Raw genomic sequence first — 48,816 nt, 5'->3', positions numbered from 1 at the left:
TCAACCGGCCCTCACCGAACAACACCTCAATCTGCGCACGCTCACCAAGCGTAAGACGACGTCCTGGCACAACAAGATCCTTCCAGAAGGACCTCGTTGCAACAGACACTAGAAACCGCCCGCACCCATACCAACAACATGCCGCAAATCAACGCACCCGGTGCACGACCTGTCACCCATGGCCAAGGAAGCGCGGAGATGGCGGCGCGCGTTCTGCCATAGTTTCCGGATGCGCACGGTCCACATCGAGGCCCGGCCTGACCACGTGCTGCGTCTGGGCGGGTTGAAGGATCCGCTCGGTGCGGTGGCGGAGATGATCTGGAACGCCCTCGACGCCGAAGCCTGCGAGATCGTGGTCGAAGTGGAGACGAATGATCTCGGTGGCGTGGAGTACATCAACGTCGCCGATGACGGTCACGGCATGCGCAACGCGTCGTGCGGCGGCTTCTTCGGGCGGCTCGGCGGATCGTGGAAGAGCGCCGCGAAGATCTCCCCCGAACTCAAGCGCGGGCTGCACGGGCGAAGCGGCCAGGGGCGCTTGCAGGCGTTCGCGCTGGGCGAGCAGATCTGCTGGGTGACGACCGCGGTGAACGCCGCCGGACGGCGCGAACGCACCACGATCAGCGGGACGATCGACTCGCCCGCGGACTTCACCATCTCCGAACCCGAGCCGGTCAGCGATGACATCCCTCTCGGCACCAGGATGGAAGCGTCCATGCCCGCCGATTTCGTAGGCCGGCTGACCGAACCGGGCACACGCGATCAACTGACGTCCGTCTTCGCGCCCTTTCTCGCCGCCAACCCGGACGTCACCATCGTCTATGCGGGGCGGGTCCTCGACCCGTCCACCGTCTGGGTGCACACCGCCGAGTACGAGGTGACCGCACCCGGGGACGGGGTTCTGCCGGGCCCCGTCCTTCGCGTCATCGAGTGGCCGCGGGACGTCGGTCGGACGCTGGCTCTCTGCGATTCCCGCGGCGTGGTGCTGGCCGAACTGCCGGCCGGAATCCAGGCACCGGGCTATCACTTCACCGCTTACCTGCTCTGGGACGGGTTCAGCGACCGGCGCGAGACGCTCGAACTGGCGGAGATGGACGCGGACCTGGCCGGGCTTTCCGGTGCGGCGCGCGATGCCCTGCGGCGGCACTTCCGCGAACGCGACAGCGCACGCCGCGCCCGGCTCATCCAAGAATGGAAGAACGAGGACGTCTATCCCTATCGGCAAGAGCCGTCCGAACCGGCTGAGGCGGTGGAGCGCCAACTCTTCGACGAGGTCGCCACGACCGTGGAAAGGCGACTCCCCAAGGCCGCCCAGAACCGCCGCACGACCCTTCGCCTGCTCCGCGAGATCATCGCGCATGATCCCTGCGGCCTGTATCCGGTACTGGACGAACTGTTCCGGCTCCCCCAGGCAGAGCAGGACGAGTTGCGACGGCTGCTCGAACGCGCAAGCTTGTCCGACATCATCAGGGCGACCACCGAGGTCACCGCCCGTCTCGACTTCGTCGCAGCGCTCAAGCGGATGGTCTTCGATCCGCAGACCAGTAGGACGGTCAAGGAACGCAGCGAACTTCACAAGATCTTGGAGCGCGAGACGTGGCTGTTCGGTGACGCCTACGCGCTCATGGTCAGCGACCGAAGCCTCGACACCGTCCTGCTGCGTCATCTCCAGGAATTGGGGCGGAACCCGGTGCCGGAGCAGCGGTCACCGGTTCTACGGGAGGACGGCCGGAAGGGCATCGTCGATCTCATGCTCGGCCGCGCTCTGCGCGGCAGCTCGGGCAGAGAGCATCTGGTCGTGGAGCTGAAGGCACCGACCGTGAGGGTCGGCCAGGCCGAGGTGGGGCAGATCAAGAGCTACGCCGAAGCGGTGGTCAGCGACCCTCAGTTCGCGGACGCCCGAGTGAAATGGGATTTCTGGGTCATCTCCACGACGATGGACAACGTCGTACGCCGCGATGCCACCGCTCCGCACCGCCCGCCCGGCTGCATCGCGGAGTGGGAGGGCGGCGTCCGGATCTGGGCACGCACCTGGTGTGAGGTCGTCGACGATTGCGAGAACCGGCTGCACTTCTACCGTGACCAGCTGAACCACGATCCCGCCACCGACCACGCCATCGAGTACCTACGTCGAGTGCACCACTACGCCCCCAAGGCCCCGTCGCAGCCTGGGCCTAAAGGTTCTTGAGCAGGCTTGCGAAGTTCCGGAAGTCGCTCCGACTGATCGCGAGCTCGGGGCCGTGGGGGTCCTTGCTGTCACGGACTGCCACGACCTCAGCAATGGACGCCACCTCGACACACGCGTCTCCGTCGTCATGACTACGAGATGACTTGCGCCATAGCACATCACTCAGGTCCATCGTTCTTCAATCACCTTTCTGATAAAAGCTCGCGAATCCTCTGTGTTGAGCGCCTGAGCGCTCAATGTGTGCATAACCTTACTCATCTTTGCCAGTTCTGACGGATCCCGCGTGATTTCACCTCCGGTCGCCTTCACAACGTAGGAAATTTCGCTGCGATCCGGCTGCGTGGCGATATGAAATGATGCTCGTACGCCCCGGTAGTAGGCGGTCGGAGCGATCTGCAAGAAGATGCCCTCTCGCAGGGACAGCTCGATCAGGTACTCCAACTGCTCCCGCATGACCTCCTTCGAGCCGACCTGGCGATACAGGACGCTCTCCTCCATCACCAGACTGATCATGGGCCGGGGTTTTCTGGACAAGAGCTCCTGACGCCTCATCCGGGTGGCTACTGCGTCATCATCGACCAGCAGGACACGAGCATACGCCTCCGTCTGAAACAGCCCATAGACAAGATAGTTCTCATAGACCCGTAGCTGGTCGGCCGACGCCTCGGCCTTCGGGAAGGCCACGAAGTGGGTCGGGTACCTGACCTGCTTGATCTGCTCCAGAAGGTCGTCCCATGCCTCGGTGATCTTGCCGTCGGCCTTGAGCGTGCCGTCGACGCGTTCGGCGAAGTCCCGGCGGCACTTCGTCCGGCCGCACTCCACGTGGCTGATGTAGGACCGGGCCACGTTGACGAGTTCCGCCAGTTCTCCCTGCTTGACACCGGCTGATTCTCGGAAACGCTTGACCACGGTTCCGAAGCCCACCAGCTCAGGGTCGATCTTCGGCCGTGCGCTACCAGATCGGGACATGACCGCTCTCCCTCGGGATGCTAGTAGCACGCGAGTAGCTGCTACTCAAATGTGGCCAATTCCAAGCTCTCCTGCAATTTTACGTCGCCGTGTGGCCTCATGGTGTTCGTTCGATAACAGAGGGTGACAACGTCGGGGTTTTCCGGTTTGAGTCGGAGGTCTTTTCGGGGTCGTCCGCCGTCCAGGCTGGGGGAGTTCACCGATGCGGGCAGTACAACTCGCGCCAGAAGCGCCGGACCTGGTGCTGGAGCCGTCCGACAAGGCGCCCGCGCTCGCGCGGCGCTACCTGACGGAGCGGTTCCGGGAACTGGGGCACCCCGACGACTTCGTCGGGCGGCTCGTGGTGACGGAGCTGGTCACCAACGCCTACAAGCACGTCGGTATCGGGCACATCGTCGTCCGGATCTTCCCCGACATGCGCGCCGACCTGACCGTCATCCAGGTCTGGGACGAAGGCACCGCCATGCCCATCGTCCGAGGTGAGAACCACGACGCGACGGACGGGCGTGGCCTGCTGCTCATGTCCGAACTCGTCCACGACTGGGGCGTGCGGCCGCTCATCGAGGGAGGGAAGATCATATGGGCTCGCTGCGCCCGCTGAACGTCCAAGCAGGCCGCCATCTGCTGCGGTGGCGGACCCGGCTGGAGCGCACCACGGCGATCCGCAACCTCGACCTGCTCGCCGTCGCCGTCCAGGCCAAGAACTACCGGCACGTCAAGCTCTACCAAGCCGACGAATTCCCCAACCGGCCGCCGCTGCTGTGGGTCTTCGCGTTCAGCCCCGACGACCACGTCCGCGTCGCGGTGAACGTCCACGCCACACCCGGCGGCGGCTGGGCCTACTACGAGGCCGGACGCGGACGGCGCGGCTACCTCTCACCCTGCGGCGACACCAAGCACGCCGCAGACCAGGTCGACGCACTCCTCAAACATCGCATGTTCCCGTCCACCTGGTAACCCGCGCACGCGCTCCCGGAGGCTTTCTGATGACTTACAGATCTGGCCCTTGGTACGGCCGCCCCGCCCGCAACGATGCTTCGCTCGCATCATCACGGGCGTCGATTGGCCTGGACATGCATCTCGACATCGATCAGGCCCTGGACGACCTACGCCACGCCTTCCCCGGCATCTGTGTCTGGCACGGCGAGTTCAGCGGGTCGCTGTGGGCGCTTCTCCCCGACCGTCTTGTCGAAGCCAGGACGGCCGCTGGCCTTGCCCGCCAACTGCACGCCGCACTCCCCCGCCCAGGCGCGCAGGTCATCCGCCGTCCGCTCCCGCCCACCCGCCGTCCCGACGGCACCTGGACGACCGCGAAGCCCACCGCCGCCGGATCTCCGCACCGTCGCGACCTCGCCGGACGCTGTCGCCACGTCGTCCGCTGGCTTCTGACGAGTTGCTCCCACCTGACCCCGGCCACCTCGCTTTCCTGACGGTCGGCCGTTCGGCCTTGGCCTATTCGGCTGGCACGGCCGGACGATCTCCCATAGCGATGCCCGAAAGAGACGTGTTCGGGGGTATTTCTCCTGGGTCCGAGGGGAGGGTGGGCGGAACGGCGCCGGTTTCCGCAGGCGCGGGCGGGGGCCGCGTCGGCTCAGGTGTCCAAGGAGAGCAGCGCCATGAGAGTCATGCTGAGAGCGATCATGGACACCCAGGTCTCGAACGACGCGATCAAGACCGGCAGGCTGCCCGAGATCATTCAGTCGCTGATCGACCGGTTCGATCCCGAGGCGGCGTACTTCGGCCCCGGCGACGGCGGGCGTTGCTGCGTCCTCGTCTTCGACATGAAGGACACCGCGTCGATTCCCACCATCGCCGAGCCGCTCTTCCAGGAGCTGGGCGCGAAGATCGAGATCACTCCGGTGATGAACCGGGATGACCTGCAGAAGGGCCTCGCCTCCCTGCAGTAAACGCCGGACGGCTAGGCTGGGGCACCCGATAGACCGGTCGAAGGGTGCGGTCAGATGCCAGGTCCGCAGGTCAATTCCGGCCGCGAGGCGGGCTCCGACCTGCTCCTGGAACTCTCCTCCTCGGGTCCTCACCGCGCGGCGGTGGCGGCGGCGCTCCGCGAGGCCGTGCGGAGCGGGCGGCTCGCGCCGGGGACCCGGCTGCCGCCGTACCGCTCGCTCGCCGCCGACCTGGGGGTCGCCCGCAACACGGTCGCGGACGCGTACGCCGAACTGGTCGCCGAAGGCTGGCTGACCGCGCGGCAGGGCTCCGGCACCCGCGTGGCCGAGCGTGTCGCGGCCAGGGCGCAGCGGGCCCCGGCGAAGGCCCCCGGGCGCGGTGCCCTCACCGTCCACGACCTCCGGCAGGGGCAGCCCGACGCGACGTCCTTCCCCCGTGCCGCGTGGACCGCGTCCGTACGCCGCGCGGTGGCCGCCGCGCCGCACGACGCCTTCGCCCCGGGAGGCCCGCAAGGGCGTCCCGAACTGCGCCGCGCGCTCGCCGAGTACCTCGCCCGCGTGCGCGGTGTGTCCGCCGCGCCGGGCCAGATCGTCGTCTGCGCCGGGTTCGCGCACGCGCTGCGGCTCCTCTTCGGCGGCGTGCTGTCCGGGCCGCTCGCCGTCGAACCGTACGGGCTGCCCTTCCACCGCCAGATCCTGGCCGACGCCGGAGTCCGCACGATCCCGCTGGGGCTGGACGCCGACGGTGCGCGCACCGACCGGCTGGCGTCGCACCCCGATGCCTCGGCGCGGCGGGGCGCACGGGCCGTCCTGCTCACCCCCGCGCACCAGTTCCCGACCGGCGGACCCCTCCATTCGACGCGCCGCGCCGCGGCCGTCGACTGGGCGCGCGGCCGGGGCGGCGTGGTCGTGGAGGACGACTACGACGGCGAGTTCCGCTACGACCGCGAGCCGGTCGGCGCCGTCCAGGGACTCGATCCCGACCATGTCGTCTACATCGGCTCCGTCAGCAAGAGCCTGTCCCCGGCGATCCGGCTCGGCTGGCTCGTCCTGCCGCCGCACCTGGTCGACGCGGTCCTCACGGCCAAGGGGCTGCGCGAGGCGTGGACGGGCGTCACCGACCAGCTCGCGCTCGCCGAGTTCATCGAGTCCGGGCAGTACGACAGGCACGTCCGCCGCATGCGGCAGCGCTACCGCGCCCGCCGCAACCAGCTCGTCGCGGCGCTGGCCGAGCGTGCCCCGCACATCCCGGTGACCGGCATCGCGGCCGGGTTGCACGCCGTCCTGCGCCTGCCGCCGGGCACCGAGGCGTCCACCGTCGAAGCGGCCGCACAGGCGGGAGCGGCGCTCGACGGCCTCGCATTCTTCCGCCACCCCGCGAGTCCCCTCCCCCACCGGGACGGCCTGGTCGTGGGATACGCCACGCCTCCCGAACACCGCTACCGGCCGGCGCTCGACGCGCTGTGCCGGGCCCTGCCGCCCGCCGAAGCCTGAAGCCCCCGCCGGACGGCACGGAGCACGAAAGCGCGATGCCGCCCCGCAGAGGGGGCGGCATCGCGCGGCGGGTCCGTGCCGGTCAGACCTGGACGGCCGGGCGGGCGCCGGACGGCGCCTCGGCCTCGGCGGCCTGCCCGGCGCCGTGCCTGCGCAGACCGAGCGCGGCCAGCGCGGTCGCCGCGATGCCCGCCGCCGCGATCAGCATCGCGGTGCGCAGCCCGTCGTTCGTCGCGGCGCGCAGGGCCTCGCCGCCGCGGCCGTCCAGGCCCGCGTTGGCGACCGCCACGAGCAGGGCGAGGCCGACCGCACCGCCGACCTGCTGACCGGTGGACACGACGCCCGAGGCGATGCCCTGGTCCTCGGCGGACACCCCGAGCGAGGCGGCGCCGAACATCAGGGTGTAGCCGGCGCCCTGGCCGACGCCGAGCACGAGGAGCCCGGGGATCAGGGCGGCGTACGAGGCGTCCGTCGCCATGGTCGCGCCGACGATGGCGGCGCCGGCGCCGCCCACCGCCAGCGAGACGGCCAGCACCGGGCGGATCCCGTACCGGGTGGCCAGCCGTCCCGCGGTCTGCGAGCCGGCCGCGATGGCGGCCATCGGCACCAGGAAGGCCAGCCCGGTGGCCAGCGGGTCGTAGCCGTGCACGCCCTGGAAGTAGACGGTCAGGAAGTACAGCAGCGTGCCGAACGTGCCCATGTAGGCGAACGTGACGGCCGTCCCCACGCTCAGGTCGCGGTCGGCGAACAGGCGCAGCGGCAGCAGCGGGTCGGCGCTGCGCCGTTCGACCGCGACGAACACGGCGAGCAGCACGGCCCCCGCGAGGGCGGCGGCCAGCACGACCGGCGAGAGCCAGCCGGACTCCGGCCCCTGGACCAGGGCGAACACCACGGCCGTGACACCCGCCGTCGAGGTCAGCGCGCCCGCGACGTCCATCGAGCGTCCGCCGCCGCGGGGCGCGTCCGGCGCGATCAGCGGGACGGCGAGCAGGGCGGCGACGGCGGCGAGGGGCACGTTGACGAAGAACACCGACTCCCAGCCGAACGCGTCCGTCAGCACGCCCCCGAGCAGGGAACCGAGGATCATGCCGCTGCCGCCCGCCGTCCCCCACACCGCGAACGCCCGGTTGCGCTCGCGTCCTTCCGCGAAGCCAGTGGAGACGAGGGTCAGCGTCGCGGGGAACAGGAACGCGCCGCCGACCCCCTGCAGGGCGCGGGCCGCGACCAGCACTGCGGCCGACTCGGCCAGGCCGCCGAGCAGCGAGGAGACCGCGTACAGGACGAGCCCGACGGTGAACATCCGGCGCGGTCCGAACAGATCGCACGCCCGCCCGCCGAGCAGCAGGAAGCCGCCGAACGCGACGGCGTACGCGCTGATCACCCACTGCAGGCTCTGCGCGGAGAAGTCGAGGCCCGAGCCGATCTCGGGCAGGGCCACGTACACGATGTTGTAGTCGATGGAGATGATCAGCTGGGCGAACGCCAGCAGGGCGAGGACAGCCCCCGGACGGCGTCGCCGGGGCGCTGCAGGCTCGATGAAGGGCATGAGGGTGCTGCTTTCGAGAGGAGGGGCGGGGAAGAGAGGCCGCGAGGGTCAGCGCTCGGTGAGCGCCTTCGTCCAGACGGGGCTGTCGAAGTAGTGGTTGTCGTACTGCTCGGAGCTGTCGCGGATGTCCTGCACCGTGGCCTCGCCGCGGTGGACGCGCTCCAGCAGCCGGTAGTAGTCGAAGCGCTGCAGGCCGGGGCTGAAGACGACCAGCATCTCGGCCTCGCAGCCGGGGGCGGGCGCGAACGCGTGCGGCACGGTCGGCGGGACGGTCAAAAAGTCGCCCTTGTCCAGGTGCAGGACCTCGTCGTCCACGAGGATGCTCATGGCGCCGTCCAGGACGAGGAACATCTCGGTCGCCCGGGTGTGGAAGTGCGCGGGAGCGCCCGGCGAGCCCGCGCGGAACGTGGCCTTGTTGGCGGTGAGCGCGCCGCCGGTCGCGCCCGCGTCGGCGAGCAGCGTGATCAGGCTCGTCGCGCCGTCCTGCACGGTCTCGGCGTTCCCGGCCCGGACGAGGACGGGTGCGGGCGCGGGTGCGGTGGACTGGTTCGCGGCGGCGTGCATCGATTCTCCCGAGTGTCCGGCCTGGCTTCTCACCAGGCCCTTCTTGCTGACACCGACGAATCTAGAGCGCATAAAGACCCACCGAATGGTTCATTTCGGGTCAAGATTCGTGGGTCAATTGCCGCGACCGCGCCTCGCCGGACGGCAGCGGCACAGCGGGGCTCTTGACCTCGACCAATCTTCAGGTTGAACACTGGCGGGGACGCTGTCTCACGCGAAAGGTGCTGCTCATGCGCGCGATCCAGGTGGTCTCGTACGGCGGTCCGGAAACGATGTCCCTTGTGGAACTGCCCGATCCGGTGCCCGGCCCCGGCCAGGTGGTCGTGCATATGGCCGTGGCGGACGTCATCTTCCTTGACACACTGCTGCGCGCCGGCTTCGGCAAGGAGTTCTTCCCGCGGACGCTGCCCTACGTGCCGGGCGGCGGGGGAGCCGGAGCGGTGGCGGAGGTCGGCGACGGGGTCGACCCGGCGTGGATCGGCCGGCGCGTGGTCGTGCGGACCGGCGTCGGCTACGCCGAACAGGTCGTCGCAGGCGAAGAGGAGATCATGGCGATCCCCGACGAGCTGGCCTTCGAGACGGCGGCGGCGCTGGTCCACGACGGCGTGACCGCGCTCACCATGGACCGGCTCGGCGCGCCGGAGAAGGGGGAATGGGTGCTGGTCTCGGCGGCGGCGGGCGGTGCCGGGTCGCTGCTGGTGCAACTGGCGGTCGACGCCGGAGCACGGGTGGTGGCCGCCGCGTCCAGCGACACCAAGCTGGCCCTGGCCCGCAGGCTCGGCGCGGAGATCACGGTCGACTACACGCGGCCGAACTGGATCGAGCGGGTACGCGAGGCGACCGGCGGCGGCGCCCCGCTGGTGTACGACGGCGCCGGCGGCCCGCTCGGCACGGCGACCTTCGACGCGACGTCCGACGGCGGCCGGTTCGTCACCTACGGCACCGCGGAAGGCTTCGCAGCCCCCGACCCGGACGTCGCCGCGCGCCGCGGCGTAACGGTGTTCACCCCGCTGATGGACGGCCCGCCGGACCAGGAGACCGTCCATGAGCTGCTGGGCCTCGCACTGGAGCAGGCCGCAGAGGGGCGGCTGCGGCCGGTGATCGGCGACGTCCACCCGCTGGAGCGGGCCGCCGACGCCCACCGCTCACTGGCCGCGCGCACCACCGTGGGCAAGTCGCTGCTCCTGATCGATGCCGAACCGCCCGCGGAACAGTAGAGGACGTGCTTGGAAGCCGGCTGGCTCCCGCCCGAGACCGCGGCCCGAGCGTCAGCCGGCCGCGCTGTCACGAAGATCGGGTCGCCGGCGTCTCATGGGGACGAGTCATCTGACGGCGAGGAGAACCCCGTGAACCTGATCCTGTGGATCGCTGCTGGACTGCTGGCCGTGGTCGCCCTGATCGGCGGCATCACGAAGACGTTCATCCCCAAGGAGAAACTGGCCGCGCAGCCCGGCGGTGAGTGGACCGGGCAATTCGGCGCCGGTTTCGTCAAGACCCTCGGGGTCCTGGAGATCCTGGCCGCGGCCGGCCTGATCCTGCCCGCCGCGCTCGACATCGCACCGGTCATGGTGCCGGTGACCGCCGTCTGCTGGGTCCTGCTCATGATCGGCGCGATGATCACTCATGGCCGCCTCGGCCAGTTCAAGCTCTCGATGCTGAACCTGGTCTATCTCGCACTCGCGGCCTTCGTCGCGTGGGGCCGCTTCGGGCTCGAGCCCTTCACCGGCTGACGAGGTCGTGTTCCGTCCCGGCGCGGAGGGCTATCCGAGGCCGGAGAGGTCCCGGGTCATGACCGTGTTGCGGTCGGCCGGTCGGTTGCCCAGGGAGAGCTGGGGCCATTGGCCGGAGAGCTCCTGGCGGCTGCGCTCGCTCCAGGCTCGGGCTTCGTCGCCGCGGGTCTTGTAGAAGTTGAGGGCGTAGCCGCCGGTGTGGACGCGCAGGAGCGTGAATCCGCCCGGGTATTCCTTGACGGCTCCCACCTCTTGCTGGACGACCCTGGGCGCGAGGGGGAATGTCGAGCGCTGGTTGCGGTGGGTATGGCCGGCGTGGTGCAGGAAGACGCCGGGGGCGCGGTTGTAGGCCGCGAGGATTCCCAGGGACTGGCCCGCGTCCAGGGAATGGGTCCCGGTCACGGCAAGAGGGTCGTTCTCCGTGAAGAGAGGGTGGTGGCCGAAGACGAGGGTGGGGCGGTCCGGGTCTTTCGCCAGTTCGGATTCGAACCATTCCCGCTGGTCCGCGGACAGGCCGCCGGAGTCGCCGCCGTCGCCCGGCTTGTCGTAGGTGTCGAGGCCGATCACGCGGAGGCCCCGCAGGTCATGGGCGAAGTACGTCCGGCCGGACGGGAAGAAGGCGTCCTTGAAGCAGTCGTTTCCCTGCCACGTGCTAGGGCTGCAGGACGCGTACGGCGATCCCGAGTGGGCGCGGTCGTGATTGCCGCGAGCCACCAGGTAGTCGGTGCCCAGGGTCCCGAATGTGTCGAGGAGGCGCTTGGCATTGTGGAGGTCGGCCGGGGCCGCTTCGCTCGATACGTCCCCGGCGGCGAGAAGGTGGGTCGCGCCTCGGCTGCGGGCGTCCGCGATCAGGGCCTCGGCCATGACTTCGGGGTAGGGCGGGTGGCCGGGGACCTGCTCGATGCCCTTGATCCAAGGGAGCTGGCCGACGAGTCCCGCGACGGTTTCGCCCAGGTGGAGGTCGTTGCAAAGGGCGATCGAGAAAAGGTGCCTGCCTGGGGGCGGTTGCGGAGTGGTGAAAGCGAACACGTCGCCGAGCGGGGTGCCCGCCGACTCACCGAACGCCAACCATGTCGGAGCCGCTGCCCGGCCTCTGGAACGGGCCTTGTAGTAATACGTGCGCCCCGGTTCCAGATCGGTCAGTTCCACGTAGTGGTAAGGGGTGTCGGACGGGCCGTGAGCCGTCATCGTCAGCCGGGACGGGTGCGTCCCGTAGAGCACCTCGGCATCGGACGGGGCGGGCTTCATGCGCCCCAGACCGTCGTCCGTCCCGGGGATGCCCGTGTACCAGGTCAGGACGGCCGTCGTTTCGGTGACCGTGACCAGTTCCAGGTTCACCGGCCGGACGTCGTCCGCGGCGGACGCGGCCTCGGCGGGCAGGAGGGAGGCGCCCGCGACGATCGCGCTCCACCGCAGGAGGGCTCGGCGGCTCGGCCGGCAGCAGATCATGATCGCTACGGTGGCAGCGGAGCCGCCGCCCGAACAGGCCCAAAGAAGACGGCCGCCGGGCGGCAGGGCCCGGCGACCGGGCGGCTCAGCCCGCCACGGCCCGCAGCCGCTCCTCGCGCAGGCGGCCCGCCCAGGAGTCGTCCAGAGGCTGCAACTGCGTGCCGGTCGCCCAGCTGAGCAGCAGGTCGGCGAGGCCCGGGTTGCGGACGAGCGCCGGGCCGTGCATGTAGGTGCCGAGAACGCGCCCGCTGTAGGCGCCCTCGAAGCCGTCGCCGTTGCCGATGCCGTGCACGACCTTCGCGAACGGCTGCGCGTTCGGGCCGAGGTGGGTGACGCCCTGGTGGTTCTCGAAGCCAGTGATGCGCGGGACGTTCAGCTCCGCCGCCACGTCCCCGACGATCTCGCCCACGGCGCGCTGCTCGCCGCGGCCGGAGCGGATGTCGAGCAGGCCCAGGCCGGCGACGGGCTGGCCCTCCTCGCCGCCGAACTCGTGGCCGAGCAGCTGGTAGCCCGCGCAGACCGCGAAGACCACCGCGCCCGACTGCACGGCCCGGGCGAGACCGCCGTCGCCGCGCAGGCGCTGCGCCGCGAGGATCTGCGGGCGGTCCTCGCCGCCGCCGAGCAGGTAGATGTCGCCGTCGGCGGGGACGGGCTCGTCCGAGCGCAGGTTCACGGTCTCGGTCGGGATGCCGCGCAGCGCGGCCCGCCGCTCCAGGACGATCGTGTTGCCCTGGTCGCCGTAGGTGCTGAGCAGATCCGGATAGATCCAGACGATCCTCAGGGGCTGGTGGGGCGTAGCCATGGGGGCGGAATACGTGCGGTCAGACGACACGGCCGTACCTCGTTCGGATGTTCTGGAAGGCGGTGTAGTTGGCGATCACGTCGAGGTGCCCCGGCGGGACGGCCATGACCGCCTGGTCGATGTCGTCCACGACGGTGAACGACACGTCGGCGGCCTCCAGCCGGGCGGCGAGGTCGACGCGGCGCTCGCCGGTGACCCAGACGGGACGGCCCTGCAGGATGCGGTAGTCGACGTCCCACAGCCAGGACGTGTCGCGGCCGTCCGGCCCCTGCGCGTTGACCGACAGGGCGACGGGGCCGGGCGCGGGCCGCAGGACGTCGAACGCCTCCAGCCACCCGGCCGGGTTCTTCGACAGCAGCAGCCGGATCGAACGGCCCTGGTGCTCGACCGTCGTGTAGCGGCCGGCGACGGAGGTGACCTGCGACAGCAGCGGGAGCGCCTGCTCGGGCGGGACGCCGAACTGCGCGACGACCGCGAGCGCGATCAGCGCGTTCGAGCGGTTGGCGCGGCCCGGCAGGGACAGCCCCGTGAGCGGGTACGCCCGGCCGTCGGGCGCGGTGATCGTGTCGCCGTGCAGCGCCCAGTCGGGGCGGGGACGGCGGAAGTGGCACTGGCGGCAGGCCCAGTCGCTGTCCTCGTCGGTGTCCTGCCGGTCGAGGGGGCCGCCGCACTCGGGGCAGCACCAGGAGTCCTCGCGCCAGTGCTGACCGGCGGCGACCCACGTGACGCTCTTGGCGCTCGACGCGCCCCAGGTGACGAGCGGGTCGTCGCAGTTGGCGATGACGTGGCTGGTCGGGGACGCCTCCAGCGCCCGGCGCCACTTGCCCGCCAGCAGCCAGATCTCGGCGGCGCGGTCCATCTGGTCGCGGCTCAGGTTCATCAGCGCGACGACGTTCGCCCCGGTCTCCTTCAGGACCATCGGGACGTATTTCTCGTCACACTCCAGCACGCCGTAACGGGCGGTCGGCGCGGACGCGAGCGCCGACACGTGCCCGGTCGGCATGTTCGCGCCGAACGCGTTCGTGGCGACCTCCCCGAGCGGCGTCATCGCCGAGGTGATCAGCCGGGTCGTCGTCGTCTTGCCGTTGGTGGCGCTGACGAGGACGAGCTTGCGGTCCTTGGCGAGCCTGGTCAGCAGCTCGGGGTCGAGCCGGAGGCCGACCCGCCCGCCGATCACCGAGCCGTCCCCGCGGCCCGCCATTCGGGACATCTTGGCGGCCGTACGACCGAGCGCGACGGCCAGCTGCGAACGCAGCGGAAGATCGCTCATGAACTCCGTCTTCTCTGGATGCGCCGGGAAACCGCTCCGAGCCTAGCCGCTGAACGCACCGCCGCGGGCCCGTTGCCGGGCCACCGGCGGGTTCGGGGGCGTCCTCCGGCGGCCGGACGGATAGTGTGAGCATCATCACAGCAGATCCGGTAAACCACCGGCACCGATCTTGACCTATACCGACATGTCGTGATTCGGTGCCACCTCCGACTGCGGTGTGCCAGATTTCCATCCACGCGTCCGAGAACAGCGGCACCCACTACTTTTGTCGGGAGCCCTGCTGATTCGCGGGGAAGCGGTGCCCGTCCCGGCCGGCGGGCCAGGACCGCAAGCGTGGCAAGCGGCGATAAGGCGAGGTCTGAGCGATGCAGTGTCCGACGTGCGGTAATGACACGCCCGGGACGCTCGGCAAGTGTTCGCACTGCGCGGCGCCGATCGACGTGTACTCGGTCGGGCCCGCCCTTCCGCTGGGCGCACCGGTCACGGACGCGGCCCCGCCCGGCAGTGCCGACGGGCTCGGCGACCAGACGATGATGGTGCCGCCGCCCCAGCCCGCCTGGGCCGCGAGCGCGCAGCCGCCCGCGATGCCGGACTTCGCGATGCCGCCCCAGCCGTCGGCGCCCCAACCACCGATGCCCCAGCCGCCGATGCCCGAGCCGCCGACTCCGCAGCCGCGGACCGCCCTGGAGCCGCCGGCGCAGCCGCGGTCGCCGGTGGAGCCGTCGGCGGTGACGCCCGCGTCCGCCTCCCCGCTGCCGTCCGTCGACCCCGATGACACCGCGGCCTGGACCTTCAACCCCGACGAGGAATCGGGCGGCTACGGCACCGTCCCGCCGCCGGCGCCCGCCTGGGGCACCGGGCAGCCGGCGCTGCCCGCGAACGACCAGCCCGCGCTGCCCCCGGCCGGGGGCGCCGGGGCGAACCCGTTCAACCTCGCCGACCAGCCCGAGCCGGCCGAGTCGATCGTCCCGGAGTCGTGGTTCGCGCAGCCGCGCAGGCCCGAGAGTGCGGACGCGGACGCCACCCAGGTGTGGGGGCGGCAGGGCGGCGGCGCCCAGCCGCCGGCGCCGCCTACCGGCATACCGGACGCCGATGCGACGCAGATCGCCCCCGGGGCGATGAATCCCATGGGTCCCATGAATCCCGGCGTCCAGGGATTCGGTGGAGACCTCGACCAGACGCGGATGGATCCGGGTCTCCCGCTGGGCGCTCAAATGGGCGCTCCGATGGGTCCTCCCCCGATGGGGACGATGGTCCAGCCCGGTGTGGCGCCCATGGGCGGGATGGGGCAGGCCGACCCGGGATACGGCGGCTACCCCCCACCCCCTCACCAGGGGGCGAAGGGCAGCGGCGGGACGAGCAAGCCGCTCATCGCCGCCGTCGCCGCGCTCGTCACGATCGCGGCCGGTGCGGTGGTGTTCGTCGTGTGGCCGTCCGGTGACGACCCGTCCGCGGGCACGCATCCGAGTTCCTCGCCGTCCAGCACGCAGGTCGCCCAGAAGAAGACGATCCCGCCCGAGACCAAGCAGCAGGCCGCGACCCTGAACGGGATCCTGAACGACAGCGTCGCCACCCGCCGGATCCTCGCCGGGGCGATCGGCCGGGCCGGCAAGTGCAAGACGCTGCCGCAGGCGATCCAGGGATTCCAGACGGTCGCGCAGCGCCGGCAGAACCAGCTGCAGCGCACCGCGAACCTCAAGGTCGACAAGCTGGCCAACGGGGAGCGCCTGCGCGGGTCGCTGTCCGAGGCGCTGACGGCGTCGCTGCGCGTCGACCAGGTGCTGCTGCAGTGGGCGCAGGCGAACCAGAGCGGCTGCCGCGGCAAGCCGAAGCCGAGCGCGGCGCAGGTGCCCGGACGTGCGGTGCACGAGCAGCGCGCGACGTCGGCGAAGAAGCAGTTCGTCGTCCTGTGGAACCCGGTCGCGAAGAAGACGGGCCAGCCGCTGCGCAGCTGGAAGCGGGTCTGACGGCCGATTACGGCCCGGTCTCGACCGGGGACGAATTGTACGAACCAGGTGGGTCGCGCGTTATCTTGTGACGGTTCGCATCCACGGGTCAGGGGGCCGTCATGCGGTGTCCGAACTGCGGTACCGACACCTCGTCGTCGTCGCCCGCATGCATGCGGTGCAACGCGCCCCTGCCGCCGGACGGCGGCGCGACGGCCCGCGACGAGACGCTCCGCGAGCCGTTCGGCGAGGCGCCCGGCCCCCATGGACCCGTCCCGCCGCCGTGGGCCGAGCAGAGCCCGATCCCGTGGGAGTCCGCGGCCGACTACACCAGCCCCATGCCGCCGTCGGAGGAGCGGTCGATCTCGCTGTCCCGCGAGCCGTGGGACGAGCCGGCGATCTGGCAGCCGCCCGCGCCGCGGCGCAAGAGCAGGCTCCCGTACTTCCTGGGCGCGGCGGGCGCCGTCCTCCTCATCGGGGTGGCGGCCGCGATCGTGTTCTGGCCGAGCGGGTCGAGCCCCTCCGGGAATCCGCCCGCCGCGGCGCAGTCGTCCGGGCAGCCGTCCGACCAGCCGAGCCAGGGCGTCGTGTCCGAGACCGAGGACGCCGGCGACCTCGGCACGCAGGCCGGCGCCGTGAACGGACTGCTGGAGGAGATGGGCTCCACCCGCTCCGACCTGGGGTCGGTCGTCGCGGACGGCTGCCCGGCGAGCGGCCTGCAGCGCATCCTCGACGCGCGCAAGGGCCAGCTGGAGCGGGCGCGCACGCTGGAGGTGAGCGCGCTCGACAACGGCGTCCAGATGAAGGACGCGCTCGTCCGCGCGCTGGAGGCGTCGACCGAGTCGAACCAGCGCTACCTGGACACCGCGCCCGGCTGCCCGTCCGAAGGGGAGGTCGCCGACGTCAACCAGCGGGCGAGCAGCGCCAAGAGCGAGTTCATCGGCTACTGGACGCCGATCGCCGAGCAGGCCGGGTTGCCGGCCCGCAGCGAGGGCGACATCTGACGGGCACGATCTGACGGGCCCGATCTGAAGGGCGCGTCAGCCGCCCACGCCGAGGGCGCCGGCGAGGCCGTGCACGGCCTCGGCGAGCGCCGCGACACCGGCCACACGCCGCCCGAGCCGTTCGAGCGCGCCCGCCATGCGTTCGGCGTCCGGGTCGCCGGACTCGGCCTCCTCGCGGACGTCGACGAGATCCCGGCGGGCCCTGGCCGGCTCCGCGACATCGCCGGCATGCGCGTCCAGCAGGCGCTCGACCCGGGCGAGCGCCTCCCTGACCTCGCTCGACGGCCCGGCGTTGATCTGCTGGTTCTGCGTGACGTTGTCGCCCGACGCGACCTGCCCGGACACGTTGGCGTTGCCGCCGATCCTGATGCCCCGGTCACCGCGCTCGCTCATGCCGCCTCCAGATGGTCACGGGTCGGTGCGGCGGGCGCCGGCCTGCCGCTGGTCGACGCGCGCGCCCGCGGCGACCTGCCCGTTCACGGTCCCGCCCGTCATGATCACGCCCTCGTTCATGATGACGCCGGCCTGTGCCCGGTACGGTGACACGTCGAGGCCGCACTCGTCGCCCAGGTAGTCGAGCAGCGCCTCGTTGACGCGCCACTCGATCAGCCGCGTGTACTTGTCGGCGTCCATCTCCTGGACGTAGCTGTCGAAGGCGTCGGCGGCGCACAGTTCCCGCACGCTGAGCCGCGCGCCGAAGTCGTGCAGCATCCGCTGCGCGGAGCTCTGCGCGGCCGTCGCCACGACCAGGCTGCGCAGCATCGCCCAGCAGGTCGCGACGGTCCGGACGCCGGGAAGCGTCATCGCGCGGAACAGCCCGCGCCGCCCGTGCACGATGGCGCGCAGCACCAGCGTTCCGGTGCCCCAGGCGGGCAGCAGGTCCACGACGCGGAACTCCCGCCGGACGGGCGGCAGGACGGTCGCCGCGAAGTGCCCGTACAGCATCCTGCCCTCGACGGCCAGGTACACGAAGGCCGTCAGGGAGATGTCCTGTTCCTCGGCGGGCGCGACGACGCGCCCGTCCCGGCCGATGACCGCCTGCCCGTGGGCGCCGACGGTGACCCGCTGGAAGCAGCGGATGTGCGACTGCGGATGCCGGATCAGCGCCTCGGCCGCCTCCGGCGTGGCCATCGAGAACGGGCACCCGTGCGCCGGGTCCACCAGCGGGTGCGGGGGCATCGTGATGGAGTTCGCCGGGTCGACGGGACGGTTCCGCTGGACGCTCTCTCCTCGTCCGGCGATGTGCATGCCGGTGAGGAGCGCGGTGATCCGCTCGTTCAGCGGCAGGGGTTCGGCGCCGCTCGCGTCCTGGCCGGACGGCCGCTCGTCCCGCATGGCGTGCAGCCGGTCCCGCACCCGCAGGTGCATGATCATCGGATCGACGCGGGGCGGCGGCTCGCCCGTGCCGTCCTTGGCGAGGTCGACCGGGCCGGTGGCTGGACGGTCCAGCTCCAGCACGATCGACCAGGCGCGCGCCCACGGCGAGGTGAGGTCGCCCGCGCCGATGAACGGGTTCGTCCCCGAGTGCAGCGTGATGTTGCCGCGCTGCGCGGACCGGATCCGGGCGAGGACCCGCGACGCTCGTTCGCTGAACGTGCGCGGCCCCGGCCCGGCGGCGCCCGGCGCCAGCTCCCGCGCGAGGACGCCGTAGACGACGGCGAGATGCCCGGTGATCACCGAACACAGCGCCAGGGTGAGGATGATCAGGCTGAGGACGGCCAGGTCCGTCTGGAGCAGTTCCAGGACTCCCTTGCTCTGTTCCTGGTCGTAGGGGGTGAAACCAGACTCCTCGACCGACTTCTCGCCCGCGACGGCGTACAGGATGGCGAAGACCGCCCACGGGAACAGGACGAACGTCGCCCAGCCGGCGACCAGCCGCCATGTCCAGGAGAGCCGCCGCCACGGGATCGCGGCGAGCCCGGCGAGGATCAGCAGGACGAGGAAGTACCCGACGGCGAGGAACTGCAGGAAGATGAGCGCGCCCAGCCAGATCCCGCAAAGGAGCAGGTCGCGGACGAGCCGGTAGCGGCGCGCCCGCAGCGCGTGCAGGAGCACCGGCTCCACGTCGAACCCGTAGGACGGGACGACGGCGCGGTTCTCGTCGTCGAGGAACTCACCGATGACCTGGTCGCAGATCCGCTGGTCGAGGTAGACGGCGGCGCACAGGTAGCGGGTGGTGTTCTGCAGTGGCTGCCGCGAAGTCTCCGCGGCCGTCTGCACATGCTGGAAGAACGGCGCGGCGCCGGGGGGCTGCGGAGGGGCGGGAACCTCCTCGTCCACGGTCATGGCGACGAAAATATCCAGCCCGCAACGCGAATTTGAAAGAAAGCCCCGAGTTGTGACCTTCTGGCCACACTTGGTCACGACACGGCGGGTCCTTCGGGGTCGCCGGGCCGGCCGAGAAAGGGCAGCCCCTTCGACGGATCCGCGAAGGGGTCGATGAAGCGCTCGAACCAGCTCAGCACGGGTTCGAGCCAGTCGGCGACGCGCATCGTCTCCGCGACGTGCTCGACCTGCTCGTCCTCCTCGAACCCGATCGCGACGACGGACAGGTCCTGGTAGAACCCGGCCTGGTCGTCGTCGCCGTAGAGCGCGGTGAGGGCGATGGGGCGGTTGCGCTCCAGCTCCATCGACAGCGGGTGGCGGCGCAGGGCGCGCAGGCGGTGGCCGAGCTTGGCGTCCGGCGGCTGCTTGAGGCCGGGCAGCGGGTAGTCGAGCGGCGGCGCCAGAGTGTGCTTGTCGGGAGCCTCGGCACCGTACGGGAACAGGCGGTCGAGCTCGTGCAGCCATTTGAGCTGCGGGATCATCCACTGCGGGCCCGGGGCGGCGCCGGCGGCGACCGTGTTGCCGGGGACGAGGCCGCCGAGCAGCCGTCCGGCGACCCCGGCGACGGCGGCGGTCAGCTCGGCGGGCGGGTAGGCGGCGCGCAACGACCGCGACCGCCGCGTCACCGCCCGTTCGAGGACGGTCGCCAGCGCGCACTCGCGGAGCCGCGGAGACAGCCGCGACCAGGCGCGCCCGAGCTCCGACGGCACGGCGGGCAGCGGGCGGTTCACCACGTGCGCCAGCACGAGCGTGTCGGCCCACAGCCGCAGCCACGCCCAGTCGGGACCGCCGGCGATGAGGTCGGCCTCGCGCAGCTCGAACAGCGTGCAGGCGCGTCCCGAACGGCACTCGCAACCGCAGGCGGCGGACCGGCGTCCGTCCACGGGGGGCGGCGGGCCGGGCAGCTCGGCCTCCCGTCCCTCGCCCAGCGGCACCCGGACCCGCAGCGGGCGGTCCATGCCGTCCGCGAACACCGCCGCGACGCCCGGACGCAGCGACACCACCTCGCGGGACTGGTCGCCGTCCAGGTTCATCGCCGCGCCGACCTGGTGCCGGTCGTCGTAGGCGGGCAGCCGGTGCACGACCTTCAGCGCCGTGTTCTTGATGACGTCCGGGACGAGCTTCGTCGGGATCTGCTCGGCGACGATGATGCCCTCGCCGTACGCGCGGATCTCGGCGAGCATCCCGGCGAACAGCTCGACCGCGTGCGAACTGCCGCGCTCCGGGCCGCGGTTGCGCAGCAGGCGGTGCGCCTCCTCGATGACGATGACGTGCCGCAACACCGAACCCGTCGCCCGGTCGCGCTTCCGCTCGCGCATCCGCAGGTGCTCGACGATGCGGATGATGAGCGTCCCCATGAGGAACGCCTTGTCCTCGTCGTTCGCGACGTCCTCGATGGCGAGGACGATGTTGTCGCGGAGCATGCCGCCGATGTCGGCCGGGTGCCCGCCCTCGAAGAACCGTCCCGCCGATCCGATGCGCAGCGACCGCAGCCGGACGTCGACGAACCCCTGCACGTCGGCCATCAGCTCGCGCCCGTACCCGACGTCCTGGATGACCTGGAGCGCCGCGTTCTGCAACTGCTCCAGCGTCGGAACCGCAGGCTCGATGAGCGACCCGGGCACGCCGCCGCCCGTCACCACGTCCCACCCGTTGTTCTCGTAGACGCGCTGGAGGGCCTGCGCCATGATCTGCGGGAACGGCTCCTCGGCGTCGAACGCGGCCTGGAACAGCGCCCGAACCATGTCGATGTGCGCCTGCACCGGGTAACCGGGCTCGGGCGCGAGAGGGTTCACCGACAGCGGCACCGAGTCCGGGTCGGACGGGTTGACGACCGTCACCGGCCCGCCGAGATCCTGGATGCGGCCCGCCATCGCCGCGTACTCCGACTTCGCCGGCTCGATCGCCAGCCACGGGATGCCCGCGCGAGTGAGCTGCTCCAGCAGATGCCGGACGGTCTGCGACTTGCCCGCGCCCGTCGCCCCCGTCACGAACACGTGCCGGTTGATGGTCGAGCGCGGCACGGTGAACCGTCCGACCTCCCGGTCCTGCCCGTCCAGGATGGCGCCCAGCTCGATCTGCGGCTCCCCGCCCTGCGGCGTGGTCTCGGACGTGACGTCGAAGTACCCGGCGTCCAGCACCCGCAGCCCGGGGACCTCCCGCCGCGGCAGCCCGGCCAGCGCCGCCAGCGCGCCCGCCGTCGCGACGAACGGGAACCGCTGCTCCGACTCCGCCATCGGACGCGCCGGGACGGGCTCCGCCCCGGGCCCCAACATCTCGGCGAACGAGCCGCTGCCGTGCCCGGACCTCAGCCGGTACGGATGGTGCCCCAGCTCCATCGACCCGACGAGCACCGGCGCGATCTGCCCCAGCTCGTTCTGCGACGCCGCACCCGCCACGACCCGCACCTGCCACAGGCCCGCCTCGCGGAACGCGTCCAGCTCGGCGAGCCGCTGGTCGGCCCGCGCGACGGCGAGCCGCGCGTTCTCGTCCTCTCCCCTGCGCAGCATGCGCAGCTCGTGGTGCAGCTCCCGCATCTCGATGTCGATCAACCGCTCGTCGCCCGGCTCGGCGACCACGAACCACCCGAACGGCCGCTCCATCAACGTCACGAGCGTCGCCTCGAACAGCCCGGGACCTCCCCCGGCCCCCTGCGGAGCCATCCTGCCCGGACACCGCGTCCACGCCATCCGCTCCGCCTGCCGCAGCCACCCGTCCCCGATCGGAACCCCGCGCGCCCCGCTCGGGAACAGCAACCCGTGCGTCTCCGCGCCCGGCACCGGCGTCCCGATCGGCCCCGCATTGGTGATCAGCTCCAGCGGCGCCCCGTCCCCCGCCGACAACCACCCCACGACGAACGGCCTGCGCGACCGCGCCGCCGACAACGCGGCGGGCAGCACGCTCACGAAGTCCCACTCGGCGGACGCGTCCCGCTGCGGCGCCGGTATCGCCTGGATCCGGTACCAGGGCCCCGGCAGCACGAACGGCTCCGGCGGCGCGCCCCGCATCCCGGGCGGCGGCCCACCCGGCGGAACACCGGTCCCCCCTCGATAGGGCGGCATAGCGGACGAACCAGGCGGCAAAGTCACCCCAGCATCCTCGCGCCCCACCCCGCCCCACGCCACCGCCCTCCAGGAAGAGCCCGGGAGACGCCAGCAATCCTGACACCCGGCGTCAGGATCACGGTTGCGGGTCGGCCTTGTGCCTGCCGTTGGTTTTCCGTGACGGGACGATCCGGACCGGGCGGGACGCGCCGCGGGGCAGTGCGTGGCGCGCTCGCCGGGGGGCGGGCACCTCCGGCGGTTCCGGTTCGGGGTTCGCAGGGACGTCCTCTTCGGGCTGGACGAGCGACTCCTGCTCGCGGAGGCACTCCTCGAACTCCATCGAGTGGGCGGACGGCAGCGTGATGATGCCCGGGTTGGCGTCCACGAGGAGGGTGCTGCGGCCGGTGGCGCCCGAATGCGTGAACACCATCGCGGTCGGCGGCAACTCCTGCAACTGCGGTGGCCCCACGAGCAGTTCCCGGAAGCGCTGCTTGTCGGTCCGCCGGTCGGCGACCGTCCGGCCCCATGCGGTCGCGGAGCTGATGCCCTGCACCAGGACGGAGTCGTCGGCGGCGGGCGCGGGCAGCGGCGACCAGACCGGATCGGTGAGGCCGTCGCCGCGCGGCCGCGCGAACGCGACCGTGCTGGCGTAGCTCTCCCCCGCGACGTCGAACAGCGTCTCGCCCGCCGCTTCGGTGATCTCGGCGATGAGGAGCGGCTGGCCGGCGCCGATGTGCTCGGCGGCGACGCGGGCGTCCTCGGGGTTGCCGAGCCGCATGAATCCGACGGCGGCGTGGCCGCGCCGTCCGAGCCGCTCCCGGACGTGGTTCGGGATCGACCGGTACATGAGCACGAGGCCCGTCCCGGTGGCCTCGCACGCGTCGATGAGCCGGTCGAGGACGTCCCCGCGCAGCTTCTCGGCCCCGCACAGGAAGAGGGTGTGGTCCCAGCGCCCGCCGGGCGGCGACTCGCGGATCCGGTGGGTGAGCGCGGTGGTGACGTACGTCCCCAGGATGCGGTTGGTGAGGACGCCGGCCCGCCTGTCCATCGACACGACGTGCAGCCTGGACGGCGGCAGCCTGACCGGCTCCGTCGCGAGTTTCTCCAGCTTGCGAAGCTGCGCCTCGAGCGCCCACGCCCGCCGGACGACGATCCGGTCGGTGGCGTCCCGTCCGAACAGGGTGGCGATGCGTTCGAGCTGCCCGTCCGTCAGCAGACCCTTGCGCAGGTCGTCGCGCGGGTCGCCCACCTGGGCGAGGACGCGCAGCGCCGCCGTGATCCGCGGGATGGTCGCGTCCGGCCCGAGGACCTCGATGAGCCGCTCCAGGATGGAGTTGTCGAACGACAGGTCCCGGGTGCCGCCCTCCTCCTCGCCCGCGCTGACGACCAGCGACAGCACGTCGGCCAGGGCCTCACGGTTCAGGCCCCTCGTGACGTCCAGCCGGGGCAGGTCGGCGGGCAGCACCCACACGAGCGGGTCGTCCCCGCGATCCGCCGCGAGGCGCAGCAGATCGTGCGCGACCGCCCCCTCCGACAGATCGATGACCGTGAGCCGCGCGCCCACCGCGAGCCGCGCCGCGCCCATGGTCGTGACGGCCGCGGACCACCCCGCGAGCGTCCCGCCCACGACGTCGACCCGGTCGACCCCGGGCGGGACGGCGACCGGATACCACTCGCGCTGGCTCTCGTAGGCGGCCCGGCGGCGCTCCCACTCGGCCCTCGCCTGGGCGTACGCCTTCTCGGCGGCCTCGCGCTCACTCGCCCGGGCGGCGCTCCGCCGCTCCTCCTCGTACCGCTCCTGCGCGAGCCTCTCCCGGACGCCCCGCTCGTCCCGCCACAGGCCGCCGCCCGTGATGGCGAGGACGACCAGGCACGCGAACAGGGCCACCCCTGCGAAGGCCCACGGGATCACCCCGACCGCGCCGCACAGCAGGAACAGGACGGCGAACACGAGCGTGCCGCCGACCGCGATCCGCAGCGGCCTGCCCGCCATGTGCTCGCCGGGCCGCCGCGCGGGCGGCGGCAGCGGCGCCTGTTCAGGCCGCTCTGGCGGGTCCGGGGGCGGCCCCGGATCGGGGTGCACCTGCGCGTAGCGCCAGCCCACATGGACGCGGTCGGCCTGTGTCAGCCGCGCCATCGCGGACCCGCTCGCCATGTCCGTCACGTCGAGAGACCCCTGGGAGTCGCGGGATTATAGGGAACGCCTCGGGGTTGCAGGTTCGGTTTCGTACACACCCAGGGTAAAGACCTTCCCACCTCCCCGCGCCTCGTTCAACGGAACAGCTCCCCAGATGCCCGCCCAGCCCCGACATTCCGGTCACAACGCCCACCTGCCCCAAAGATCGGACAACCACCCCAGCCACCTGGCCACACCCGGCCACCCTCGTCCACCTCGACGGCCCGCCCGATCCCGCATCGTGGGCCGGGTGCACACGGGACGTGATCCACGGGGGCGGTATGGTCCGCTGTCGTCCGTCTCGCAGGACGAAGACGAGGAGCCCGCGTGTCGTTGACCGGCCGACCGCTGCTGTGCCTTCTGATCGTCGCCGTGGTCGCCGTACTGGCGGCGACCGTATGGGGCTGGGGACGTCTCGCGGGGCCGGGAGTCCGAATGGTCGCCGCCCGGCTCGGTGCCCTCGCCCTATGCCAGGCGCTGGTCACGCTGTTGGTACTGGTCGTCGTCAACGGCCACTTCGGCTTCTACGGGACGTGGGGCGAACTGGCCGGAGCCGCGGGCGTCGGCGGACGGGTCGTCCAGAAGCAGGAACGCGGTGGAGGCGGCGTCACGGCCACGCTGGTCCAGCGGAAGCCCGAGGTGTCCATCGGCGGAACGGCGAAACGCGATGGCAGGCTGGACACCGTCGACATCCGCGGCCCCCGGTCCGGATTGCACGCACGGGGGTACGTCTACCTTCCCCCGCAGTACTTCCAAGAGGGCGGTACTCGGCGTTTCCCGGTCGCTGTGGTCTTCAGCGGCTATCCGGGGGCGCAGCGCAACCTCATCACGCAGGTCAAGGTTCCGCAGACGGCACGCGACGAGGTCAAGGGCGGCCGGATCCAGCCCATGGTGTACGTGATGCTGCGGCCCTCCATGGTGAAGGGCCGCGACACCGAGTGCCTGGACATTCCCAATGGTCCGCAGACCGCGACGTTCTTCACTCAGGACTTGCCAGAGGCCGTCCGCAATTCCTACCGGGTCGCCGAGGGCCGCCAAGGGTGGGGCGTGCTCGGACTGTCCACGGGCGGCTACTGCTCCCTCAAGCTCGCCATGAGGCACTCCGATGTGTTCTCCAGGGCCGCGTCCCTCTCCGGCTACTACGGGGCGATCAAGGACATCACGACTGGCGACCTGTACGGCGGCAGCCAGGCCGTCCGCAACGAGAACGACCTCTTCTGGCGGATGCGGCACCGGCCGCAGCCGCCCATCTCCGTGCTGGTCACGACCAGCAGGACCGGGGAGAAGAACAAGGACGAGACCCAACGGTTCCTCTCCCTGGTCAGGCCGCCGATGCGGGCGTCCTCGCTCATCCTCGACAGCGGCGGCCACAACTTCGAGACCTGGAGGCGCGCCCTGCCGCAGGTGCTGCGCTGGATGAGCCATGGCCTCACCGTCTGAGGGCCCCCTCATGCGAGGACGGTTCACGGGCATCTTGCTCGTCGCCGGGCTCGCACTGACCGGCTGCATGGCCACCGGGACGAGTTCCAAGGGCGACGCGGCGAGGGGTGGCCTTGTGGAGCGGCCGGAAGCGACGGTGTTCGCGTCCCTCGCCGAACGGCAGGTCGACCGGCGCCAGGCGATGTACCCGAGGCTCGTCGAGCTGCGGGACGGCCGGATCGTCCTCAGCGTCATGACCGCCTCGGGCGACGGCGTCACCGACATGGCCCGCTTCTACGAGAGCGCGGACGGGGGCCGCACGTTCCGGATGCTGTCGGAGATCCTCGATCCGGCCGCCGCCGGAGGGCGCGGTTCCTGCTGCGGCAGCCTGCTGGAACTGCCCCGGCGGCTCGGCGCCCAACCCGGCGGGACGCTGCTGTGGGCGGGCACCGCCGGGATGAAGAACCGCGCGCCGGGGCGCCGTCCCGGACTGCGTGTATGGCGCAGCGTGGACGGCGGTCGGCGCTGGTCCTACCTGTCGAGCTGCGCGCTCGCCGCGGAGGGGACGTCCTGGGACCGGGGGCTGTGGGAACCGGAGCTGGCCATCGACGGGCTGGGCCGGCTCGTCTGCTACTACTCCGACGAGACCCGGCCCGGCCATGACCAGGTCATCGTGGAGGCGGCGTCCGCCGACGGCGGCGCGACCTGGGGGCCGGGCCGGGTGATCGTCGCCCCTGGCCGCCATGACAGGCCCGGTATGCCCGTGGTGCGGCGGCTGCCGGACGGCACGTACTTCATGGTGTACGAGGTGTGCGGCCCTTCCGCATCCTGCCGGGTGTACCACCGCCGGTCGACCGACGGCTGGACGTGGGGCGACCCCGCGGGACGCGGCACCCCTGCGCGCACCGCCGACGGCCACGAGCTCTACCACGCGCCCACGCTCACCTGGGCCCCCGGCGGCGGTCCGCGAGGGACGATCCTGCTCATCGGCGGGATCGTCCGCGACGCCGAAGGGCGGTTGGTACGCGCGGCCAGCGGTGCGACCGTCTTCGTCAATACGGCGGACGGGGAAGGGAGCTGGCGAGAGGCGCCCGCACCGGTGCGCGTCCCGTTCCCGGCCCGTCCAGAACACTCCGACCTCGTCTGCGCGAACTACAGTTCGTCGCTGCTCGTGATGGGCGACGGCAGGGGCCTCCTGGAGGCGGCCACCAAACGGGACGACGACGGGACGTGCCGAGCCTACATCGCCGCGTCCTCATGGGCTCCCGCCCCGTCCGCGCCCAAGACCGGCTAGGGCGGGCCCATCACAGGTTGCGGCAGTCGGCCCCGGCGCAGTTCCGGTACGAAGCGACGAGGGACTTCAGTTCGGCTTTCCGCGCCTCGGGTGCCTGCCGCCACAGGTTCCCCAGTTCCCACGGGTCGCGGGCCAGGTCGTAGTACTCGCGATCGCCGTTCTCGTACTCGACGTACAGTTCGTTCGCCGTGCGGACGGCGTAGTACGTCGGTGGGTTGCCGCCGTACTTCGTCGGCAGGTCCGGGTCGTCGTGTCTGTAGTTGGGCCCGAGATGCTCGATGAACGCGGTCGTCCGCCAGGACGACACAGGCCGCCCGTGCAGCAGGGGCTCGAGAGAGCGCCCGTCCGCGGAGTCCGCCGGCTTGAGCCCGGCGAGTTCCTCGATGGTCGGGCAGATGTCGGTGTTCTGCGCGAACCTCGGCTCGGTCTTGCCCGCCGGGACGCCGGGACCCGCCACGACCAGCGGGACCCGGATGTCGGTGTCGTAGGCGGTCAGCTTCCCCTCGACGAGGCGATGCTGCCCGAGGTGGTAGCCGTTGTCGGAGTTGAAGACGAAGTAGGTGTCGGCGCCCCGGCCCTTGGCGTTGACCGCGGCCTGCAGCGCGCCGATCATCCGGTCGATCGACTGGACGGCCCGGACCCGTTCGCGGAACGCCTGATCGACCTTCGCGATCTGCCGGGGCCGCAGCCGCGGGTACTTGCGCAACCAGCCGGGCTTGTCGCTGATGTCGGGTTCGTTGAACCCGGGCGTGCGGGGGGCCCTGACCCGGCCGAACTTGTGGGCGTCCTCGGGCGCGGGGGTCGCCGGAGCGTGCGGCGAGAACGTCGACATCTCCAGCATGAACGGCTGACCGGCATCGGCGGACCGGTTGACGAAGTCGACTCCCTTGGCGGTGATCACGCTGTTGAGGTGGTCCTTCGGGGAGCGCCCGTGGTGGGTGAGGGTGCCGTTGCCGTTCAGGTTGTAGTTGTAGTTCGCGTATCCGAGCCCGGTGACCTGCCATTCCGCCCAGCCGGGCGGGACGTAGACGCGGGACGACCCCTGCCTCTTCTTGGTCTCGTAGCCGTTGAGGTACTTGCCCATGAGCGCCGTGCGGTACCCGGCCTTCGTCAACGCGACGGCGAAGGTGTCCTTCTCGTTCCCCCGCGCGTTGAAGATGTCGAACCCGCCGGTCGGCGGGTCATTGCTGCGGACTCCGGTGTTGTGCGGGTACTTGCCGGTCAGGATCGTCGCGCGGGACGGGCAGCACAGCGTGTCGGCGACGAAGTAGTTCGAGAACGTCATGCCGCGCCTCTGCAGCGCCTTGACGTTGGGCATGTAGTCGACCAGGTCCCACGACAGGTCGTCGGTGAGGATGTAGACGATGTTGGGCCGCTTGCCCTTAGCCTGCGCGGACGCCGAGACCACGGCGTCCCTGCCCTTCTTGCCGTCACCCGATGCGGGCTGCGCACACCCGGCCAGCGCCAGAGCGCACGCCAAGAGCACCGCCGAGAGCGGTGCGGCCGACCATCGTGGTCGCGGCTTGGCGCCGAGCATCACACACCCTTCGGACGGCATCCTCTTGGAAGAACGGATCCGGTCGGCGACCCGGATCGATGGTGATCAGATTAAGGGACGGGAGCCGGCGGAGCCGCCGCGGCATCGCGCTTCGACTCCTCGTCGTCGCCGTGCGCGGAATCGGGGGGCGGGACGTCGGAGGACGCTTCGTCGGGGGACGGCGCCCCGCCGCGCCGGATCTGCGCCATCGCCGCCGAGAGCCGCGGGCGTATCAGGGACTGCAGTGGACGCTCCACGAACAGGTGCGCGAGGACGGCCGTCACCAGTACGGAGACCGTGATGACCGGCAGAATCGTCAGCCTGTCGAGGATCGGATGCGGGAAGAAGACCTTGACGATCGCCCGCGCCACCGTCTCGTGCACCAGGTAGAGCGGGTAGGCGATGACTCCGAGGAAGGTGAAGCCACGCCACCTCAGCCAGGTCAGCTTCCGCAACGCGACCAGCCCCAGCACCGCGTAGATGACGGCTAGCACGACCGGTATCACGATCTCGTGGACGCCCTTCCAGGCGTTCAGCGGACTGATGTCGTTCACGAGGTAGTGCACGGCCAGCGCCCAGGACGCCGCGACGAGCAGCCAGAGCGCGATGTTGGACCCGAACCGGTAGATCAGGAAGAACGCCATTCCCGCGATGAAGTAGGGAGCGGTGTCCGGCAAGAAGAGGGTGTGCAGCAGGCTGCTGCCCGACTCCTTGGCATAGGCGCCCGCGATCAGCCAGGAGACCATGAAGGTCACGCAGCGACCGTAGGTGACACCGATTCTGGCTAGAAGCGCGATGAGCACGTAGAAATGGAGCTCCACCCACAGGACCCAGTAGACGACCTCCAGCGGCGCTACGTGCATCCCGTCCTGGAGCATCGTGAGGTTAGGCAGGAGCCGTTGGACGGGGCCGTCGCCGTCCTCGTACGGCACCGCGGCACCACACGCCAGGAAAAGCCCGAAACTGAGCAGGACGCTGAACCAGTACGCCGGGTAGACCCGCACGAACCTGGCGACGGCGAAGTCGCCCGCGTTCCGGTCCCAGGCGGCCATCAGGATGACGAAGCCGCTGATGATGAAGGCCAGCTGGACGCCGAGGTAGCCGAAGTGCGCCACCGGGGCCAGCTCCGGATAGACCTTCTGGGCGTCCCGTCCGGCCCAGACCGTGCTCCGCACCCCGGCGAAGTGGTGCAGGACGATCGCGCCGACGGCGACGAAGCGCAGCAGATCCAGTTCGCGCAGCCGCCGCGCCGGGAGGGCGGCGGGCTCGGCCTGGTCGGGGACGGCGGGGGGACGTGTCATCGGGCGGCCTCCACGGTGCTGCGAGGCGGGGGCTGGTTCCGGGCAAGCGCGAGGCGGCTCCGCCGCGACCTGGCGAGCCCTGCCTTGAGCCTCGGCTTCGCCCACCTCTGCAGCGGCTCTTCGACGAAGCGCTGCACCAGGTAGGCGACGACGAGGGCCGCGGTGCAGGAGACGCCGAGGAGCGTCCAGCGGCCGAGGTGGGAGCCGAGCAGCTCGTACAGGCCCCTCCCGATGCTCTCATGGACGAGGTACAGCGGGTAGGTGAGGGCGCCGAGGACGGTGAAGCCCCGCCAGCGCACCATCTCGAACTGGCGGGTGGCGACCATCGCCATGATCAGGAAGATGAACGTGACGCCGCCGACGATCGCTGCGTCCCACACCCGTGGCCAGGCCAGGTCGTTGTTCACGGTGGCCTGCCGGTAGTCGATGGCGAGCGCCCAGCACCCGGCGGCGATCAGCCACAGGAGAAGGTTCGGGCCGAATCGGTGGATCAGGTAGAAGGCCATGCCGGCGACGAAGTACGGAGCCCACGGCGTCATGAGGATCTGCATGAGCGGCACGGCGTCCGCCTCCTGTGCGAACACCGCGAGCAGAACCCAGCCGACCATGAACGCCACGCAGCGCTCATAGGTGATGCCGCGGCAGACGAGCAGGGCGACCAGCACGTAGAAGTGCAGTTCGACCCACAGCGTCCAGTAGACGTTCTCCATGCCCGGCACGCCGAGGCCCGTCTGGAGCATCGTCAGGTTCGGCAGATAAGCGACGAGTGGGCTGCGCCCCTCCACCGGTGTCTGGCCGACGGCGAAGAAGCTGAGCAGCGCGAGAGACACGCCGACCCAGTAGGCCGGGAAGATACGCACGGTGCGTGATACCGCGAAGTCGCCGACGCCCCGTCCCCACGCGCTCATCAGGATCACGAATCCGCTGATCAAGAAGAACAGGTCCACGCCGAGGTTCCCGAAGTGGGTGATCGGCGCGAGGACCGGCATGTTGTGATGGTTCTCCACACCCCACCCGGCGATGCGGCCCACGTAGTGGTGCAACAGCACCAGCACGGCCGCGACGAACCTGAGCAGGTCCAGTTCGCGCAGCCGAGACCGGTCCGGGGGCGGGACGGAGGTCACCGGCTCGCCTCGGCCGCCGGCGGCTGGGCACGGCGGCGTTCCTCGCGCTTCTTCAGCAGCAGGTCCGCGGCGGTGTCGATGTCGCCGTCCCACAGCACGCCGCCTGCCTCCAGGAAGACACCGCGCGTGCAGAGCCGCCGCAGGAGAGCGGCGTCGTGCGCGACGATCACCATGGTGCGGCCGCTCTCGCGGTACTCGTGGAGACGTTCGATGCACTTGCGGCGGAACAGCGGGTCTCCGACGGCGAGGACCTCGTCGATGAGGAACACGTCGGGGTCGGTGTGCACGGCGATGGAGAACGCCAGCCGCATGAACATGCCGGACGAGTAGAACCGGACGGGCTGGTCGAGGAACCGCCCGATGTCGGCGAACTCGACGATCGCGTCGAACTTGCGGAGCGTCTCGGCACGGTCCATGCCGAGGATGGCGCCGTTCAGGAAGACGTTCTCCCGGCCGGTGAGATCGGGATGCAGGCCGGCGCCCACCTCGATCAGCCCGGCGACGCGTCCGCGGACCCGCACCGAGCCCTCGTCCGGCGGCATCACACCTGAGATGATCTTCAGGAGGGTGCTCTTGCCGGAGCCGTTCACCCCGACCAGCGCGACGGCCTCTCCCACGGTGATGGTGATCGAGACGTCGTCCAGCGCGGTGAACGTGTCGCGGAGCCGCTCGCGGCGCAGCGCCCGCACCGTCATGTTCTTGATCGACCGGGCGTGCCGCAGCGTGAACTGCTTGGTCACCCGGTCGACGACGACCGCGCGCCGCGTCCCGTCCATCAGAGCTCCTCGGCGAAACGGCGCTGCAGCCGGCCGAAGACGAGCTGGCCGAGGCCGAGCAGCAGGACGGCCGCCGCCAGCAGGACGAGCCCGTCCCGAGTGAGGTCCGCCGGGAACTCGAACGCGCCGCCGGTCGTCGGCCACCAGAAGGCCCGCTCGAACAGCATGACGCCGACGGCCATCGGATTGGCCAGGTAGGCGTCCAGCGCCCAGCCGGGCGCGGTGTCCCGCACCAGCGTCCACGGGTAGATCATCGGCACCGACCAGGTGACGAACAGGGTCGCGATGTCCACGACCTTGTCGGTGTCGCGGTAGAAGACGTGCAGGGCCGAGCAGATCAGTCCGAGGCCGATGCCGATCGTGGCGACGAGCGCGAACCCGAGCAGCGCCGAGCCGATCGCCGCGGCCGACGGCGTCCAGCCCCAGACGACCGCGACGGTCAGCACGATCGCGAGGCCCGGCAGCAGGTGCACGCACGACACCAGCAGCGACGCCACCGGGAACAGCTCGCGCGGCAGGTAGACCTTCCGCACGAGCGGCGCGTTCCCGAGCACCGAGTGCGTGGTGTTGATCAAAGTCTCGTTGAAGAAGGAGACGAGCACCAGCGCCGAGAACATGAAGATGGGGAAGTGCTCCAGGTGCTTGCTCATCCCGAGGAAGATGCCGGCGACGAAGTAGAACACGGCGAAGTGCGCGGCGGGCCGCACGTAGGACCAGCCGAGGCCGAGCAGCGACCCCTGGTACCGCGCGCGCAGCTCCCGCCGCACGATGAGCTTCAGCAGGTAACGGCGCCGGAAGACCTCACCGAGCCCGCCGCCGCGCCCCGGCTCCATGAGCCCCGGTTCGTCCAGGCCGGCCGGCGCACCGGAAGCGGCGCTCACTGCCGCCGCCGCGCCTTTTCGAACGTCTCCCGCCACTCCTCCTGGGAGGTGAGCCCCGGCAGCGCGTCCCGGTACCGGCGACTCAGCACCGCCCAGTCCTTGCCGAGGTGGGCGTGCAGCGCCGACGCGCGCCTGACCAGCGACCAGAACCGCTGCGGGTCACGCTGGTACCAGGAGACCTTGGTCCCGTCCGCGGACGAGACGAGCGCGCTGTTGAACTTGGTCAGCAGCCACCATGTCTGGTCGACGTGCGGGACGAGGGCCTCCGGATGGGTCTTCGGGTACGGGCCGACCGGCTTCACCTGCCGGGCCGCGCCGAGGATCGCCGTCTGGAACATCGCCCGCCGGTTCTTCGGCGGGACGACGTCGCGTCCCTTGCGGGGCGGCTTGCGGCGCCGGACGGCGGGGAACTCGTCCAGGTCCGGCTTGGCCTGCGCGTCCACGAAACCGGCGCGCAACTCCCGCAGCTCGCCCATCTTCGTGATGATCGACGGGTGCAGGTCCTCGGGACCCTTGAGCGCGTCCTCGATCGCCAGCAGCATGAGCTCGGCCGTGGAGTACTGCATGGCCAGCGCGTGCTTGATGGTGATGAACAGGCTCTCCTTGAGCATGTTGCCGCCGCGCTCGTACGGGGAGTACAGCAGCGCGGTGACGATCCTGTTCCGTTCGGTGAAGTACGCCTGCCAGTCGGTCATGACGTCCTTGGAGTGCCACGGCACGTGCCACACCGCCGCCCCCGGAAGCGAGACCGTCGGGATGCCCGCCGCCTTGGCGCGGAGCCCGTACTCGATGTCGTCCCACTTGATGAAGAACGGCAGCGACAGCCCGATCTTCCGGATGACCTCGACCGGGATCAGGCACATCCACCAGGCGTTGTACTCGACGTCCGCGCGGCGGTGCAGCCACGGGGTGTGGCGCAGTGGGTTCGCGGCCAGATCGTGCGACAGTTCGGTGTGCGGGGCCGGGACCATCCACCAGCGGTAGCGGGCGACGGTCTCGCCGAACACGTGCAACACCGACCGGTTGTACAGGTCGAGCATGTGGCCGCCGACGAGCATCGGGCCGCGCGCCAGGTCGGCGAACGTCGCCGAACGCAGGATCCCCTCGGGCTCCAGAATGACGTCGTCGTCCAGGAGCAGCGCGTAGGTGCTGCGACCTGACTCGACGGTCTCGTGCATGACGCGGGCGAAGCCGCCGGAGCCGCCCAGGTTGGCCTGGTCGATGACGCGCAGCCGGTCGCCGAGCGCCTCCTGGGCCGCCGGGAAGTCCGGGTGGTCCTCGACTCGGTCGGTGCCCTGGTCCACCACGACGATCTCGTCGACGACGTCCAGCACGTCGCCCGCCGCGGCCAGCGCGGTGAGCTGCTCGACGCAGAACTTCGGCCGGTTGAAGGTGGTGATGCCGATGGTCGCGGTGCCCGGCTCCGTCCGGTCGGTGGCCGCACACCAGTCCGCGCTGTCGAGGACGGCGGTGCGGCCGTCGGCGACCAGGTCGAACCAGTACCAGCCGCCGTCGATGAACGGGGCCAGCGGCAGGTCGATGTTCTCCTCGACCGACGAGTCGGAGTCGATGTGCAGCGACTTGATGCGTTCCAGATGCCCCTTGCCGGTGGAGCGGTAGATGAGGATCGTCGCCTCGCCGCGCACCCGGACACGCAGCCGGACGTTCTCGACCGTGCTCCAGCGGCGCCAGTACCCGGCCGGGAAGGCGTTGAAGTAGGTGCAGAAGGACACCCGCGTCCCGGACGGCACGACGAGGCTGCGGCGCCCGATGATCTCGGCGCTGTCGTCCTGGGAGGCGGGACGGTACGTCGCCGCGCGCACGGCGCCGCCGTCCTGCTCGGCGAGCACCTGCTCCGCCGCGCTCTTGAGGTCGGCGGTGCGGCGGCCGAACACGGCGTTGCCGTCCACGTACAGCTTCAGCACGTCGAAGTCGCGCTCGCCGGGCATCACGACCCGGTGCAGCACGCGCAGGCCCGCGCCCGGCACGGCGTCGGGGTGTTCTTCGGCGAGCTCCTCGGGGAGCTCGGGCTCGGCCGCCCGCTCGGTCATCGGTCAACTCCTCCGCTGGTCGGCCGTCCGCCCCGCGTGAAGTGGGGCCGCAGCCGATTGTCGACCATGCCCAGGGCGCTGGCGATCGCCATGTGCATGTCGAGGTACTGGTACGTGCCGAGCCGCCCGCCGAACAGGACGCCGTCCTCCCGCCGCGCCATCTCCCGGTACCGCAGCAGGCGCTCGCGGTCCTCGGCGGTGTTGATCGGGTAGTACGGCTCGTCGCCCCGTTCGGCGAACCGGGAGAACTCCCGCATGATGACCGTCCGGTCGTCCGGGTAGTGCCACCGCTCGGGATGGAAATGCCGGAACTCGTGGATCCGGGTGTAGGGGACGTCCTCGTCGGCATAGTTCATCACCGGGGTCCCCTGGAAGTCGCCCGTCGGCTCGACGCTGGTCTCGAAGTCGAGCGTCCGCCAGCCGAGCTCGCCCTCGGCGTAGCCGAAGTAGCGGTCGAGGGGGCCGGTGTAGACGACGGGGACCCGCCCGGTGAGGTCGTCGCGCAGGTCGAAGAAGTCGGTGTTCAGCCGGACCTCGATGTTCGGATGGTCGGCCATCCGCTCCAGCCAGGCCGTGTAGCCGTCGACCGGCAGGCCCTCGTGGGTGTCGCTGAAGTAGCGGTTGTCGAAGGTGTACCGGACCGGGAGCCGGGTGATGACGTCCGCGGGCAGGTCGCGCGGGTCGGTCTGCCACTGCTTGGCCGTGTAGCCGCGGATGAACGCCTCGTACAGCGGGCGCCCGATGAGCGACACCGCCTTCTCTTCGAGGTTGCGCGGCTCGTCCCCGGCCACGATCTCCCCGGCCTGCTCGGCGATCAGCGCGCGCGCCTCGTCCGGTGTGAACGCCCGGCCGAAGTACTCGCAGATCGTGCCGAGGTTGATGGGCAGCGGGTACACGCGGCCCTTGAACGTCGAGTAGACGCGGTGCTGGTAGCCGGTGAACCGCGTGAACCGGTTGGCGTACTCCCACACGCGCTCGTTGGACGTGTGGAAGAGGTGCGCGCCGTACCGGTGGATCTCGATGCCGGTGCCGGGCTCGTCCTCGCTGTAGGCGTTGCCGCCGATGTGGTCGCGCCGGTCGAGGACCAGCACCCGCAGCCCCAGCTCCGCCGCGCAGCGCTCGGCGACGGTGAGCCCGAAGAAGCCCGAGCCCACCACTACAAGATCAACGTTCACGGTCCATCTTCCTGCGACGCCCCCGCCGCGTCATGAGAGCGGCCCGTCCCCGCGTTCCGGTCCGCAGCCCGCGCGGGCTAGGAGAGAATGACACATGCTGCGCGGCCAACATACCGGCGCTGTCATTCGAGATGTGTGGAATCAACCCGGTTGGCCGGTTGTACCCTTCGGGTGATCCGGATCGGCGCCACGCGCGTCCGCACGCGAGCTCGCAGAGGAGTCATCTGGTGGCAGCGGTCCCCGGTCCCCCGCCGGCCGTGTACCTCCACATCGGCGCGCCCAAGAGCGGGACGACGTTCCTGCAGGGCCTGCTGTGGAGCAACGCCGAGGCGCTGTCCGAGGCGGGCGTCCTGCTTCCCGGCGGCTCGTTCGGCGAGCAGGTCCGCGCCACCCGCGACCTGCGCGGGGTGGAACCGGAACCGGACGAGCCCGGACCCGGCTGGGACGGCGCCTGGGACGAGCTCGTCGAACAGATCAAGGAGCCGTCCGGTCACCGCACCGCCGTGATCTCGCACGAGGTGCTCTGCTCGGTGGACGCCGAAGGCGCCGAACGTGCCGTGCGGTCGCTCGCGCCCTGCGAGGTCCACATCGTCTACTCCGCCCGCGACCTCGCCGTACTCCTCCCCTCGGAATGGCAGGAGTACGTCAAGCACCGGTTCCACTTCGACTTCGAGCACTGGCTGCGCGAGATCGCCGACGGCCCGTCCGGCGACGGCGCGGCACGGTGGTTCTGGCAGGTGCACGACATCCCCGACGTGCTCGGACGCTGGTCGCCCCATGTCCCGCCGGAACGGGTGCACGTCCTGACCGTGCCCGGCCGGGACGCACCCCGCGGCCTTCTCTGGGAGCGCTTCGCCGGACTGCTGGGCATCGACCCCGCAGTGGCGGACCTGTCCGAGACCCACGCGAACGCGTCGCTGAGCTGGACGGAGACCGAGCTGCTGCGCAGGGTCAACGCCGCCATCGACGACGAGGCTCCGATGTGGCTGTACCACCGGCTGGTCACCGATGTCCTCGCGCTGAAGGTGCTCCCCGGCCGCAGCGAGCCCGGCCGGGTGCCGCTGCCCTCCGGCCATCGCGCATGGGCGCAGGAAAAAGCACACGAACACGTCGATTGGCTCCGTTCCGCCGGCCACGACGTGGTCGGCGACTTGAACGAGTTGCTGCCCGGGGAGCCGCCGGGAGCCGACGGACCCCGCGACGCGCCCGGCGACGCGGTGCTGCTCGACACCGCGGCCCACACCATCCTCGGGCTCCTCGACCGGATCGAGATGCTCCGCGAGGAGATCGCAGCGCTCCGCGACGAGCGTCAGGAGCAGCACCGGACCGCCCTCCCCAAACTGATGGCCCGCCATCTCAGCGAACGCAACCAGGCCGTCTGGAAGATGCGGGTCGGGTACTGGCACCTCGTCGAGCGGCTCAGGGGCATCGAACCGCCTCCCGGGCCAACGGACGGAACGGAGGCCGATGCCGCGGACGAGCCCGGCACCGCCCTGTCCCGCCGGGCCGTGCCGCGATGAGCACCGTCCCGCGGGTCACCGCAGTCGTCGTCACCCACGACCGGCGCGACCTGCTGACCGAGGCGCTGGAGGCGCTCGCCGCCCAGACCCGGCGGCCGGACTCGGTCATCGTCGTGGACAACGCCTCCACGGACGGCACCCCCGGCCTCGTCCGCGAGCGGTTCCCCGAAGCCGACCTCCTCGCTCTCGGTGCCAACACCGGCGGTGCCGGCGGTTTCGCGGCGGGGATCGCCCGCGCGCTGGACACTCCGGGGACCGGGCTGATCTGGCTGATGGACGACGACACCGTCCCCGAGCCGGGGGCGCTCGCCGCCCTGCTGGACGCGCGCGAACGGGCGTCCGGGGAGCCCGTGCTCATCGCCAGCCGGGTCGTGTGGACCGACGGCCGCGACCATCCGATGAACACCCCGCGCGTCAAGCCAGGTGCGTCACGGGCCGAGCTGGACGCCGCACAGGAGATCGGGTGCCGGCCCGTCCGGTCCGCGTCCTTCGTGTCCGTGCTGGTCGACGCGGCGGCGGTCCGGGAACGCGGATTGCCGGTCGCCGACTACTTCCTGTGGAACGACGACTTCGAGTTCACCACCCGGCTGCTGCGCGGACGGATCGGTCTCTACTGCCCCGCGAGTGTCGTCGTCCACAAGACCGGCACCTTCGGCGGGACCGACGCCGATCCCGGCGACCGCTTCTACTACGAGGTCCGCAACAAGATCTGGCTGTTCACGCGCAGCCGCGGTCTGGCGCCGGCCGAACGCGTCGTCTACGCAGGGTCGTCCATCCGGCGGTGGGCGCGCACCTACCTGCGCTCACACGACCGCGCCACCTTGCGCAAGGGGCTGCGGGAGGGCGTGCGGGACGGGCTGCGGCGGCGTCCCCGCCCCACCGAGGAAGTCATTTCGACCGCCCTGCGTCGATATGATCCCTGACGACGCAGATCACGCAGGGCCAAGCCGAGTGCCGAGGGGTGTGCGGGTGTGACTCCGAAGGGGACGCCGGACGGCGAGCATGGGGACGAGCTGCCCGATGACTCGCGGACGCAGATCTTCCGGCAGGCGGCCGCGCCGTCCGGCGGAATCGCGGACATGACGATGTCGGACTTCTCGCGCTCTCCATCGGGCGAGAAGGCGGCGGACGATCCGGCGGACGACGAGGGGGCCGCCGAGGCCGCGCCGGGGGACGACGAGGAAGAGGGCGGCGCGGACCGGACCCGCGTCCAACAGGCGCCGGGGTGGTCCGAGCCGCAGGATGTGCAACCCCCGCCGCTTCCCCCGCCCCCCTGGGCCCTGCAGATCCCGGAGGCGCCGCAGTCTCCGCAGTTCCCGACCCCGCCGCCGCAGGCCGCGGCGCCTCAGCCCCAGGCTCCCGCGCCCCAGCCGCCGGCCCCGCAGCCTCCCGCGCCCCAACCGCCGGGCGCCCCGCAATTCCCCTCCCCGCAACTTCCCGCAACCCCGCAACCGTCGGCTCCGCAGCCTCCCGCGCCCGAGCCGTTCCCCTGGGCGCAGGAGATTCCAGGCTCCCCGAGTCCGACTCCGGCTCCAGCTCCGGCTCCGCCCGCCTCGGAGCCGTTCCCGTGGGCGCAGGAAATCCCCGGGCAGGCCCCGCCCGCGCCGGCGCCGCCGTCGTCTCCGGCGCCTCCGCCGTTCCCCTGGGCGCAGGAGGTCCCCGGCGCTCCCGGGGCGTCCGGCAATCCGGTGCAGGGCAACCCCGTCTCCGCCGCGCCGCCGGTGGCCCCGCCGCCGGCCGACGAGCCGTGGCGTTCGACCTCCAAGCCGAAGCGCAAGCGCAAGGGCGTCAACAAGAAGATCCTCTTCGGCGTCGTCGGCGGCGTGGCCGCCGCCGCGCTGGTCGCGGGCGGCGTCGTCGTGCTGCTCGGCCGCGGCGGCGACTCCGGCGGCGGGGACGGCGGCGCGCGGCTCGCGGGCGCGCTGTTCCCGGCCGACCCGGCGGCGCGATCCGACGGCCGCGACCAGGAGCTCACCGGTGTCGCCGCGTCCGGCTCCACCGTGGTCGCGGTGGGCGGCGAGGCCGACCCCGGCAACTACCGGGGCGTGTTCCTGGTGTCCGCGGACGCCGGCCGCACCTTCGAGGCCGCCGAGGTCCGGGGCGGAACGGACGCCACCGAGGTCCCGCGACTGGTCGCCGGCGGCCAGGGCGGCTGGGTCGCGATCGGCACCCGGCCGGCGGGCGGCGTCGTGTGGACGAGCGATGACGGCCGGAGCTGGCAGCGCCAGCCCGACGCGGCCGGCGACGTCTTCGGCCCGGGCAACCGCGTGTCGGTGCTCATCCGCACGGACAAGGGCTTCCTCGCCCTCGGCGAGCACTCCCGCAAGGGCGACTTCACCGATTCGGCGCCCGCCACCTGGCTGTCGGCAGACGGCCGGAACTGGGACGCGCTGACCGGCGCACAGGTCGGCATCCCCATCCGCGGGGCGGTCGTGCTGGAGCAGGCCGCGTCGAACGGCAGCGTGATCCTGATGGAGAGCGCCCACACCCCGAAGCCGGGCAAGTCGTCCTTCCGCCGCGCATGGCGTTCCACGGACGGTGGCCGCACCTGGTCACCCGCGAAGATCCCCGCGCCGAAGGGCACCAGCGGGCTGGCGGTCGGCGGCGGTCAGGCCGGGCTGCTGGCCGTCCGCGAGGTCAAGTCCGGCAAGTCGTCCTACGGCCAGGTCTATACGTCCAAGGACGCCGCCGACTGGCAGAAGGGCGGGAAGCTGGCGCCGTCCGGCTACCAGCAGGTCCAGATGCTGCTTGGCACCGACGCCGGCTTCGCGGGCATCGTCCAGCGCGGACGCGATCTGCTGATCTCCCGCTCGGCGGACGGCGGTTCCTGGGAGGACGCGGGCACGCTCCCCGCCGCGTCCGGCCGGAGCGTGCTCGGGGCGGCCGTCACCGGCGGCGGCCAGACCGTGCTGGTCGGCCGGGACCCCGGCAACGGCGACCTGAACCCGCTGCTGGCCGTGCGGGACCAGGGCGGCGCGGACGTGACCGCCGACCCGTTCAAGATCCCCGGCGCGTTCCGCAAGGACCAGGCCGTCGCCGCCGTCGCCGCGAAGGGCGCCCAGGCGGTCGCGTCCGGCAGCACCGGCGGCGACGCCGCGATCTGGACGTCGGCGGACGGCTCCACCTGGAGCCGTGCGCGCTTCTCCGGCGGGATCTCCCGCCCCGGGCTGCAACGGCTGACCTCTGTCGCCGGCGGCGACGCCGGCTGGCTGGCGGTCGGCGACAGCGGCGCCGCCGTGCGCGCCCCGCTGGTGCTGGCCTCCACGGACGGCGCGATCTGGAAGCCCGTCGACACCGACCCGGTGTTCGAGCAGAGGGGGTCGCAGGCCCTGTCCACCTACGGCGCCGCCGCGGGACCGTCCGGCTATGTCGTCGTCGGCGACGACGGACCGTCCGGCGCGATCTGGTTCTCTCCCGACCTGCGGACGTGGCGGCGCGGCGGCGGCGAGCACCGCAACGACCTCACCGCCGAGCAGAACGGCAACCGCTGGATCCGCTCGGCCGCCGGCGGATCGTTCGGCTTCGTCGCGGCGGGCGGCGTGTTCGACGCGGAGGCACCCGGCACCCGGCGTCCGGCGGTGTGGACGTCGGCCGACGGCAAGAAGTGGCGGCTCCAGCAACTCAAGCTGCCCGCCGGGGTGTCGCAGGGCTCTCTCACGCATGTGACGGCCAAGGGCGACGTCCTGGTCGCGGCCGGCGACGCCGTGGGCTCGTCCGGGACGGCCGTTCTCGCCTACGTCTCCACCGATGGCGGCAAGACCTGGAACGAGACCGACCTGCCGGCGCCCGGCTCGGAGGGCTCGGTCGAGATCACGGCGATCACGGCGGCGCCGAGCGGTTTCGTGGTCACCGGGACCGCCGGCGAGAGCGGCACGGCCGACGTCGTCTCATGGACGTCGGCCGACGGAACCTCGTGGGAGGCGCGGACACCCGGTGGGGACGCCCTTTCCGGCGCCGGCAGGCAGGAGATCACGGGCTTGGCGCCGTTCAAGAACACCGTCCTCGGCGTCGGCCGCACCGTCACCGGATCCGGCGAGCAGCCGGTCCTGTGGACGCGGAACTGACCGCCGACCGCTAACCGCGTCGTTCCGGTTCGCCCGGCGTCCCGGGGCGCGGCGGCGTGAGGGTCGGCGGGGTCTGGTCGGGGCGGCGGGCGTGGCGGGGGATGTAGGAGAGGGCGCCGGCGGGGAGGTCGGTGACGGCGCGGTCGCGGGAGCGGTTGCGGCGGGCGCCGTAAGGGGCGACGACGGCGCGGTAGAAGGGTTTGCGGATCATGGTGGGGACGAGGCGGTAGCCGCCGCGGACCATGACGTTGCGCCAGTACTGCGGCTGGGAGATGAAGCCCTCGCGCAGCATCTCGCGCTGCAGCCGCAGTTCGGAGCGGAGCAGGTCGCGGCCGCCGCGGCGCTCGTAGGCGCCCTCGCCGACGCGGTAGTAGACGAGGGGCTCGGCGACGTTCACCATCCGGGCGCCGTTCGCGATCATGCGGACGAACAGCCAGTAGTCCTCCATCAGCGGCAGGTCGCCGTAGCCGCCGGCGGCGACGACGGCACTGCGCCGGTAGACGACCGTCGGGTGGTTGAACGGGTCGTGCAGGCGCGAGTAGCGGGCGATGTCGGCGGGGTCGCTCGGCGGGATGCGGCGGCCGACGATGTCGGTGACGTCGGTGCCGAACTCCAGGAGGCCGGCGCCGACGAGGTCGGCGCCCGCGCGGACGAGCGGGACCTGGGTCTGGAAGCGGTGCGGCATGGCGACGTCGTCGGCGTCCATGCGGGCGACGATGTCGTGCCGGGCGGCGTGCAGGCCCGCGTCGAGGGCGGGGCCGAGACCCCGGTTGTGCCTCAGATGGACGAACTCGACCTCGACCGGGCTGCCGGAGACCAGCGTGCCCAGGCAGTCCGACAGTGCGGGCGGGACGGGGCCGTCCTGGACGAGGACCACCTGGTCGGGACGCAGCGTCTGCAGCTGCACGGCGCTGCGGAACGCGTCCCGGACATGCTCTGCCTGGTCGCCGCCGTAGACGGTCATCAGCAGAGTGAAGGGTTCGGGCTGCATGCGTCCGTTCCGGGGGAGCTGCTTAGGCCGGCGGAGCGCGATGCGGGGAGGCGGCTCGTGGGGCCAGGGTCGGGGGGATTCAACTAGGCCGTCCTACTAGGGACGCTTTGCTGCGGTTGAAGGTTGGCGCGGCCAAGATATCGCTGTTGCGTGGCCGGATCAGGTCCGAGCGCAGATGTCGCGGTCGGCGCGGATCTCGCCCGCGAGTTTGGGCACCACCGGCTTCAGCGCGCGCAGTTCGGCGCCGTCCTTGCCGATGACGAGGTACACGTAGCCGGGCTTCGCGGACCGCCAGGCGCGCGGCGGATGCCCGGGCACCGCGATCGCCAGACGGGCGGCCTGCCGCTCGGCGCCCGCACCGTAGAGGATCATGGTCCGGGCGTACCTCTTCCGGCTGGTGCCGACCTTGACGATGTGGAAGCCCCGCTCGCCGAGCTGGTCGGCGGTCCGCTGGGCGAGTCCCGGCGCGGCGGACGCGTTGTAGACGCCGACCTTCACCTGCGCGGGCGGGACGGGCTGCACCGCGTTCTGCGCGGGTGCCTGGGTCGGCGCCGGGTCGGGGACCTTGTTGTCCTCCCGGACGGCCCTGAACAGGGGTTCGGCGAGGGCCTGGTCGAACTGGACGCGGTTCTTGTCCTGCGGGTAGGCCTGCACCGGCACGGTGACGAACCGGACCTTCCCGGCGCTCATCCCGCGCAGGCCGGACGCGAGCTTCTGCATCACCGACAGCGTGAGCCGGTCGTCGACCTTGATGGACTTGGTGGCGGCGGAGAGGAAGCCGTAGGTCCGTCCCGGGTCGGTGAGCATGCCCTTGCCGGTGGCCTTCTTGACGACCGAGGCCATGAACGCCTGCTGCCGTCTGATCCGGTCGAGGTCGGAGCCGTCGCCGAGGACGTAGCGGGTGCGGACGTAGCCGAGCGCCTGGTCGCCGTGGACGACCTGCCGTCCCGCGCGCAGGTGCAGTTCGGCCTTGGGGTCGTCGATGCGCCTCGGCACGCAGATCTCGACGCCGCCGAGGGCGTCCACGACCCGTTTGAAGCCGGCGAAGTCGACCTCGACGTAGTGGTCGATGTGGATCCTCGTGAGCGACTCGATCGTGCGCCAGGTGCAGGCCGGGCCGCCGTTGGAGAACGCCGCGTTGATCATCCCGAACTGGGCGGGGATCACGGTGCCGTTCTTCTTCTTGCACGGCGGCATCCGCACCATCGAGTCGCGCGGGAAGCTGATGCCGATGGCGCTCTCCCCGCCGGGCGAGATGTGCAGCAGGATCGTGGTGTCGGAGCGCCGCCCCGCCTCGACGCCGTAGCGGGCGTTCTCCCCGGCGCGGCTGTCGGACCCCATCAGCAGGATGTTCAGCGAGCCGTTGAGCTTGGGCGGACGGTTCTCGCCGAGCCTGCCGTCGACGTGCTCGCGGTCGATCTGGCCGTCCAGCCGCCGCCAGAAGCCGTAGGCGGTGAGGCTGCCCGCCACCAGCACCACCGACAGCGCGATCGAGACTCCGCCGAGCACGCGCCACAGACGCCCCCGCACCGGCGGCTCCGGTGGCGGCGGGGCGTCGTCCGCGTAGTACACGCCGGAGGGCGCGACGGTTCGCTGCATCGGTCACATTTCAACACAGATTGGACAGCCGTCACGTGGGCCACGGGAAACTCTCCGGCCGCCGGGTTCCGGCCGCACGGCCGCCGGGTCCCGGCCGCACGGCCGCCCCGCCGCACGGGGTCCGCGGTGACTAGACTCCCGGTCGAGATGAGCACCGTAGACGCGCTGACCGACCAAGCGATGGTCGTCCTCCAGGACCGGCCGGTCGTGCCGCTGAGCGCCTGGCTGAACAGGGCCCTCGGCGAGTGTGCCGAGACCGGCCGCACCCTGCAGCTCGTCACGCCGCTGGAGTCCCGGCTGACGCTGCCGCTGCGCACCGCCGCGTCCGGCGACGACGTGCAGTGGATCGTGCGCAACGGCGACGGCTACTACGAGGGCCTCACCGGACGGCCGATGAAGTGGGGCGGGCGGACGTTCGTCCCCGTCCCGGAGGCCCGCGACTACGCGCCCGGGTTCACCACCCGCCCGACCGCGCCGATCGGTTCGCAGCTCACCCTCGTGTACCGGGTCAGGCACGGCGCCGAGGGCGACCTCGCCGGGACGGTCGAGCGGCTGCTGCAACTGCTCACCGGCAAGTACCCGGCCGGGCTCGGCCCCGCCGAGCCGCTGGAGCACCCGTGGCGCCGCGACCGGCTCACCGAGTACGCGCGCGGACGCTCCACCGTGCGGCTCGTCGTCGGCGGCGACGGGCCGCGTCCGGCGCAGGCGGTCTGCGACTACACGGCGGGCGAGGGCGGCACGGTCGCCGAGGTCAGCACCGTGACCGTCGGATACGCGCCCGAGGACCCCCCGCCCCTGCAGCACCTCCCGTCGCTCGTCGGCGCGCTCGCCGCCGACCAGCCGATCGCGTCGCTGTTCGTCCAGCTCACGCCGGGCCGCGCCGACCTCACCACCGAGCCCCGCTGGACGGGCGCGCCGGCCCCGGTCGCGCTGGCCGTCGCGGGCGCCGTGCACGGCCCGAACGGCATCCCCGGCCAGCAGGTCGGCCCGCCCCGCGCGCCGCTGACGTTCTTCCCGCTCGGGGACGGCCGCTCGCCGGACGGCTGGCAGCGGCACAGCATGCTCATGCAGCACCTCCAGTCGGCCTGAACCTCGCCCTGGTTCCGGCCTGGTTCCCGGCCTGATCCGGCCACGGGCTCCGGTAGCCGCAATAGGAGACATACTCCGCATACGACGCAGAGCGCCGATGATCTACCCGGAAGGGATGATGTACGGTCCTGCTCATGCGGATGCCCGGTCAGCTCGACGCGCTTGAACAGGCCGTCGAGGGGACTCTCGCCGAAGGGTCGTTCGAGTTCGACGGCGACGAGGCGGTGCTCCGCATCGAGGGGTCCCCCGTCGTCACCACCGGCTGGTTCCTCGGGCTCGGCATCGGCGGCGTGGCACTGCTTCTCGCCGGAGCCGTGCTGTCCATCGCCGGGCTCCAGGACGAGGCGCGGTGGGCGCTCGCACCCGGCGCGGCGCTGCTCGGCGCGGTCGCCTGCTTCCTGCTGCTGTGGCGCTTCACACCGCTCGCCCGGCTGTGGTCGTACCTGGAACTCCGGTTCGACGAGCGGGCCATCGTCCACCGGCGGACCCGGATACCGTTCGGCGACCTGCGCCCCGAGCACCTGGTGTGGAAGAACGGGCCGTTCTTCCGGCGCCTGTACGTCCGGCACCCGTCGCTGCGCAAGCAGCTCGCCGGGTTCTTCGACAGCGAGGAACGGCAGGCCGAGGAGTTCCAGCGGCGGCTCTGGGAGCTGATAGCCGAACCCGACCTGACCGGCGTCCTCCTGCACGGCAGCGACCTCACCCCGGTGCAGCGCTGGATCATCGGGGCGGGCGCCCCCTACGGCGCCGTCAACGGGTTCCGGGTGGACCGGCTCGGCGCCGCCCCCGGCGAGTCCGCCACGGCCGCCGACCGCCGCACCGCCCACGAGCTGCTGCAGGACCCCTGGGGCGCCTACGACCTCGAACAGCTCCTCGCCGCGGCCAACTGGCTCGTCCAGGACGGGCACCGCGCCGACTTCGACCAGGACGCCCGCCTCGCCGCCCGGCCTCCCGCCGCGCGGGAGGAGTACGGGACGCTGCTGCGCGAGGTCGACGCCCTCATCGCCGGCGACCGGCTCGAACCGCCGTTCGTCGAGCGGCTCATCGAGCTCGTCCGGGTCCGGTACGGGGACGAGGGCGGCTCCTACGCGCGGCTCGTCCCGGGGCTGCTGCGCGACGAGCCCGGCGCGGACGCCAGCGAGGAGGGCGCCGAGCTGGCCCAGTTCCTGCACCGGCTCTTCAACGACCGCGCCCACGCGGGCGAGGAGTTGCACCGGCTGGAGGTCCTCGCCGACCCGGCGCTGCGCGCGAACGTGGGGCGCTTCCTCATCTGGGACTACGGACGCGCCCTGATGCTCTACCGCTGGGGCCACATGGTGGGGTGGCTGACCGAGGAGTACTGCTGGGAGCGGATGCTCCCGCTGGCGATCGACATCCAGCGGCGGTACTCGTCCTGGCGGGACATGGCCACCTGCTACCTGCAGGGGCGGACGCTCTGGTCGGGCGGCGGCGAAGAGTCGGCGCGGGCCCAGTACGAACGGCTCGTCGAGGAGCTCGCCACCGAGCCGCGCAGCCCCTGGAACCTCGTCCCGTGGGACCTGGACCTGACGCGCGACTGGCCGTGAACCCGGGGCGGACGCGTCAGCCGATCACGCCGCCCTGGTAGGCGTCCCCGGGCAGGCCGCCGGGCGCCGGGGCGCCGCCGACCTGGTCGTCGCCGTGGTCGGACGCCTTCCAGCTGCGGGCCGGGGCGTCGCTCGCGCCGTCCGGGTAGACGGTCCCGCCGCACCAGCGCACGAGCGAGTCGGCGAAGGTGCGCGCGACCCGCATCGCGTCCGGCAGGTCGGCGACCGCCCGGACGTCCACCCACCACACCGGCACGCCGACCCGGTGGGCGAACTCGGCGCCGAGCAGCCGCTGGATCTCGCTCTGCGCGGAGACCTGCACCGCGTCCTCGATCGAGACGAGCAGCCGTCCCTCGGCGTCGTACAGCAGGGTCGGCTCCGGCTCCCCGCCGCGCAGCTCCAGCTGCTCGCCCATGGCGATCATGCCGTCGGCCACGGCGTGCACGTCCGGGCTGCGCCGCACCAGCGCCACGAGGTCACTGCTCATCGGTCACCTGCCTCCCCTCTCCTCCGCAACTTTATGAGAGATCCGCACGCGCTGCCCACGGGACGGGCCCGCCTGGAGCGACATACCTACCATTCACCGTGATACGGCCACGTTCCGCCCGCTACTCTGGTCCGATCTTCCGCCACCCCGCTTGAGCATCGGCACGGAGCGATCATGTATCCCCCTCAACGGCCGGGCCCGCCGCCCGGCGGCCCGGGCTTCCCGCCGGGCCCGCCCGGCCCCTACGGCGGCCCGGGTTTCCCGCCGCCGCCGCGCGGCGGCGGCGGCGCCCTGATCCCGCTGCTGATCATCGGCGTGGTGGTGGTCCTCGCCGTGGTCGGGGTCGGCACGTTCCTTGTGGTCAGCAGCGACGACGACGGCAGGACGTCCGCGTTCCCCAGCTACACGCCCTACTCTCCGCCGACGCCCACCTACTCCCCCATCGAGCCGACCCCCACGCGATCGACCGGCGGGACGCCCGGGGACCCGTCCGGGGTCCTGTCGGCGACCGTCCGGACGGCGAAGGGCAACACCTTCACCAGGGTCGGGACCCGCACCCAGTCGTGCACCAGCCGCGCCAACTCCCGGCTGCGCACGGCACTGCGCACGTACCCGTGCACGGGCCTGATGCAGTCGGCCGTCTACGCCGACCCGGCCAAGAAGATCATCACCTCGGTCTCGATCATGACGCTGTCCAGCCCGTCGGCGGCGAGCAGCGTCAGCCGGGTCACCACCGACAAGGGCTGGCCTCTGCTGCTCACCCCGTCCACGGCCAGCGGCCTGCCGCAGCCCCGGCCCGACCCCGCCTACTGGACGCGTTCGTGGACGCAGGGCTCGCGCGTGATCTACGCGCAGTCCTACTGGTCGTCGGGCTCCGCCACCGGCGGCCGGGAGGGCAGCGTCTTCGCCACCGCCGGTGAACTGGGCGTGGAGATCACCAACACCCTCATCTGGACCGACTGACCGCCGTCGCCCGAAGCCGCGGACCCATCCGGCCCGACGGCGTTCCGGCGCTCAGCGCGCCGTGCCCGCGGTGAGCGCCCGCGCGAACACCTCGTGCACGACGCGGGTCGCCGCGGCCCGTGCGGCGGCGGAGACCTTCGACATGTCCACCGAGCTGCCGGTGGCCAGGTGCCGGTCGTACGGGACGAACACCACGGGCAGGCCCCAGGCGGCGAGCATCTGGTGCGCCCGGTGCAGGTCGGCCCCCACCTGGGGAGCGTGCGAGACCATCGCGATGACCGTCCGGCGCAGCAGGTCCTGCTGGTCGTTGTTCGCGTACCACTCGAGCGCCCCGCGCGCGCTGAGGGCGCCGTCCACCGTGCCCGGCGTGACGAGGACGAGACCGTGCGAGGCCGCGACGACACCCCGGTTCAACTCGGTGAGGATCCCGGCGCCGCAGTCGATGACCGTGGCGCCGACATAGCGGGCCACCAGGTTGAGCGCGCTCTGGAACATCTCCAGCGTGAACTCGCCCGCGATGCGTCCGCCCCGCGTCGACGACAGGACGAACAGACCCTCGGGAGTGCGCG

At 71.6% G+C, this 48,816-nt stretch carries 40 protein-coding genes (1 of these 40 running past the window's edge); 18 read left to right on the top strand and 22 right to left on the bottom strand.

The genetic code is table 11. The features are described 5' to 3' along the window. Positions 1-178: 178 nt before the first annotated feature. The gene (locus SM418_RS31925) at positions 179-2,188 is read left to right on the top strand and encodes an ATP-binding protein (RefSeq protein ID WP_371945079.1); all 2,010 of its coding nucleotides are present in this window, start codon (positions 179-181) and stop codon (positions 2,186-2,188) included. On the opposite strand, the gene SM418_RS31920 is transcribed toward SM418_RS31925, so the two are convergent. Further along, positions 2,175-2,360: a DUF397 domain-containing protein gene (locus SM418_RS31920; RefSeq protein ID WP_371945077.1), complete on the bottom strand. Its 186-nt coding sequence runs from the start codon at positions 2,358-2,360 to the stop codon at positions 2,175-2,177. The two genes, SM418_RS31925 and SM418_RS31920, sit on opposite strands and share 14 nt — an antisense overlap. Continuing rightward, on the bottom strand, positions 2,351-3,157 hold the full coding sequence (locus SM418_RS31915; protein WP_371945075.1) for a helix-turn-helix domain-containing protein: 807 nt from the start codon (positions 3,155-3,157) through the stop codon (positions 2,351-2,353). Before SM418_RS31915 ends, SM418_RS31920 begins: the two co-directional genes overlap by 10 nt. Positions 3,158-3,359: 202 nt before the next feature. Here SM418_RS31915 and SM418_RS31910 point away from each other — a divergent pair, with 202 nt between their 5' ends. The 5 genes from SM418_RS31910 to pdxR all read left to right on the top strand — a co-directional run bounded on the left by SM418_RS31910 (position 3,360) and on the right by pdxR (position 6,555). Further along, a complete protein-coding gene (locus SM418_RS31910) occupies positions 3,360-3,758 on the top strand; it encodes an ATP-binding protein (protein ID WP_371945073.1) in 399 nt (132 codons plus the stop codon). After that, complete coding sequence (locus SM418_RS31905; RefSeq protein WP_371945072.1) at positions 3,737-4,114, top strand: hypothetical protein; 378 nt, start codon at positions 3,737-3,739, stop codon at positions 4,112-4,114. The genes SM418_RS31910 and SM418_RS31905 overlap by 22 nt, the downstream gene beginning before the upstream one ends. A 116-nt stretch (positions 4,115-4,230) precedes the next feature. Continuing rightward, the gene (locus SM418_RS31900) at positions 4,231-4,587 is read left to right on the top strand and encodes a hypothetical protein (protein ID WP_371945071.1); all 357 of its coding nucleotides are present in this window, start codon (positions 4,231-4,233) and stop codon (positions 4,585-4,587) included. 186 nt (positions 4,588-4,773) lie between these two features. Then, a complete protein-coding gene (locus tag SM418_RS31895; RefSeq protein ID WP_371945070.1) occupies positions 4,774-5,064 on the top strand; it encodes a hypothetical protein in 291 nt (96 codons plus the stop codon). A 54-nt stretch (positions 5,065-5,118) separates the two neighbouring features. Then, a complete protein-coding gene (gene pdxR / locus SM418_RS31890; protein ID WP_371945069.1) occupies positions 5,119-6,555 on the top strand; it encodes a MocR-like pyridoxine biosynthesis transcription factor PdxR in 1,437 nt (478 codons plus the stop codon). A gap of 82 nt (positions 6,556-6,637) precedes the next feature. Here pdxR and SM418_RS31885 read toward each other — a convergent pair whose 3' ends face one another. Next, a complete protein-coding gene (locus tag SM418_RS31885) occupies positions 6,638-8,101 on the bottom strand; it encodes an MFS transporter (RefSeq protein WP_371945068.1) in 1,464 nt (487 codons plus the stop codon). 48 nt (positions 8,102-8,149) lie between these two features. Next, positions 8,150-8,665: a cupin domain-containing protein gene (locus SM418_RS31880; protein ID WP_371945066.1), complete on the bottom strand. Its 516-nt coding sequence runs from the start codon at positions 8,663-8,665 to the stop codon at positions 8,150-8,152. Positions 8,666-8,895: 230 nt separating this feature from the next. On the opposite strand from SM418_RS31880, the gene SM418_RS31875 reads away from it, so the two are divergent. Both SM418_RS31875 and SM418_RS31870 read left to right on the top strand, forming a co-directional pair. Next, positions 8,896-9,882, top strand: a complete 987-nt coding sequence (locus tag SM418_RS31875) for a zinc-binding dehydrogenase (protein WP_371945065.1) — start codon at positions 8,896-8,898, stop codon at positions 9,880-9,882. Between the two features lie 129 nt (positions 9,883-10,011). After that, positions 10,012-10,395 (top strand): DoxX family protein, encoded by a 384-nt coding sequence (locus SM418_RS31870; RefSeq protein WP_371945063.1) that lies wholly within the window; start codon positions 10,012-10,014, stop codon positions 10,393-10,395. A gap of 30 nt (positions 10,396-10,425) precedes the next feature. Here the strand turns inward: SM418_RS31870 and SM418_RS31865 are convergent, their stop codons facing one another. The 3 genes from SM418_RS31865 to SM418_RS31855 all read right to left on the bottom strand — a co-directional run bounded on the left by SM418_RS31865 (position 10,426) and on the right by SM418_RS31855 (position 13,916). Continuing rightward, positions 10,426-11,844: a purple acid phosphatase family protein gene (locus tag SM418_RS31865; protein WP_371945062.1), complete on the bottom strand. Its 1,419-nt coding sequence runs from the start codon at positions 11,842-11,844 to the stop codon at positions 10,426-10,428. An 85-nt stretch (positions 11,845-11,929) separates the two neighbouring features. After that, the gene (locus SM418_RS31860; RefSeq protein WP_371945060.1) at positions 11,930-12,646 is read right to left on the bottom strand and encodes a type 1 glutamine amidotransferase; all 717 of its coding nucleotides are present in this window, start codon (positions 12,644-12,646) and stop codon (positions 11,930-11,932) included. A gap of 19 nt (positions 12,647-12,665) precedes the next feature. Beyond that, positions 12,666-13,916, bottom strand: a complete 1,251-nt coding sequence (locus SM418_RS31855; RefSeq protein ID WP_371945059.1) for a Mur ligase family protein — start codon at positions 13,914-13,916, stop codon at positions 12,666-12,668. Between the two features lie 365 nt (positions 13,917-14,281). Here SM418_RS31855 and SM418_RS31850 point away from each other — a divergent pair, with 365 nt between their 5' ends. After that, positions 14,282-15,883, top strand: coding sequence for a hypothetical protein (locus SM418_RS31850; RefSeq protein ID WP_371945058.1), 1,602 nt, complete (start codon positions 14,282-14,284; stop codon positions 15,881-15,883). A 152-nt stretch (positions 15,884-16,035) separates the two neighbouring features. Further along, on the top strand, positions 16,036-16,866 hold the full coding sequence (locus tag SM418_RS31845; protein ID WP_371945056.1) for a hypothetical protein: 831 nt from the start codon (positions 16,036-16,038) through the stop codon (positions 16,864-16,866). Positions 16,867-16,902: 36 nt separating this feature from the next. Here the strand turns inward: SM418_RS31845 and SM418_RS31840 are convergent, their stop codons facing one another. The 4 genes from SM418_RS31840 to SM418_RS31825 form a co-directional block, all read right to left on the bottom strand. Continuing rightward, positions 16,903-17,259: a DUF5955 family protein gene (locus tag SM418_RS31840; protein ID WP_371945055.1), complete on the bottom strand. Its 357-nt coding sequence runs from the start codon at positions 17,257-17,259 to the stop codon at positions 16,903-16,905. A 15-nt stretch (positions 17,260-17,274) separates the two neighbouring features. Further along, positions 17,275-19,152, bottom strand: a complete 1,878-nt coding sequence (locus tag SM418_RS31835) for an AbeC-like domain-containing protein (protein WP_371945053.1) — start codon at positions 19,150-19,152, stop codon at positions 17,275-17,277. Positions 19,153-19,226: 74 nt separating this feature from the next. Then, positions 19,227-22,199 carry a helicase HerA-like domain-containing protein gene (locus SM418_RS31830; protein WP_371945051.1) on the bottom strand — a complete coding sequence of 991 codons (2,973 nt, stop codon included), beginning with the start codon at positions 22,197-22,199 and terminating at the stop codon, positions 19,227-19,229. A 172-nt stretch (positions 22,200-22,371) separates the two neighbouring features. Then, positions 22,372-24,390 (bottom strand): hypothetical protein, encoded by a 2,019-nt coding sequence (locus SM418_RS31825; protein WP_371945050.1) that lies wholly within the window; start codon positions 24,388-24,390, stop codon positions 22,372-22,374. A gap of 348 nt (positions 24,391-24,738) precedes the next feature. Here SM418_RS31825 and SM418_RS31820 point away from each other — a divergent pair, with 348 nt between their 5' ends. Beyond that, complete coding sequence (locus tag SM418_RS31820; RefSeq protein WP_371945049.1) at positions 24,739-25,851, top strand: alpha/beta hydrolase; 1,113 nt, start codon at positions 24,739-24,741, stop codon at positions 25,849-25,851. A 10-nt stretch (positions 25,852-25,861) separates the two neighbouring features. Further along, positions 25,862-27,124, top strand: coding sequence for an exo-alpha-sialidase (locus SM418_RS31815; protein WP_371945048.1), 1,263 nt, complete (start codon positions 25,862-25,864; stop codon positions 27,122-27,124). Between the two features lie 10 nt (positions 27,125-27,134). Here the strand turns inward: SM418_RS31815 and SM418_RS31810 are convergent, their stop codons facing one another. From SM418_RS31810 to glf, 7 genes are all read right to left on the bottom strand, one after another. Beyond that, positions 27,135-28,661 (bottom strand): sulfatase family protein, encoded by a 1,527-nt coding sequence (locus SM418_RS31810; RefSeq protein ID WP_371945047.1) that lies wholly within the window; start codon positions 28,659-28,661, stop codon positions 27,135-27,137. A gap of 71 nt (positions 28,662-28,732) precedes the next feature. Next, positions 28,733-29,962: an acyltransferase family protein gene (locus SM418_RS31805; RefSeq protein WP_371945046.1), complete on the bottom strand. Its 1,230-nt coding sequence runs from the start codon at positions 29,960-29,962 to the stop codon at positions 28,733-28,735. Next, positions 29,959-31,086, bottom strand: coding sequence for an acyltransferase family protein (locus tag SM418_RS31800; RefSeq protein ID WP_371945045.1), 1,128 nt, complete (start codon positions 31,084-31,086; stop codon positions 29,959-29,961). The genes SM418_RS31805 and SM418_RS31800 overlap by 4 nt, the downstream gene beginning before the upstream one ends. Beyond that, entirely contained in the window at positions 31,083-31,862 is a 780-nt protein-coding gene (locus SM418_RS31795) for an ABC transporter ATP-binding protein (protein ID WP_371945044.1), read from the bottom strand. Before SM418_RS31795 ends, SM418_RS31800 begins: the two co-directional genes overlap by 4 nt. Beyond that, positions 31,862-32,743 carry an ABC transporter permease gene (locus tag SM418_RS31790; protein ID WP_371945043.1) on the bottom strand — a complete coding sequence of 294 codons (882 nt, stop codon included), beginning with the start codon at positions 32,741-32,743 and terminating at the stop codon, positions 31,862-31,864. The genes SM418_RS31795 and SM418_RS31790 overlap by 1 nt, the downstream gene beginning before the upstream one ends. Beyond that, positions 32,740-34,794, bottom strand: coding sequence for a glycosyltransferase (locus tag SM418_RS31785; protein WP_371945042.1), 2,055 nt, complete (start codon positions 34,792-34,794; stop codon positions 32,740-32,742). The genes SM418_RS31790 and SM418_RS31785 overlap by 4 nt, the downstream gene beginning before the upstream one ends. Further along, positions 34,791-35,969 (bottom strand): UDP-galactopyranose mutase, encoded by a 1,179-nt coding sequence (gene glf, locus SM418_RS31780; RefSeq protein ID WP_371945041.1) that lies wholly within the window; start codon positions 35,967-35,969, stop codon positions 34,791-34,793. The genes SM418_RS31785 and glf overlap by 4 nt, the downstream gene beginning before the upstream one ends. Positions 35,970-36,196: 227 nt before the next feature. Here glf and SM418_RS31775 point away from each other — a divergent pair, with 227 nt between their 5' ends. From SM418_RS31775 to SM418_RS31765, 3 genes are read left to right on the top strand one after another with little or no spacing between them, the layout of a single operon-like run. Beyond that, positions 36,197-37,489: a hypothetical protein gene (locus tag SM418_RS31775; RefSeq protein WP_371945039.1), complete on the top strand. Its 1,293-nt coding sequence runs from the start codon at positions 36,197-36,199 to the stop codon at positions 37,487-37,489. Then, positions 37,486-38,412 carry a glycosyltransferase gene (locus SM418_RS31770; protein WP_371945038.1) on the top strand — a complete coding sequence of 309 codons (927 nt, stop codon included), beginning with the start codon at positions 37,486-37,488 and terminating at the stop codon, positions 38,410-38,412. Before SM418_RS31775 ends, SM418_RS31770 begins: the two co-directional genes overlap by 4 nt. A 48-nt stretch (positions 38,413-38,460) precedes the next feature. Further along, a complete protein-coding gene (locus tag SM418_RS31765; RefSeq protein WP_371945036.1) occupies positions 38,461-41,553 on the top strand; it encodes a hypothetical protein in 3,093 nt (1,030 codons plus the stop codon). 10 nt (positions 41,554-41,563) lie between these two features. Here SM418_RS31765 and SM418_RS31760 read toward each other — a convergent pair whose 3' ends face one another. Further along, positions 41,564-42,544, bottom strand: coding sequence for a glycosyltransferase (locus SM418_RS31760; RefSeq protein WP_371945035.1), 981 nt, complete (start codon positions 42,542-42,544; stop codon positions 41,564-41,566). A gap of 159 nt (positions 42,545-42,703) precedes the next feature. After that, positions 42,704-44,143 carry an LCP family protein gene (locus SM418_RS31755; protein ID WP_371945034.1) on the bottom strand — a complete coding sequence of 480 codons (1,440 nt, stop codon included), beginning with the start codon at positions 44,141-44,143 and terminating at the stop codon, positions 42,704-42,706. Positions 44,144-44,290: 147 nt separating this feature from the next. Here SM418_RS31755 and SM418_RS31750 point away from each other — a divergent pair, with 147 nt between their 5' ends. Both SM418_RS31750 and SM418_RS31745 read left to right on the top strand, forming a co-directional pair. Beyond that, entirely contained in the window at positions 44,291-45,232 is a 942-nt protein-coding gene (locus SM418_RS31750) for a DUF6177 family protein (protein WP_371945033.1), read from the top strand. 134 nt (positions 45,233-45,366) lie between these two features. After that, positions 45,367-46,797: a DUF1266 domain-containing protein gene (locus SM418_RS31745; protein ID WP_371945031.1), complete on the top strand. Its 1,431-nt coding sequence runs from the start codon at positions 45,367-45,369 to the stop codon at positions 46,795-46,797. A 16-nt stretch (positions 46,798-46,813) separates the two neighbouring features. Here the strand turns inward: SM418_RS31745 and SM418_RS31740 are convergent, their stop codons facing one another. Beyond that, positions 46,814-47,284 carry a hypothetical protein gene (locus SM418_RS31740; RefSeq protein WP_371945030.1) on the bottom strand — a complete coding sequence of 157 codons (471 nt, stop codon included), beginning with the start codon at positions 47,282-47,284 and terminating at the stop codon, positions 46,814-46,816. A gap of 174 nt (positions 47,285-47,458) precedes the next feature. Between SM418_RS31740 and SM418_RS31735 the strand changes: the two genes are divergently transcribed. Continuing rightward, the gene (locus tag SM418_RS31735) at positions 47,459-48,247 is read left to right on the top strand and encodes a hypothetical protein (protein WP_371945028.1); all 789 of its coding nucleotides are present in this window, start codon (positions 47,459-47,461) and stop codon (positions 48,245-48,247) included. A gap of 51 nt (positions 48,248-48,298) precedes the next feature. Here the strand turns inward: SM418_RS31735 and SM418_RS31730 are convergent, their stop codons facing one another. Further along, positions 48,299-48,816 carry the 3' end of a MinD/ParA family ATP-binding protein gene (locus SM418_RS31730; RefSeq protein WP_371945027.1) on the bottom strand. 1,060 nt of this gene lie beyond the right edge of the window, so only the last 518 of its 1,578 coding nucleotides appear in the window; the start codon falls outside the window, past its right edge; its stop codon occupies positions 48,299-48,301.

Origin of the sequence: Actinomadura chokoriensis, assembly GCF_041463665.1 — a bacterium.
In the GTDB taxonomy this organism is placed as follows: domain Bacteria; phylum Actinomycetota; class Actinomycetes; order Streptosporangiales; family Streptosporangiaceae; genus Spirillospora; species Spirillospora chokoriensis_A.
Note: the sequence above shows the minus strand (reverse complement) of the source record. Positions and strands in the feature narration are given on the sequence as shown.

Excerpts from the sequence above, each read along its gene's own strand:
- SM418_RS31840 (WP_371945055.1), bottom strand. The coding sequence starts at position 17,259 with ATGAGCGAGCGCGGTGACCGGGGCATCAGGATCGGCGGCAACGCCAAC.
- SM418_RS31845 (WP_371945056.1), top strand. The coding sequence starts at position 16,036 with ATGCGGTGCAACGCGCCCCTGCCGCCGGACGGCGGCGCGACGGCCCGC.
- SM418_RS31785 (WP_371945042.1), bottom strand. The coding sequence starts at position 34,794 with ATGACCGAGCGGGCGGCCGAGCCCGAGCTCCCCGAGGAGCTCGCCGAA.
- SM418_RS31735 (WP_371945028.1), top strand. The coding sequence starts at position 47,459 with ATGTATCCCCCTCAACGGCCGGGCCCGCCGCCCGGCGGCCCGGGCTTC.
- SM418_RS31830 (WP_371945051.1), bottom strand. The coding sequence starts at position 22,199 with ATGCGGGGCGCGCCGCCGGAGCCGTTCGTGCTGCCGGGGCCCTGGTAC.
- SM418_RS31755 (WP_371945034.1), bottom strand. The coding sequence starts at position 44,143 with ATGCAGCGAACCGTCGCGCCCTCCGGCGTGTACTACGCGGACGACGCC.
- SM418_RS31740 (WP_371945030.1), bottom strand. The coding sequence starts at position 47,284 with ATGAGCAGTGACCTCGTGGCGCTGGTGCGGCGCAGCCCGGACGTGCAC.
- SM418_RS31900 (WP_371945071.1), top strand. The coding sequence starts at position 4,231 with ATGCATCTCGACATCGATCAGGCCCTGGACGACCTACGCCACGCCTTC.
- SM418_RS31825 (WP_371945050.1), bottom strand. The coding sequence starts at position 24,390 with ATGGCGAGCGGGTCCGCGATGGCGCGGCTGACACAGGCCGACCGCGTC.
- pdxR (WP_371945069.1), top strand. The coding sequence starts at position 5,119 with ATGCCAGGTCCGCAGGTCAATTCCGGCCGCGAGGCGGGCTCCGACCTG.
- SM418_RS31770 (WP_371945038.1), top strand. The coding sequence starts at position 37,486 with ATGAGCACCGTCCCGCGGGTCACCGCAGTCGTCGTCACCCACGACCGG.
- SM418_RS31915 (WP_371945075.1), bottom strand. The coding sequence starts at position 3,157 with ATGTCCCGATCTGGTAGCGCACGGCCGAAGATCGACCCTGAGCTGGTG.
- SM418_RS31810 (WP_371945047.1), bottom strand. The coding sequence starts at position 28,661 with ATGCTCGGCGCCAAGCCGCGACCACGATGGTCGGCCGCACCGCTCTCG.
- SM418_RS31815 (WP_371945048.1), top strand. The coding sequence starts at position 25,862 with ATGCGAGGACGGTTCACGGGCATCTTGCTCGTCGCCGGGCTCGCACTG.
- SM418_RS31850 (WP_371945058.1), top strand. The coding sequence starts at position 14,282 with ATGCAGTGTCCGACGTGCGGTAATGACACGCCCGGGACGCTCGGCAAG.
- SM418_RS31805 (WP_371945046.1), bottom strand. The coding sequence starts at position 29,962 with ATGACACGTCCCCCCGCCGTCCCCGACCAGGCCGAGCCCGCCGCCCTC.
- SM418_RS31760 (WP_371945035.1), bottom strand. The coding sequence starts at position 42,544 with ATGCAGCCCGAACCCTTCACTCTGCTGATGACCGTCTACGGCGGCGAC.
- SM418_RS31865 (WP_371945062.1), bottom strand. The coding sequence starts at position 11,844 with ATGATCTGCTGCCGGCCGAGCCGCCGAGCCCTCCTGCGGTGGAGCGCG.
- SM418_RS31860 (WP_371945060.1), bottom strand. The coding sequence starts at position 12,646 with ATGGCTACGCCCCACCAGCCCCTGAGGATCGTCTGGATCTATCCGGAT.
- SM418_RS31745 (WP_371945031.1), top strand. The coding sequence starts at position 45,367 with ATGCGGATGCCCGGTCAGCTCGACGCGCTTGAACAGGCCGTCGAGGGG.
- SM418_RS31910 (WP_371945073.1), top strand. The coding sequence starts at position 3,360 with ATGCGGGCAGTACAACTCGCGCCAGAAGCGCCGGACCTGGTGCTGGAG.
- SM418_RS31795 (WP_371945044.1), bottom strand. The coding sequence starts at position 31,862 with ATGGACGGGACGCGGCGCGCGGTCGTCGTCGACCGGGTGACCAAGCAG.
- SM418_RS31750 (WP_371945033.1), top strand. The coding sequence starts at position 44,291 with ATGAGCACCGTAGACGCGCTGACCGACCAAGCGATGGTCGTCCTCCAG.
- SM418_RS31835 (WP_371945053.1), bottom strand. The coding sequence starts at position 19,152 with ATGACCGTGGACGAGGAGGTTCCCGCCCCTCCGCAGCCCCCCGGCGCC.
- SM418_RS31905 (WP_371945072.1), top strand. The coding sequence starts at position 3,737 with ATGGGCTCGCTGCGCCCGCTGAACGTCCAAGCAGGCCGCCATCTGCTG.
- SM418_RS31875 (WP_371945065.1), top strand. The coding sequence starts at position 8,896 with ATGCGCGCGATCCAGGTGGTCTCGTACGGCGGTCCGGAAACGATGTCC.
- SM418_RS31925 (WP_371945079.1), top strand. The coding sequence starts at position 179 with ATGGCCAAGGAAGCGCGGAGATGGCGGCGCGCGTTCTGCCATAGTTTC.
- SM418_RS31880 (WP_371945066.1), bottom strand. The coding sequence starts at position 8,665 with ATGCACGCCGCCGCGAACCAGTCCACCGCACCCGCGCCCGCACCCGTC.
- SM418_RS31920 (WP_371945077.1), bottom strand. The coding sequence starts at position 2,360 with ATGGACCTGAGTGATGTGCTATGGCGCAAGTCATCTCGTAGTCATGAC.
- SM418_RS31885 (WP_371945068.1), bottom strand. The coding sequence starts at position 8,101 with ATGCCCTTCATCGAGCCTGCAGCGCCCCGGCGACGCCGTCCGGGGGCT.
- SM418_RS31895 (WP_371945070.1), top strand. The coding sequence starts at position 4,774 with ATGAGAGTCATGCTGAGAGCGATCATGGACACCCAGGTCTCGAACGAC.
- SM418_RS31855 (WP_371945059.1), bottom strand. The coding sequence starts at position 13,916 with ATGAGCGATCTTCCGCTGCGTTCGCAGCTGGCCGTCGCGCTCGGTCGT.